Here is a 55,040-nt window from a genome sequence, read left to right as displayed (position 1 = left end):
GACGTGAAGCACTTCATCGTGTGGAACGAGTTCAAGGGCTTCTTCGACGACGACGCCAAACGCTGGGACCACGAGGGCTACACCCGGCTCTACAACCTGGTGCACGCCGAACTGAAGAAGGTGGACAAGGACATCCTGGTCGGCGGCCCCTACCTCGTCATGGACAGCCTCGACCCCCGCGCCACCGAGCACGCCTCCGCCCTGAAGGGGCCCTGGGGCACCGTCGACCAGCGCTCCCTCGACGCCTTCAGGTACTGGAACGAGCACAAGAGCGGCGCGGACTTCGTCGTCGTCGACGGCTCCAGCTACACCAAGGACGACGAACTGCTGCCGTCCGAGGCCGCCGCCACCGACAAGTTCACCGCCGTCAGCCGCTGGGTGCGGCAGCAGACCGGGGGGAAGCTGCCGCTCTGGTGGGCGGAGTACTACGTCGAGCCGGGCGACGCCCAGGACGAGCGCGACGACTGGAGCGAGCCGCGCCGGGCCGCCGTCCACGCGGCCGGCATGGTCGCCCTCGCCAAGGGCGGCACCACCACCGCCTTCTACTGGAACCCCCAGAAGCAGGACGGGAAGTGCGCGGGCTGCCTCTGGACGCCCACCCAGCAGGCGGACGGCGGACGCGAGTTGCCCCTGCTGAAGCTCATCTCCCGGTTCGCGGAGGAGTTCCCGCCGGGCACCCGCTACGACGACACGGTGCGGGTCGCCCCGGACGGCGCGCCGGACGTCCGCGTCCTCGCCGACGACACGACCGTCCTCGTCGTGAACACCGCCGACCGCGCCGTCCGGGCCGAGGTCGACGGCCGGTCCCTCGACCTGGCCCCGTACGGCATCCGCTGGCTCACCCGCTGACGGGGGCCGCCGGGGCGCTCAGGCCCACACCCCCGAGAGCGTCAACAGCCGCATCACCAGTGCCGCCAGCAGCACCGCCAGCAGCGGCAGCGCGAACCAGAACGTCGACTGCATCCACTGGAGCTTCCGCGCGCTCTCCGGCCGGCCGACCCGCACCACCTCCCGCGCCGACAGCAGCACGATCAGCGCCAGCGCCGCCAGCGCGCCCACCACCGACCACGGCGTCCACGTCACCCGCGGCCCGGCCGGGCCCGGCTGCGCCTCCGCCACCGGCCCCGCGGGCTGCTTCCGCAGCGCGTACAGCGTGGCGTCCGCGTTCGACAGCACCCGCGTCAGCTCCGGGCGCGCGTCCAGGTTCGCCAGCAGCCGCCGCTCCCAGTCCGCGGCGTACCCCGAGTCCATCCGGAGGTAGATCGCCTGGCTGCGGTTGACCATGAGGTACGAGCGGGGGCCCGCGTCCTTCAGGGCCTTGACCAGCGACGCCACCAGCACCGGGTCGCGCGGGGCCGCCGTGGGTTCGTACTGGACCTTCTCCATGTCGCGGGCGCCCCACGGGATCGCGGGCGTGACGTTCTCCTCGACGTCGCTGCTCATCCACAGCAGCCGCGCCGTCGGCTCGTCGTGCGCGTACACGTACTCCATCGCCGCGACCTCGCCCGCCCGCACCTGCTCGAACGCCTCGTTGCCCCACCGCGCCACCAGGAACCCGCCGATCAGCACGAGCCCCGCCAGCAGCGCGGCGAGCGGGGCCGGGCTGGTGCGGTCGGCGTCCCGTTCGGCCCGGGTCGCCCCGGTGCGGGGGAAGAAGCCGAGACCGGCGAGCAGGGCCGCGCCGGGCAGTGCGAACAGGAACACGCGCAGCGCCATCTCCCCGCCGTACGACTGCATGCCCAGCATCAGGAAGGGGACGAAGGCCAGCACGGCCAGCGAGCGTTCGGCGTACCCCGCGAAACGCCGCCGCGAGATGCCCCAGCAGGCCAGCGCCATCACCCCGCCGGCCAGCGCCACCCGTACGTACAGCACCAGCTTGTGGGTGGAGCTGCCGCCCTCGATGCGGCCCGCGACCGACGAGGACACGTTGTCGCCCAGCCCGCCGATCCCGCCGAAGAGCTCGGCGAAGTGCCCCGACCAGTACGGCTCGGCGAAGTACCCGATCCACACCGCCAGCAGCACCGCGAAGAGCAGCGGCAGCCCGCGCAGCGTGCACCGGCGCACCATCACCAGCACCATCAGCACCCCCAGCATCACGAAGGGGGTGAGCTGGTGTGCCGGGACCGTCCCCGCGAAGACCGCGACGAGCACGACGAGCAGCGTCGCCTTCTCGCGCCGGCCCGCCGCCGCCACCTCCGCCTCGCCGGGCCGCCGCCTGGTCCACAGGACGCGCGGCTCGCGGAACCAGACCAGCAGGATCGCCACGAAGGCCAGGTAGAGGAGGTACGTGTAACCCTGCGGCGAGAAGTAGTCCTGGCCGACCCAGCCGCTCAGCACGAAGAACCAGGCGCCCGTCCACTTCGCCCGCCAGCTCGCCCGCAGCGACTTCAGCAGGAGGAACAGCGGTGCCAGGCAGAGGAGTTGCAGGGCCAGGGGCCACCAGCGGACGACCGGTGACAGGTCGGAGATCCCGCAGGCCTCGGCCACGAACGCCGCCGCCGCGAAGAACCCGGGCCAGCTCCACCTGGCGTCCAGGTCCGGCACGGCGGTGCCGGTGCGGTCGATGTAGTCGAGGAAGCCGAGGTGCTGCCACGCCGTCGGGAAGCGCGGCACGTCCTCCAGCACGGCCGGCAGCGCGTGCAGGGACACCACCGTCGCCAGCAGACCCGCCGCGAGCAGCACGGTCCTCGGCCGCTCGAACCACAGCAGCGACGCGAACGACACCGCGAGCAGCCCCGCACCGGCCAGCGTGGCGAGCGGCAGCACGGAGACCAGCCCGAGCCCGCCGACCCGGTCCAGGTCGGCCGCGTCGACTCCGCGCAGGGGCAGCCAGTACAGCAGCAGCGCCGTCAACAGCAGCCCGCCGAGCAGGAGTTCCCGCGTTCGCCCGCGCAGCGAGGACGGCGTGCGCCGGGCGGCCGGGGGCGCGGGCTTCTCGCTCATGTCCAGGGACGGCTCGGCGACGGGGGTCGAGGCGGGCGAGGAGGGCGGGAAGGGCTCCGGGGCGGAGGTGGCGGATGCGGTCGGTGTGGTGGGCGTGACGGGTGCGCTCTCCTCCGGGGCGGGCTCCGGGGCGGATTCCGCGGCGGGCCCCGGGGCGGCTTCGGGCGAGGGCTCCGAGGCGCTTTCCGGGGCATGGTCGGGCGCGGCGGCCGGGGTGCGTTCCGGGGCCGGTGCCGGTTCCTCCGCCGCCCGCGCGGGCGTCTTCACCGCCCAGGCCGGTCCGCGTACGTCGGGCCTGCGCTCCAGGTGGTCGAAGTCCGCGGCCGTGCCCAGCGGCAGCGTCGTCGCGTCCCCGAGCGCACCGCGCAGCGACCGCCGCGGCTCCCCGTCGGCGGTCGCGTCCTGCGCGAGCGCGTCCTCCGCCACCGGCTCCGCGGGCCGGCGTACGACTCCGTACAGCTTGACGGCGGCGACCGCCGCGATCACCGCGAGGCTCGACACCTCGGCGACGCCCGCGCCCGTCAGCCCCAGCCGGGGCAGCAGGACCAGCGTCAGCCCCAGCACCAGCGCGCACAACGCGCCCTGGAGCCAGGCGAGCCCGCTGGTGCGGCTCTGCGCCCGCAGCACCGCGAAGTACACCTCGATGACCACTCGCAGCAGCGCCCCCACCGCGAACCAGCGCAGCAGCGGAGTGGCGGCCTCCGCGTACCCGGCGCCGAAGACGCGCAGGATGTACGGCGCGCCGAAGAACAGCACGGCCGCCACCGGCACCATCAGCTTCGCCATCTTGCGCAGCGAGGCCCGGCAGTTGCGGGCCAGCGACGCCGGGTCGTGCGCGCCCTCGACCGTGAGCGAGGCGCCCATGTTGATGGCGAGCAGATTGACCGTGCCGCCGATGGTGGTCGTGATGTAGAAGTACGCGTTGTCCGCCGGGGGGACCTGGGAGGCGACGATCACCGGCACCAGGTACACCACGGCCAGCGAGAAGAGCGAGCCCGTGTAGTCACCGGCCAGGAAGCGCCCCATCTGCCGCAGCGACGGCGGCTCCGCGAGCCCCTCGGTCGCCGCCGCATGGCGCGGCACCAGCCTGCGGAACACCAGGATCCCCAGCGGAACCACGGACACCGAGATCGCCGCGACCCACGACACGAAGACGCCCGCCGTCGGCACCGAGGCCGCGATCAGCACGAGCAGCAGCAGCTTCACCGCCGAGAAGACGGTGTTGCCGACCGGCACCCACAGCGCGCTGCGCAGCCCGGTCAGCACCCCGTCCTGGAGGGTGAGCAGCGACCACAGGACGACCGCGAGCACGAACCCGAGCCCGTTCAGCGGCCCGTGCAGGAACCGGTACGAGGGCCCCCAGAAGTCCAGCGTGAGCAGGAAGGTCCCGGCCGCCACCGCGACGACCAGCGAACTTCCCGCGTACGTACGGAGGACCAGCCGCCCGGTGCGTCGGCCCGACACCGGGATGAACCGCGCCATCGCGCCCGTGAGGGTGAGCGCGGTCAGTCCCGCGAGCAGTTTCATCGCGGCGATCGCCGCCGACCCCTGACCGACCGCCTCGGGCGTGTAGTAGCGCGCGGCGGCCAGCCAGAAGCTCAGGCCGAGGAGCGCGCTGACGCCCGTGTTGAGCATCAGCGCGTAGGCGTTGCGGAACAGGGGGCTCCCGTTCCCCGGCCCCCTCTCCCCGGCGGGGGGCTTTCCGGGGAACTTCCCGGGCAGCCCGCCGGGGAGCCGCAGCCGGCGTCCCGCCGGTGCCGGGGCGCGGACCGCCCCGTTCTCCCCGGTGCCGTCCTCGGTCCGGGCGGTGGTCGTGTCAGACACGGCGGGCTCCCGCCTCCCGCGCACGCGTGTCCCGCACGATCCGCACCGCCGACCGGGACCTGCGCACCACCGCGTACCCCCGGGTCAGCGCGCGCTCCCTGGCGACGTCGCGGTAGGTGCCCGCACCCTCGACCATCCGCTCGAACCGGTCCAGCGGCGTGCCGCGCCGCACCGTGACGCGGCGCAGCGCGAACGGGCCCTGCGGGCGTGCCGCCAGGTCGTTGTTGACGGCGAGGGCCTGCGCGTAACCGGCGTCGCGGACGGCGGCGCGCACCCGGCGGCTGGAGTAGCCGTACGGGTAGGCGAACGAGTCCGGCGCCCGGCCCAGCTCGTCGGCGACCAGCTCCCGGCAGCGCAGCAGCTCGAACCGCAGCCGTTCGTCGGGGAGCTGGTCGAGCTGGGGGTGGCTGTGGCTGTGCCCGCCGATCTCCGTGCCGGCGTCCCGCAGGGCCCGCACCTGGTCCCAGTCGAGCATGGCGTCCAGGGCGCCCCCTTCCTCGTACCGCCCCCGGAGCCAGCCCGTGGTGACGAACAGGCTGCTGCGGAAACCGTGCCCGGCCAGGACCGGCAGGGCGTGCCGGTGCACGCCCTCGTACCCGTCGTCGAAGGTGATCAGCACCGGCTTCGGCGGCAGCACGGCGCGCCCCGGCCGCCAGGCCGCGCCCAGTTCCCGCGTGGTGAGGGGGGTGAAGCCGTTCGCGGCGAGCACGCCCATCTGCGCGGCGAAGGCCTCCGGCGAGACGGAGAGCCCGTACGCGGCCCGCGCGGGCCGGCGCCCGACCGCGTGGTACATCAGGATCGGCACCCGTGCGCCGTGGGCCTGCGGCCCCTGCCGCCCCTGTGGCCCTTGTGCCCCCTGGAAGCCCCGTGCCGCTCCCGCCGTGGTGCTGCTGCCGCTCATTCCCGCGTCGCCCCCTCGCGTCCCTCGCTCTCCCCGCCCGCGCCGTCCTCCCGCGCCCCGGGAAGGCCCGCGGCCGGCGCGACGGCGACCGGCGCGACCGGGATCGGCGCGACCGTGATGTTCCCGCCTCCCCTGCGGGCCCGGACGCTGCCGAGTACGTACCCTCCCGCCGCCGCTGCCACTCCGGTCACGATGGCGCCCGCCCGGCCCGCGCCGCCCGGCCGCAGCAGCGCCGCGTCGCGCAGGCCGCGCAGGACGCCCCGGGGGAGCACCCGCGTGGTGTACCGGCGCTCGGACTCGAGTCCCCTGCCCGCGCCGACACGATGCGCCACGAGCGCCTTGGACAGGCCCTCCGCGTACGTCCGGGTGCGGAAGTAGCCGAAGCCCTCCCGTGCCCCGGGCACCTTGTGGTGGATCACCGCGCGGTCGTCGATGATCAGCACCGCGTCGGGCAGGGCCTTCGACAGCCGGATGCACAGCTCCGTCTCCTCGCAGCCCAGCGGCCGCCTGTCGCCGTCGCGGCCGATGCCGGTGGCGAAGCCGCCCGCCGCGTCGAAGGCCTCCCTGCGGAAGGAGGCGTTGCCCCCCAGCACGTTGCGCACCCGCACCTTCCCCTCGGGCAGGCCCTTGTACGTACAGCCGACGACCCAGTCGAACTCCTCCGGGAACCAGGCCGGGCGGCCGCCCGAGGCCCAGGCGGGCACCGTGCGGCCGCCGACGGCCATGACGCGCGGGTCGGCGTACCCGGCGGCGAAGTGGCGCAGCCAGTCGCGCTCGGCGACGGCGTCGTCGTCGAGGAAGGCGACGAACTCGCCGAGGGCGGCGGCGATCCCCGTGTTGCGGCCGGCGGACAGGCCGCGGGGGCCCGCGTTGGCGAGCACCCGCACCGGTCGCGCGCTGTCCTGGTACTCCTTCGCCAGGCGCTCCAGCAGCGTGGGGTTGTGGTCCACGACCAGCAGCGTCTCCAGCGCCGCGAGGGACTGCGCGTGCACCGAGGAGACCGCCGCGAGGATGTCCTCCCAGCGGTCCTCGGTGTACACGCAGATCACCACGGAGAAACCGTGGGAGAACCGTGCGCTCAAGACGCCTCGCTCCGGCCGATGATCCGGCGCGGCGCCACCACGGGCAGCGGGGCGCGGCGGCGGCCGTGCCGCTTGCCGTGCTCCTTGAGGATCACCCTGAGCACGCGCAGCCCGTCGCGGACCGCGCTGAGGTTGCTCATGCCGTGGATGCGCTCGAACTCGTGGCTGGGTATCTCCTGCACGCGCAGGCCGGCCTTGACGACCCGGATGTTCATCAGGGTCTCCACCTCGAACCCGGTGCAGTCGAGGTCGATCTTGTCGAGGCAGTGCCGCCAGAAGGCGTTGTAGCCGTAGCACAGGTCGGTGTAGCGGGCGCCGAACTTCTTGTTGACGACCGTGCACAGCACCCAGTTGCCCAGCTTGCGGACGGGCGTCATGTCGTCGGTGCCGCCGCCGTTCGCGAAGCGCGAGCCCTTGGCGAAGTCCGCGCCGGAGACGAGCGCGGAGACGAAGGCGACGATCTCGTGGCCGTCGGCGCTGCCGTCCGCGTCGACCATCACGATGATGTCGCCCGTGCACGCGGCGAATCCCGCGATGAGCGCGTCGCCCTTGCCCTTTCCGGTCTGTTTCACGACGACGACGTCCGGGCGCAGTTCCCGGGCGACGGCGACCGTGTTGTCGGTGGAATTCCCGTCGACGAGAACGACTTCGTGAATCCATTCCGGCAGTGTCTTGAAGACGTACGGAAGGTTCTCCGCCTCGTTCATGGCGGGAATGACCACGCTGACCGGCGGCGTGATGGCGAGGTGCGAAGAGATGGGACGGTACTTCAGGCTTTTCTTGATCGCGCCGTGCCGGCTGTTTCCGTTTGTGGACGGTTCGCCGAGCGGATCCTGCCCCGGTACCGCGGGTCGGAGAAACGAGCTCATGAGTCTTTTCCCTCTCCACCGGTGGACCGCCCGCCCCCGGGCGGTCCGGATGAGTTTCCGGTTTGAAAGGGGGGTCGCACACCCGGCCATGACGGAATGGAACTCCGTGCACGTGCTCTCTTGCTTTCCGTCCTGACCGGGCGAGCCGGTTGTCGCTCTGCGCGGAACGTGCCTCGGCACGGCGTGCGACCAGCGGACTGCACGCGTCGACCGAGCACGGCACCCCCCTGCCGCGCTTCCGCTCCCGGCCGTGCTCGCGACGCTTGAGCCCTCCCCTAGAGTCGCTGTGCTCGATGGCCGGTTGCGGGTGATGTACGACGGTATTGACGATGGGGACCTTATGGCAAGACCTGGAACGCAGGCTCGCTTTTTTGTGACTTCGGCCGTTCTTCGACGGTCACATCCGGAACCGTCCCGATCGGATTTCGCCGATCCGTTTCAGTAATCTGTCCGCCGGTGCGAACAGTTCAGGCCGTTCCGCCACCGTGTTCCGCACGGCCCGTACGGGTGCGCGGTGTGCCCGGTGGCCGAACGCGACGGGGTGACGGCGCATCACCCATCCCTCGGCGACCACGATCTCCCTGGTCTTGAGGGAATCCTTGTATTCTTTCCGGCCGCGCCCCAGGTCGATGTGGGCGATGCCCTCGGAGGCCGCCGATTCCGCGATCTTGAGCTGCATCAGCAGACCCGGCGAGTACGTCGCGAAATCCGGGTCGTACGCCGGAAACCAATTCGCGATGATCCTTTCCGAGCGCAGTCCGAAGTGCGCGGCAACGGGCCGTCCGGCCGCGTACAGCACCGACAGCAGCCCCGTGAAGGAATCGCCGCGGGTGTGGAAGAGCTGCTCGACCAGGCGGACGATCCAGTCCTGCGCGAAGCGGTCGGAGCGGCCCGTCCTGCGGTACTGCGCGGACTTCCAGCGCATCAGCGTCGCCAGCATCGCCGGGTCCCGCTCGTCGTGCACGTACCGCACCTCGCCGACCCGGCGCGCCAGCCTGCGCTCCTTGGCGAGCGTGGTCTTGAGGAACTTCGGGGCGTGCGTGCGCAGATGGTCCAGGTATACGTCGTACCCGTCGAGCGTGTCGATCACCGGCGAGGCGAATCTGCCGGTCGCACCGGTCTCGAACCCCGTCTGGCCCGGGGCGAGATGGTCGAATTCCCACACCGCGAGCCCGCAGGCCCGCAGCAGCTCCCGTGCGTCCCAGGTGAACCCGGGCCGGTGCACGATCCCCTGGCTGTCGGAGACGCCCAGGCCCAGGGCCCGGCCCACGCCGGCCGGGGACCGCTGGTGCGCGAAGAACGCGACCGGCTCGTCCCCCTCCCGCACCACGGCGATCCGCACCCCGCGCCGGCACCGGCCCAGCGCCAGCGCGAACTCGGGGGAGAGGAAGGGGTTCGCCAGCTCCGGTGAGCCGTGCAGATGCGCCTTGGCCTGGAGTGCCGTCCAGGCCGCCCGGTCCGCCGACGACAGCTCGCCGGGGCGGTGGACGGTGATACGGGAGCCGTTCACGTCAGGGTGCCCGCCTTCCGGTCGTACGGCCGCCTCGGCGGCCCAGCAGCGTGAGCGCGGATCTCAGCAGGAACAGCAGGACGCTGACCGCGGCCACGGCCGCGATCCCGCCCCTGATCGACCACAGGTGCGTGGCCAGCATCGCCTGTGCGACGAGCAGGTTGAGTGCGAGTGCCGCTACTGTCGACGCCACCGCGCGGCCCAGCGGTTCCAGTCCGCGAAGCCAGCCGGCCACGGCGAGGGCGGGCGCGAGAACCAGGAACACCACCGTGCACGGCGCGCGCAGGGGAGTCGACAGGTCCGCGAAAGCCAGGACGGCTCCCGCGGCCGCCACGGCGAGGCCCGCCCCCGCCGCCAGCGGCAGGGCGTCGCGTCCCACCGCCGGACGCGGCCCGCGGTCCGCTTCGTCCGTTCCTGACGCTCCGTCATGCACGTGCTGGCTGGCCTGCATTGGCGACTTCGCCCCCCGACGCGCCGGATGCCGGACTTCAATGTCGCGCAGGCCGCGGAGCGCCGTCAAGGATGCGTAGGGGTTGTGAAGGAGATCCGCGCCCAATGTTCTTGGCATGAACACTACCGGCGAGTCACCAGGGCTGGTACGACATGTGGGACGGCTGCTCACCGTGAGGCGGCCCGCTCAGGGAGGTTCCATGAAACTGACCCGTTTCGCGGCGTACTCGGCCTCGTTCGCCCTCGCCGGAACCCTCGCCCTCACCGGGGCTGGTGCGGCGGGCGCGGCCCAGAAGGCCCAGGCCGTCGACTACGTCGCGCTCGGCGACTCCTACTCGTCGGGGGTCGGCGCAGGCAGCTACGACGGCTCCAGCTGCAAGCGCAGCTCCAAGGCCTACCCCGCCCTGTGGGCGGCGCGGAACGCCCCCGCCACCTTCAAGTTCGCCGCGTGCAGCGGCGCCCGCACCGGCGACGTCACCTCGGGCCAGCTGGGCTCGCTGAGCTCGGCCACCGACCTCGTCAGCATCACCGTCGGCGGCAACGACGCCGGGTTCGCCGACGTCATGACCACCTGCGTCCTCCAGGGCGAGGCCGCCTGCATCAGACGCGTCAACCAGGCCCGCGCCTACGTCGACTCCACCCTCCCCGGCCAGCTCGACTCCGTCTACAACGGCATCAAGGCCAAGGCGCCCGCGGCCCGCGTCGTCGTCCTCGGCTACCCCCGCTTCTACAAGATCAACGGCACCTGCTCGGTCGGTCTCAGCGAGAAGTCCCGCACCGCCATCAACAACGCCTCCGACTACCTCAACACCGCCACCGCCAAGCGCGCCGCCGACCACGGCTTCGCCTTCGCCGGGGTCGCCGCCGCCTTCTCCGGCCACGAGATATGCACCCCCACCCCCTGGCTGCACAGCCTCAACTGGAGCAACATAGGCGAGTCCTACCACCCCACCGCCGCGGGCCAGTCCGGCGGCTACCTCCCGGTCATGAACTCCGCGGCCTGACCCCGCGTCCCGTACGTCGCGCCGCCGTCGGCCGTCGCCGGCGGCGGCGTGGCCGTCCCGCCCGACCCGTTCTGCCCGTCGGTGGCGGCCGGGGTCTCCTTCTCGCAGGTCACCGTGAACGCCACGGCGCCGGAGTCCACCGACTTCGGACTGCGCACCTTCACCCGGACCGTGTCCTTCCAGACCTCGTCCTGCTTGTACGTCCCCTCCGTGTGACGCACCCGCTGCGTCAGGGTGCCGGCGGCGAAGGCCGCCTTCAGCCACTCGCCCCCGCTGGTCTCCCCGCTCCCCGTCGTCCACTGGTACTCCACGTCGGCGGGAGCGCGCCCCACGGTGATCGTCGCCGTGAACGTCGGCAGCGCGTCCGGGGGCGGCGGGCACTTCCCCGTGTAGCTGTCGCGCACCGCGTGCACGGACACCTTCACGGTCTGCTCCGGGGGCGGCGCGGTCGTACCGCCGCCGCTGCCGTCGGCGGTGGAGCCGTCGCCGGTCGTGGTGCTGCTTCCGGTGGCGTCGCCGCTGCCGCCGGTGCTCCCCGTGGTCGGACCGCCGCCGGTGCCGGTGCTCCCGGTGGAACCGGTGCCGGAGTCCGTGCCGCCGCTGCCGGTCTGCCCGTTCGTGGTTCCGGCGGTGGCGCCGGCGGTGGTGCCGGGGTCGTCCTTCCTGGTGAACGCGTACACCAGGCCCGCGACCGCCAGCACCAGCACCGCGACGCCGAGCGCCAGGACGGCCACCGGGCGCCGGGGCCGGTCCTGCGCCGGACTCATCGCCGTCCGCCCGCCCGCCGGACCGTACGCACCACTGGACGACCCCGGCCCCGGCACCGGAAGGGGCGCCGGCCGCGGCGCGGGCGTCGGCTCCGGGCGGTAGGGGGTCGACCCCGTGACGGTCGGGCTGCTGTGCACCCCGCCGGTGGCGGTCGCCGTGCCGCCCGCCGCCACGACCCGCAGCAGCCGCTCCGCCTCCGCGCCCGGCATCCGCCGCGCCGGGTCCTTGCGCAGCAGCCCCTCGATCACCGGCCGCAGCGCCCCCGCCCTGCCCGGCGGCGGCAGTTCCTCGTCCACCACCGCCCGCAGCGTGGACAGCGGGGTGTCGTGGCGGAACGGCGAGTTCCCCTCCACCGCGGCGTACAGCAGCACCCCGAGCGACCACAGGTCCGACTCGGGTCCGGGGGTGCGCCCCAGCGCCCGCTCGGGCGCCAGGAACTCCGGGGACCCGATCAGCTCGCCCGTCATCGTCAGCGCGGAGGTCCCCTCGACCGTCGCGATGCCGAAGTCGGTCAGCACGATCCGCCCGTCGCTCCCCACGAGTACGTTGCCCGGCTTGACGTCCCGGTGCAGCACGCCGGCCTCGTGCGCGGCCCGGAGCGCGGCGAGCACCTCCGCGCCGATGTGCGCGGCCCGCTGCGGGGGGAGCGCCCCCTCGGCGTCCAGGACGTCGGACAGGCTCAGGCCCCGGACCAGTTCCATCACGATCCACGGGCGGCCGTCCTCGGCGGCCACGTCGTACACCGTCACGACGTTGCGGTGCGCGATCCGGGCCGCCGCCCACGCCTCGCGTTCCAGCCGGGCGTAGAGCCGGGACTGGTCGGTGCCGCCGAGCCCGGCCGGCGCGCGCACCTCCTTCACGGCGACCTCGCGGCCCAGCACCTCGTCGCGGGCCCGCCAGACGACGCCCATGCCGCCCTGCCCCAAGGGGGCCAGAAGGCGGTATCGGCCCGCCACCACCCTGTCCTCGCCCGGCACTTCTGTCACAGGACGCATCCCCCGATCCGCAAGCGAGCGGCATCATGGTCGAAACCCTTCCAAGCTAGCTCAACTGGGCCCTCCTGCCGCCCCCTTGGACCATCACGGTCCGTCAACACGGTTTCGGCTGTGATGAATCCCCCGGGCGGGATACATGTGTGTCATGACGGGGAGATAGGGTTAACCTGCCCGGTGACGGGTGCCCTCGTACGGGTGGGGAGTGACATGGAACAGATAACGGTGCGCAGCAGGCCCCGGGTGCCTGCCATCACATGCGGGAGCAGTGCGACCAGCACGCGGCTCGACCGCCATCTCGCGGTGCTCGGCGGTCCTGCCGTCCCACTGCGTGAGACGGCCGAGGCCACGATGCTGATGCGGGAGCTGACCTCGCGCGAGGTGCCGCGCACACGCAACACCAGCAGGGGGACGCGCATCTCGCGCGTCTCGCTGTTCGCGCCGCTCAAGCGGCTCCGCCGGTCCCTGTTCGGCAACCGCGGCTGACGCGGCGGCCGAACCGGCGACACAGGCGGGTTCGTCCCGCGGTACACGATGAGCCGTCCCACGTGCCCGTCCCGTCATTCCCGGGGCAGTGGGGCGGCTTCGTGCTGCCCGGACGCCGCCCGCACCGCGGTCCACCGCGCGGGCCGCTCCCGCCGCTTCAGAGCAGCGCGAACTGCCCGCCCGGCCCCTCCTCGTGATGGTCCAGCACCGACGCGGGCCGCCGCGCCGCCGCCGGCGCCGGCAGCACGCCCGCCCCGGCCAGCTCCTCGCGCGAGATCTCCCCGCTGAACTCCCGCTCCCCGCCCGACAGTTCCGCGTACAGCGCCAGCACCGTCACCAGCTCCAGCAGCTCCGAGGACCACTCCTTGGGCCACGCCGCCGGCCGTACCGCCTCCAGCGTGCCCGGCGACGCCTCGGCGGTGCGCACCGCGAACCACCGTTCCAGCACCCGCACCCCGCCCACCTCGAAGGTCCAGGCGGCCTCCGGCACCGGGGAGATCCGGCCCGTACCGCCGATGAGCAGGGCCGATTCCGCACGGTCGTACGCGAGGGAGCCGGGCCGCGCCGGGACCGCCGCCCGCACGTAGGGCCGGTGGCCGCCGGGGAGGCGCGGGCGTTCGCCGCCCCGCGCGCCGCGCAGCAGCAGGGTGCGCAGCCGGTGCCCCCGCTCCAGCCCGTGCCGCCAGGCCGCCGGGTCCCGGGGGAGCGGCACGACAGCGCCCCGGGGCGAGGGACGGGCGGCGGCCAGCGCCCAGGCCGCGACGTCCTCGGGGGCGACCTCGCACCCGTACCGCGTGCCGAGGAAGTCCGTCAGGCCCGGGGCCAGGTTCGGCTCCAGGCCGCCGGGCCTGCGGTACAGGGGCCGGACGCGGCCGGGCCGTCCGGCGGGGGAGTGTCCGTCGGGCAGCAGCGCGGTGGCCAGCACGGCGGGTCCGGCCGCCCCGGGAACGTAACCCTGTTCGACGGTGAAGAGCTGCCGCGTGCCGTCCAGGACCCGCCACACCTCCGGGCGCGCGACGTCGATGAGCCGGTGGTCGGGGATCAGCCACTGCTCGTCGAAGGGGCCGTGCAGGACGCGCACCGGCTCCGGGCAGCGGCCCCGCTCGGCGGCGAAGCACGTGGTGGCGGTGCGCTGCCCCGGCAGCGCGGCCACCGAGGTCCGCGGGGTGCGGGCCCGGGTGGGCGCGAAGAGCGCCTCCCGGGCCTCGGGCGTACCCGCCCCGGTCACCGCCTCCCAACGGGCCCGCAGCGACGCGGGGTCGGGCCCGCGCACCCAGCCGCGGCCCAGCCGCAGCGGCGGCACGGACCACGGCATGAGGTCGTCGAGCAGCAGGGGATCGCGCGCGGTACCGGCAACATCGCTCACGCCCCGCATCGTAGGCACAGACGCGCACGGCCCCTACGGCGTCGGCGACTCCACCGTCACCGAGAAGGAGAACCGGTCGCCCCGGTAGCGGATCCGCGCCACGTCCACGACCCGCCCGTCCGCGTCGTAGGTGACGCCCGTGTAGTGCAAGATCGGCGAGCACAGCGGCACCTTCAGCAGTTCCGCCGTCTCCGGGTCGGCGAGGCGGGCCTCGATGGTGTCGGTGATGCGGCTGATGCGCACGCCGACGATGTCGCGCAGCACCTTGGTCATCGGCCAGCGCTCCAGGTCGTCGGCCCTCAGCCGGTCGGCGAACTCCGGACGCACCGCGTTCTCCGCCCAGTTGGTGGGCTCGCCGCTGTCGCTGTCACGGCGCAGCCTGCGGTACGTCAGGACCTCGGCCACGTCGGGGAAGTGCTCGGCGAGATCGCCGGGCACCGGCACCGGGCCGTGGCCGAGCAGGGTCGTCGGCTCGCCCGACTGCTGCGCCACGACCGCGTCGATCGAGCCGATGAGGCGGCGCGGGGCGCCCCGCCTGGCCCCCGGCTCGATGAACGTGCCCCGTCTGCGGTGCCTGCTGATCAGGCCCTCCGACTCCAGCTCCTTGAGCGCCTGGCGCATGGTCAGCACGCTCACCCCGTAGTGCGCGGCGAGCTGCTCCTCGGTGGGCAGCCGCAGCGAGGCGTCGGGGGTGCGGCCCAGTATCGAGGCGCGCAGCGACTGGGAGACCTGGTACCAGAGCGGCAGCTTCCGGTTCAGGACGAGGGAGTCGGGGGCGAAGGCGGTCACCTGGAGGTCTCCCGGTCAGCGGTTACGGTCGGAAGTGTCGTTGAAGACCCTGCCACACGTCGTCGTACGCGGACTGGAGGTGACCGGCGTTCGCGGCCTGTCCGGTCGCGGTGACCGGCCAGCGGGTCTCGAACATGAACGCGAGCCCGTCGTCGATCTTCTGCGGCTTCAGCTCGGCGGCGCTGGCCCGGTCGAAGGTCTCCCGGTCGGGCCCGTGCGCGGACATCATGTTGTGCAGCGAGCCGCCGCCGGGCACGAACCCCCCCTCTCCAGCGGTCTTGGCGTCGTACGCGCCCTCGATGAGGCCCATGTACTCGCTCATGACGTTGCGGTGGAAGTACGGCGGGCGGAAGGTGTCCTCGCCGACCAGCCAGCGCGGCGCGAACACGACGAAGTCCACGCCCGCGAGGCCGGGGGTGTCGGACGGCGAGGTCAGCACCGTGAAGATCGACGGGTCCGGGTGGTCGTACGAGATGGACCCGATGACGTTGAAGCGGTGCAGGTCGTAGACGTACGGCACGTGGTTGCCGTGCCAGGCGACCACGTCGAGCGGGGAGTGGTCGTAGGTGGCCGACCAGAGGTTGCCGCAGAACTTGTTGACCACCTCGACCGGGCCCTCGACCTCCTCGTACGCGGCCACCGGCGCGCGGAAGTCCCGGGCGTTGGCCAGGCCGTTGGCGCCGATGGGCCCGAGGTCGGGGAGCTGGAAGGGGGCCCCGTAGTTCTCGCAGACGTAACCGCGGGCGGTGGCGTCGAGCAGTTCCACCCGGAAGCGGACGCCGCGCGGGATCAGCGCCACCTCGCCGGGCTCCGCGCGCAGCAGGCCGAACTCGGTGCGCAGCAGCAGCCCGCCGTGCTCGGGGACGATCAGCAGTTCGCCGTCGGAGTCGCTGAACACCCGCCGGAGCATGGGGGAGTCGGCGTGGTAGAGGTGGATCGCCATGCCGGAGCGCTGGGTGGCGTCGCCGTTGCCGCCGAGCGTCCACAGGCCGGCCAGGAAGTCCGTGCCGGGGGCCGGGGCGGGGAGCGGGTTCCAGCGCAGCCGGTTGGGGTCGGGGACGGTCTCGGTGAAGGGGGCGCTGCGCAGGCCGCCGTTGTCGACGCGCACGAAGGCGGGGTGCGCGGCGGAGGGGCGGACCCGGTAGAGCCAGGAGCGGCGGTTGTGCGCGCGGGGCTCGGTGAAGGCGCTGCCGCTGAGCTGCTCCGCGTACAGGCCGAGGGGGGCGCGCTGCGGCGAGTTCCGGCCGTCGGGGAGCGCCCCGGGAACGGCTTCCGAGCTGTGTTCGTTGCCGAAGCCCGAGGAGTAGGCCAGGCCCTCCGCGGCCTTGCGTGCCGCTTCGACGTGCCGGTCCGTGCCGTTGCCGCTCATCGTCCGCTCCTGGGAAAGAGGTGGGGCTCGAAAGGGAAGGGTGGGACGCGTAAGCAATCCTATGGCTGACAGTAGGATTGTGCGCCCCGGACGTCAACGGTGATCCACGGGCGGGGCCGGAACGGTTCGCGGCGCCCCCGCCGGTGCGGGCGGCATGATGGGCCCGTGAACCACGGATACGAGCCCGAGGTCCCCCCGGACGCCGCCGCGCTGCGCCGCGCCCCCGTCCAGCGGCGCAGCGCCGAGCGGCTGACCCGCATACTCGACGCCTGCGCGGCCCTTCTCGACGAGGTCGGCTACGAGGAGCTGAGCACCCGGGCGGTCGCCGCCCGCGCCGGGGTGCCCATCGGCTCCGTCTACCGCTTCTTCGGCAACAAGCGCGCCATGGCCGACGCGCTCGCCCTGCGCAATCTCGACCGCTACGCGGAACGCGTCGCCGCCGGGGTCGAGGGCCTCGCGGACGCGGACTGGCGCGGCGCGGTCGACGTCGTTCTCGACGAGTACCTCGCCATGCGCCGCACCGTTCCCGGCTTCACCCTGGTCGACTTCGGCATGCAGATCCCGGTCGGCGGACCCGCCCGCGACTCCAACCACCGGGTCGCCGACCGCCTCACCCGCCTCCTCGCCGCCCAGATCGGGCGCGCCCCCGACGCGGCGCTGCGCCGCACCTTCCTGGTCGCGGTCGAGGCGGCGGACGCGGTCCTCCAACTGGCCTTCCGCGCCGACCCGTCGGGGGACGCCGCGGTGGTGGAGGAGGCACGGGAGCTGCTGCGGGCCTACCTGGCGCGGGTGCTGGACTGAGCGCGGGCCCCGGAATCGGCCCGCTTCCGCCGTTCCCCGCGTCCCTACCGGTCGGTATGCTCGCGGTGCCCGCACGCCGTCGTGCCTCCGGAGGACCCCGTGCCCCGCACCGCCCCGCGCATCTGCCCGCTCTGCGAAGCCACCTGCGGCCTGACCCTCACCCTCGACGGCTCCCGGGTCACCGGTGCGCGCGGGGACGCCGACGACGTGTTCAGCAAGGGCTTCATCTGCCCCAAGGGGGCCGCGTTCGGCCAGCTCGACGGCGACCCGGACCGCCTCACCGCACCCCTGGTCCGGACGGACGGGCGACTGCGGGAGGCGAGCTGGGCCGAGGCCTTCGACCTGATCGCCGCACGCGTCCGCCCCCTGGTCAAGGAGCACGGGCCGCATGCCGTGGGCGTGGTCCTCGGCAACCCCAACGTGCACACCATGGCCGGGGCGCTCTACCCGCCCGCGCTGCTCGGCGCACTCGGCACCCGCAGCCTGTTCACCGCCTCCACCGTCGACCAGATGCCCAAGCACGTCTCCAGCGGCCTCCTCTTCGGCGACCCCTTCGCCGTCCCCGTCCCCGACCTGGACCGCACCGACCACCTCCTCCTCATCGGCGCCAACCCCCTGGAGTCCAATGGCAGCCTGTGCACCGCCCCCGACTTCCCGGGAAGGCTGAAGGCCCTCAGGGCGCGCGGCGGCACGCTCACCGTGATCGACCCGCGCCGCACCCGCACCGCCGGTCTGGCCGACCGGCACGTGGCAATCCGGCCGGGCGCGGACGCCGCCCTGCTGGCCGCGCTCGCGCACGTACTCGTCACGGAGCGGCTCGCCGCACCGGGCCCGCACCTGACGGACCGGATCGACGGGCTCCGCGAACTGGAGGACGCGGTGAAGGAGTTCAGCCCGGAGGCCGTCGCCGGGGTGTGCGACGTGCCGGCCGAGGTGATCCGCGACGTGGCCCGCGAACTCGCCGCCGCGCCCACCGCCGCCGTGTACGTCCGGGTCGGCGGCTCCACCGTCGCCTTCGGCACGCTGGCCAACTGGCTCGTCGACGTGCTCAACGTCCTGACCGGCAACCTGGACCGGCCGGGCGGCGCGCTCTTCCCGCTCTCCGCGACCTCCCCTCCCGGGCCCCCCTCGCGCCGGGGCTTCGCGCTCGGGCGGTGGCGCAGCCGGGTCGGCGGGCACCCGGAGGCCAAGGGCGAACTCCCGCTCGCCGCGCTCGCCGAGGAGATCGCGACCCCGGGCGACGGCCGCGTCCGGGCCCTGATCACCATCGCGGCCAACCCGGTGCTGTCCGCCCCCGACGGCGACCGCCTCGACCGGGCACTCGCCGACGCCCTCGACCTGATGGTCTGCGTCGACCCGTACCTGAACGAGACCTCCCGGCACGCGGACGTGATCCTGCCGCCCCCGCCGCCGTCCCGCAGCGCCCACTTCGACTTCGCCTTCAACGGCTTCGCCGTGCGCAACCAGGTCCGCTACACGCCCGCCCCCGTCCCCCTGGACCCCGGCGCGATGGACGAGTGCGAGATCCACGCCCGGCTCGTCCTCGCCGTCAGCGGCCTGCACGGGGCCGAGCCGTCGGCCGTGGACGACCTGATCGTCGACCGCCTCCTGCGCAGGGCGGGCGCCTCCCCGGACCTGGCCGCCGACCTCACCGGCGCCACCGGCCCCGAACGCATCCTCGACCTCATGCTGCGGCTGGGCCCCTACGAGGGCCTCACCCTCGACGCGCTGCGCGCCGCCCCGCACGGCATCGACCTCGGCCCGCTGCGGCCCCGGCTCGACCAGGTCCTGCGCACCCGCACCGGCCGGATCGACCTCCTCCCGGAGCCCATCGCCGCCGACCTGCCCCGCCTGCGCGCCTCGCTCGACGCACGGCGGGCGGACGGGACGCTGCTCCTGGTGGGCCGCAGGCACCTGCGCTCCAACAACAGCTGGATGCACAACCTCCCGGCCCTCAACGGCGGTTCCAACCGCTGCACCCTCCACATCCACCCCCGCGACGCGGAGCGCCTGGCCGTGACGGACGGTTCTGCGGTACGGGTCCGGAGCGCGGGCGGCGAGATCGAAGCCCCCGCGGAGGTGACGGACGCGGTCCGCGAGGGCGTGGTGAGCCTGCCGCACGGCTGGGGCCACGACCGGCCCGGCACCCGCCTGTCGGTGGCCGCCGCGCGGCCGGGGGCGAACGTCAACCAGCTCCTGGACGGTTCCCTGCTGGACCCCCTCTCGGGGACGGCGGTGCTGAACGCCTTCGAAGTGACGGTGCGCCCGGCCCTGGCGCCATAAAACTAACACCGCTAGTTTGAGGGTGCGGAAGCAGGACCGACGGACGACCGGACGCGTGGAGGAACTTCGATGACGGTGCAGGCACAGAGCGGCATGTACATCGGCGGCGCATGGCGTCCCGCCCTCGGCGAGGACACCCTCCCCGTCGTGAACCCCGCCGACGAGCAGATCATCGGGCACGTCCCGGCAGGCACCGCCGCCGACGTGGACGCGGCGGTCGCGGCGGCACGGGAGGCGTTCCCCGGCTGGGCCGCCACCCCGCCCGCCGAACGGGCCGCGCTGCTCGGCGCGTTGCGCGACGGGCTCGCCGCGCGCAAGGACGAGATCGCGGCGACCGTCACGGCGGAGCTGGGCGCGCCGCCCGCCATGGCCGAGGCCGTGCACGCCGGACTGCCCGTCGTGGTCGCGGGCTCGTACGCCGAACTGGCCGCCACGTACCCCTTCGAGGAGCGGATCGGCAACTCGACGGTCTACGCGGAGCCGGTCGGCGTCGTCGGGGCCATCACGCCCTGGAACTACCCCCTCCACCAGATCGTCGCCAAGGTGGCCCCGGCCCTGGCGGCCGGCTGCACGGTCGTCCTCAAGCCCGCCGAGGACACCCCGCTGACCGCGCAGCTCTTCGCCCGGGTGGTGCACGAGGCGGGGCTGCCCGGCGGGGTGTTCAACCTGGTGACGGGCCTCGGGCCGGTCGCCGGACAGGCGCTCGCGGGGCACGAGGGCGTCGACCTGGTGTCGTTCACCGGCTCCACGGCCGTGGGACGGCAGATCGGGGCGGTCGCGGGAGCGGCCGTGAAGCGGGTCGCGCTGGAGCTGGGCGGCAAGTCCGCCAACGTGATCCTGCCGGGGGCCGATCTCGCCAGGGCGGTGAACGTCGGCGTCGCCAACGTCATGGCCAACTCCGGGCAGACGTGCAGCGCGTGGACGCGGATGCTGGTGCACACGCAGGTGTACGAGGAGGCGGTGGCGCTGGCCGCGGACGCGGTGGCCAAGTACGTGCCGGGGGAGCGGATGGGACCGCTGGTCAACGCCAAGCAGTTGGAGCGGGTGCGCGGGTACATCGAGAAGGGCGTCGCGGAGGGCGCGCGGCTCGTCGCGGGCGGGCCCGAGGCCCCGCTGGAGAAGGGGTACTACGTCGCGCCGACCGTGTTCGCCGACGTCACCCCCGAGATGACCGTCGCGCAGGAGGAGATCTTCGGACCGGTGATCTCGATCCTGCGGTACGAGGACGAGGCCGACGCGCTGCGGATCGCGAACGGGACGGTGTACGGGCTCGCGGGGGCGGTGTGGGCGGCGGAGCCGGAGACGGCGGCGGCGTTCGCGCGGCGGATGGAGACCGGGCAGGTGGACATCAACGGGGGGCGGTTCAATCCGCTCGCCCCCTTCGGCGGGTACAAGCAGTCGGGGGTGGGGCGTGAGCTCGGCGCCCACGGCCTCGCGGAATACCTCCAGACGAAGTCCCTCCAGTTCTGAGCGACCGCCCTCCTTCCTCCCCGCACCCCCCAAGGAGCCCCCGTGACCCGCGCCGCCGTCGTCCGCGCGCCCCGCGCCCCCCTCCACCTCACCGACATCACGCTCCCCGCCCCCGCCCCCCACCAGGTCCGCGTCGAGCTCGCCGCCGCCGGCGTCTGCCACTCCGACCTCTCCCTCGCCGACGGCACCCTGCGCGTCCCCCTCCCCGCCGTCCTCGGCCACGAGGGCGCCGGCACCGTCACCGAGGTCGGCGACGCCGTCACCCACCTCGCCCCGGGCGACCGTGTGGTCCTCAACTGGGCGCCCTCCTGCGGCTCCTGCCACGCCTGCGGGCTCGGCGAGGTCTGGCTGTGCGCCGACGCCCTCACCGGCGCCGGCGACGTCCACGCCCGCATCACCGACGACGGCACCGACCTGCACCCCGGCCTCAACGTCGCCGCCTTCGCCGAGGAGACCGTCGTCGCCGCGAAGTGCGTGCTCCCCGCCCCGGACGGCATCCCGCTCACCGACGCCGCCCTGCTCGGCTGCGCCGTCCTCACCGGGTACGGCGCCGTGCACCACAGCGCCCGCGTGCGCGAAGGGGAGAGCGTCGTCGTGTACGGCGTCGGAGGCGTCGGGCTCGCCGCGATCCAGTCCGCCCGGATCGCCGGAGCGGGCCAGGTCCTCGCCGTCGACGTCTCCCCGGCGAAGGAGGAACTGGCCCGGCGGGCCGGGGCCACCGACTTCCTGCTCGCCTCCGACACCACCGCCAAGGAGGTCCGCCGCCGCACCGGCGGGCACGGCGCGGACGTCGCCGTCGAGTGCGTGGGCCGCGCCGCCACCATCCGTACCGCCTGGGAGTCCACCCGCAGGGGCGGCCGTACGACAGTGGTCGGCATCGGCGGCAAGGACCAGCAGGTCACCTTCAACGCCCTGGAGATCTTCCACTGGGGGCGCACCCTGTCCGGATGCGTGTACGGCAACAGCGACCCGGCCCGCGACCTGCCCGTCCTCGCCGGGCACATCCGGGCGGGCCGCTTCGACCTCGCCTCCCTGGTCACCGAGCGCATCACCCTCGACGGCATCCCGGCCGCCTTCGACAACATGCTCGCGGGCAGGGGCGGCCGGGCACTGGTGGTGTTCTAGCGGGCCTTCGGCGTCTCGGGGGCGGCGGCGTCGGCCAGCGGCACCTCCGCCCCGGACGCACGCGCACGCGAGCGGGACACCGCCACCCCCGCCAGGCACACCGCCCCGCCGAGCAGCGTGATCCAGCCCGGCACCTCGTCCAGCAGCAGCCACGACATCAGGACGACGATCGCCGGCACCGCGTACGTGGTCGCGCCCATCTTCCCCGCCGTGGTGCGCTTCAGCGCGTACGCCCAGGTGGTGAAGGCCAGCGCGGTCGGAAAGACGCCCAGGTAGACCATGTTGAGCGTGGCGGAGAGCGGCGCGTGCGCCAGCCCGTGCGCCAACTGCCCGCCGAACGGCAGGCACGCCACCGCGCCGATCAGGCAGCCGTACGTGGTGGCCTGGAGCGGCGTCGCGTGCGTCAGCGCGGGCTTCTGGACGACCACACCGACCGCGTACGTCACGGCGGCCGCCAGGCACAGGACCACGCCCAGCACGGACGTCCCGCCGCCGCCCGACATCGAGACGCCCACGATCGCCGCGCCCGCGAAGGACACCGCCATCCCGGCGATCAGGCGCGGCGGCAGCCCCTCGCCCAGGAAGCGGCCGGCCAGCAGGGCCATCAGGATCGGGGCCACGTTCACCACGAGCGACGCCGTGCCCGCGTCGACCAACTGCTCACCCCAGTTGAGCGCGACCGCGTACGCGCCGAACCAGAGCAGGCCCGAGACGGCGATGCCCGGCCAGGCGGCCTTCGGCGGCAGGCCCTCGCGCCGTACCAGCAGGATCACCACCAGGACGAGGGAGCCGGACAGCAGGCGGCCGAGCGCCAGCGCGCCCGGCTCGTACGAAGCGCCGGCGCTGCGGATGGACACGAAGGCCGAGGCCCACAGGACGACGGTGACGGCGGCCGCGACCAGCGCGAGCGGCTCGGAACGGGCGGCGGGAGAGGAGGAGTTGCTCATGCCGCGATGCTAGGACAGGGACACTTCGGTTGTCACCGAAGTATTGCCGTCGGTGAAGCGCTCATTCGGTGAAGTTCGTTCGGTGAAGCGTTCGTTCGGCGAAGTGCCGTCGGCGAAGCATCCATTTCGGCGCACTCTCGTCAGCGAAGGGTCGTCGCGTCGATGCCGAGCAGTTCGGCGAGGGCGTGTTCGCCCTCCGGCGTCACCTGCACCGCGCGCTCGGTCCCGATCCGTACGCACCACTTCTCCGCCAGCGCGCGACGGCACAGCTCCGCCCCCGCGACGCCCGCCAGATGGCGCTTGCGCTCCGTCCAGTCCAGGCACGAACTCACCGTCGGGCGACGGGACGTGACGGCGGCGAGATGGATGCCCAGGCCGGTGAACCAGGCCAGGCCCGCGTCGGTCAGCGCGAAGCCGTTGCCCGTCAGGAGCAGGCCCCGGCCCTCCATCGCCTCCGTGATCGCGATGCCCAGCCGGCCCGCCAGATGGTCGTAACAGGTGCGCCCCCGCGCCATCGCGGCCCCCGCGCTCGCCGCCCGCAGCGTGTGCGGGGCGTCACGGCCCGGAATCGCGTACGCGGCCACCGCCTCCAGCAACTGCGCCACGTCCGCGTTCGCCAGGCGTACGTAACGGTGGCGGCCCTGCCGCTCCTCGGCGAGCAGCCCGGCGCCGACCAGCCGCCCCAGGTGTTCGCTGGCCGTGGAGGCGGCGACGCCGGCCTGCCGGGCGAGTTCGCTCGCGGTCCAGGCGCGGCCGTCCAGCAGGGAGAGCAGGAACACGGCCCGGGTCTCGTCGGCCAGCAGCCCGGTGAGCGCGGCGAGCCGGGCGGCGGGGGAGGCGGCCGTGACGGACCAGGGGGCCCCGGCCTTCAGGCCCGCGGAGGCCCTGTCCTTACCGGCCGCGGAGGTTCTGGCTGTACCGGCTGCGGGGGCGGAGGGATTCGGCATGCCCCCAGGGTGCCCTACCCGGGCTTCGGCGCCGGCCGAACCGTCGTCCGTGCCTCCGCGGGCCCGCGCGGGCGGCGGCGGACCGCCTCGTACTGGACGCCCAGCCCGTCCAGCAGCGCCCGCAGGCCCGTCTCGAACGCCCCCTCGTCCACCCGCTCCTGGTGGTTCGCGAGCAGGTGCGCCTGCCCCAGGTGCGGGTAGTCCGCCGGGTCGTACGCCGTCGCGTCGTCCACGAAGCCGCGCGCGAAGGAGCCCAGCGCCGAACCCGTCACGAAGTAGCGCATGAGAGCGCCGATGTACGTCGCCTGGGCGGGTGGCCAGCCGGCCCGCACCATCGCCCCGAACACCGCGTCGGCGACCCGCAGCCCGGCCGGGCGGCGGCCGGGGCCGCGCGCGAGCACCGGGACGATGTGCGGGTGCTCGGTGAGCGCGGCGCGGTAGGAGAGCGCCCAGTCGTGCAGGGCCTGCCGCCACTCGCGGCCGTCGTCCACGTCGAACATCGACAGGTCGACCTTCGCCGACACCGCGTCCGCGACCGCCTCCAGGATCTCGTCCTTGGTGCGGAAGTGGTTGTAGAGCGACGGCCCGCTGACCCCGAGCTCCGCCGCCAGCCGCCGCGTGGAGACCCCTTCCAGGCCCTCGGCGTCCACGAGCGCGCTCGCCGCCTCGACGATGCGGTCTCTGCTCAACAGGGGCTTGCGCGGACGGGCCATGCGGCACATAGTAGGCCCGGCGATCAGAAACTAGCAGTGCTAATTTATCGTCGGCGAAGAACGGAGTGGGTGCCGTGGACCTGGAGCTCAGCGAGGAGCAGACGGCCGTCCGGCGGCTCGCCCGCGACTTCGTGACCCGCGAGGTCGCCCCGCACGCCGCGGAGTGGGACCGCGCCGAGAGCGTCGACCGGGCGATCGTGGGGAAGCTCGGAGCGCTCGGCTTCCTCGGCCTGACGATCCCCGAGGAGTACGGCGGCAGCGGCGGCGACCACCTCGCCTACTGCCTGGTCACCGAGGAACTCGGCCGCGGCGACTCCTCGGTGCGCGGCATCGTCTCCGTCTCGCTCGGGCTGGTCGCCAAGACGATCGCCGCGTGGGGGAGCGAGGAGCAGAAGCGGGCGTGGCTGCCGCGCCTGGCCTCGGGCGACGCGATCGGCTGCTTCGGCCTCACCGAGCCCGGCACCGGCTCCGACGCCGGAAACCTGAGCACGCGCGCGGTCCGCGACGGCGACGGTTACGTCGTCAACGGCACCAAGACGTTCATCACCAACGGCACCTGGGCCGATGTCGTCCTCCTCTTCGCCCGCTCCACCGACGCCCCCGGGCACAAGGGCGTCTCCGCCTTCCTCGTCCCCACCGACACCCCCGGTCTCACCCGGCGCACCATCCACGGCAAGCTCGGTCTGCGCGGCCAGGCCACTGCCGAACTCGTCCTCCAGGACGTCCGCGTCCCCGCCTCCGCGATGCTGGGGCCCGAGGGCAAGGGCTTCTCGGCCGCCCTGTCGGCGCTGGCCAAGGGCCGGATGTCGGTCGCGGCCGGCTGTGTGGGCATCGCGCAGGCGGCCCTGGACGCGGCCCTGTCGTACGCGGGAGAGCGTGAGCAGTTCGGCAGGACCATCGCCCACCACCAGCTCGTCCAGGAACTCATCACCGACATCGCGGTCGACGTCGACGCCGCCCGCCTGCTCACCTGGCGCGTCGCCGACCTGATCGACCGGGGCGAGCCCTTCGCCACCGCCGCGTCCCAGGCCAAGCTCTTCGCCTCCGAGGCCGCCGTGCGCGCCGCGAACAACGCCCTCCAGGTGTACGGCGGTTACGGCTACATCGACGAGTACCCGGTGGGCAAGCTGCTGCGCGACGCCCGTGTGATGACCCTCTACGAAGGCACCAGCCAGATCCAGAAGCTGCTCATCGGCCGTGCGCTGACCGGGGTCTCGGCCTTCTGAGCGCACCGGGCGGCCCTCTGAGTACGTTTCTGAGTACGCGTACGGATGGCCGCCCCGAGTGACCCGCGCCACCCTTGCCGCATGAGCGATACACAGGTCAAGCAGCAGAACACCGGGGCCTACTACGGCCAGGCCGTCGCGTCGTTCGTCGTGGCCGTCTCCGCGACCGCCGTCGGCATCTTCTCCCTCGAGGCCAGCGGCTGGGTGCGCGCCTTCCTCGCCATCGCCGTCCTCTACCTCACCACCTCCTGCTTCACCCTCGCCAAGGTGATCCGCGACAAGCAGGAGGCCGGGCAGCTCGTCAGCCGGGTCGACCAGGCGCGGCTGGAGAAGATCCTCGCCGAGCACGACCCCTTCCAGAAGCTCTGAGACACCCTCGGACCCGCCGCGCTAAGCGCTTGCTCAGTGCTGCGCGGTATGGTGTGCGTCCTGCTGTACGGACGGGAGAGGGGTGCGCGATGAGCACGGCGCAGGACGCGGAGGGCGCCGCCGAGGGCGGGACCGGCGAGGCGGCCGCCTGGGGAGAGGTCGCCCCGGAGGCCGCCAGGAGGCTGCTCGTCGCCGCCGTCGGGGCCTTCGCCGAGCGCGGCTACCACGCCACCACCACCCGTGACATCGCGGGCCGCGCGGGCATGAGCCCGGCCGCGCTCTACATCCACTACAAGACCAAGGAAGAGCTGCTCCACCGGATCAGCCGCATCGGCCACGACAGGGCCCTGCGCATCCTGGAGACCGCCGCCGACGGCGACGGCAGCGCGGCCGAACGGCTCGCGGACGCCGTCGTGACCTTCGTGCGGTGGCATGCCGCGCACCACACCACCGCCCGCGTCGTGCAGTACGAACTGGAAGCCCTCGGCGAGGAGCACCGCGCGGAGATCGTGGAACTGCGCCGCCGCAGCGACGCGGCGGTGCGGCGCATCATCAACGACGGGGTGAAGGCGGGGGAGTTCGACGTCCCCGACGTGCCGGGCACCACGCTCGCCGTGCTGTCGCTGTGCATCGACGTCGCCCGCTGGTTCAACGCCGAGGGGCGGCGCACCCCCGACGAGGTCGGCGCGCTCTACGCCGACCTCGTGCTGCGGATGGTGGCCGCGGGCTCGTAGGCGGGGCCCGGAAGCGCCCGCGGGCTCGTGGGGCGGCCCGGCAGCGCGTGGGCGGGCGCCCCAGCGGTGCGAGGACGACCCGGAGTGCGCGGGCCGGGCCCGGCAGCGCGTGGGCCGGGCTCAGAAGTAGTAGCGCGAGATCGACTCGGCCACGCACGCCGGCTTCGCGCCGCCCTCGATCTCCACCGTCACCTTCGCCGTCACCTGCACCCCGCCGCCCGCCTCGGACACGTCGGTCAGCACCGCCGTGGCGCGCAGCCGCGAGCCCACCGGCACCGGCGACGGGAAACGGACCTTGCCGGTGCCGTAGTTGATGCCCATCTTCATGCCCTCGACCCGCAGCACCTGCGGCACGAACAGCGGCAGCAGCGACAGCGTCAGATAACCGTGCGCGATGGTCTTCCCGAACGGCCCCCCGGCCGCGCGCTCGGGGTCCACGTGAATCCACTGGTGGTCGCCCGTCGCGTCGGCGAACAGGTCGATCCGCTTCTGGTCGATCTCCAGCCACTCGCTGTGCCCCAACTGCTCGCCGACCCCGGCGCGCAGCTCCTCGGCGGACGTGAAGATCCTCGGCTCGGTCATCCCTGCTCCCTCGCTGCCCACGCGTTTGATCAAGCGTTTGCTCAGCATGATCGGACCCCCACGTCCCTGTCAACGGACGTCCATTAGGGTTCACCGGGTGCCGCAGATTCCAGTGAAGATCCACGAGCTCACGGTCGGCCAGTTGTCCGCGCGCAGCGGCGCCGCCGTGTCCGCCCTGCACTTCTACGAGGCCAAGGGCCTGATCAGCAGCCGCCGCACCTCCGGCAACCAACGCCGGTACACGCGCGACGCGTTGCGCCGGGTCGCCTTCGTGCGCGCCGCCCAGCGGGTCGGCATCCCGCTGGCCACCATCCGCGACGCGCTGGCCGGACTTCCGGAGGAGCGCACCCCCACCCGCGAGGACTGGGCCCGCCTCTCGGAGAACTGGCGCGCCGAACTCGACGCCCGCATCCAGCAGTTGGGCAGGCTGCGCGACCACCTCACCGACTGCATCGGCTGCGGCTGCCTGTCGCTGGAGACCTGCGTGCTGTCCAACCCGGACGACGTCATCGGCGAACAGATCTCCGGCTCGCGCCTGATGGGGGAGAAGAAGCGGGGCTGAGCCCGCCGCGCCGCCCTCCGCCGGGCCCGGCCGCCCGGACGCGCGTCAGCAGTCCTTGCCCGGCCACCGGATGCTGCGGGCGGCGCTCACCAGTTGGGCGTTGGACTCCGCGTGCCGTCCGTCCGGGAGCAGCAGCGTGTCCTCCAGCCCGATGCGGGTGGCGAGACCCAGGCGTCTGGCGAGGGCGAGCACCGGCCAGGCCCCGCCGTCCTCCCCGTGCAGCAGCATCGGCGCTCCGCGCACCTCGCCCCGGTCGCCGACCGCGCCCCGCCGCGAGAGGTCGGCCAGGAACTGGAGCGCGGAGTCCTCGGCGGTGAGCGGATCGGGGTCGGTCACCTCCACCAGCACCCGCAACGACCGCTTCGCCAGCGGGGAGTCCAGGAAGCGGTCCACGCCGTCGGTGCCGGACCACAGCCCGGACTCCACCGCCACCCCGCGCGCGAGCAGCGCCTCGGCGACCTCCTCCGCGCCCGGCTCGTGCCAGTTCACCGAGGCGTGGTCGGGCAGCACCGTCCAGGACGCGATGCGCTCGACCCGGCGCCGCGGCTCGGGCTCCGTCCAGGCGCCGGTCGTCACGCCCACGGGGACGTCCACCGCGTCCCGTATCGCCGTCAGCGTGCTCGCCAGGAAGCGGGGCGACAGCGTGTCGTCGCCGCACGGTGTCTTGGGGTGCACGTGCACCTCACAGGCCCCGGCGGCCACCGCGGCGGCGGCGGACCGGGCCATGGCGTCCGGCGACACGGGAACGGCGGCACCGTCGCCGGGACCGCGCTGACCGTTCACACAGACCTGAATCAAGGGTTCGACCATGCATTCGATGGTGACACCCGCCACTGACATTCAGCCATGCTCAGAGCATTCGCCCTGTCGCCGCGCGGAAACCCCCACGGACCGCCCTGTCACGAACACGGGGGACCCGCGTCCACACCGGGCTCCCTGTCACGAACCCGGGGGACCCCGCCGGCCGCGGACGCCCGGTGCTTCCCGCCGCGGACACGGGGGGCGCGGCGCCCCGGGCGGTGCCTGCGCCGCGCCCCGCGTGCTCACGCCACGGACGCCAGTTCCCTGCGCCGCGCCCGCTTCGCCCGGGACAGCGCCTCGGGCGTCAGGACGGGCTGCGGGACCAGGATTCCGCATCCCGTGCAGACCGGTCCGAACCACGGCTCGTGGACCAGGTCCTGCCGCCACACGATCCGGCTCGACGCGCACACCGGACAGTGCTCCCCCGGCTCCGACTCCAGGGCGGAGATCAACCCGCGCAGCACCTCCGCCAGGGAGGCCGCCGGATGGGCCGCCGGATCGTCGCACCACGCGACACCGAACCCGCCCCAGGTCCGCCGGTGCCAGTCGTCGAAGGAGCCCGGCCGCCGCAGCCCGTCGTGCTTCTCGCGCTTGCGGCGCTCGGCGAACTCCACCTCGTACGCGAGCCAGACGGCCCGCGCCTCCTCCAGTTCCTCCAGCGCGGCCACCAGCCGCGCCGGATCGGGCGCCCTGTCCTCGGGACCGAACCCGTGCCGGGAGCACAGGTGGTCCCAGGTCGCCCGGTGCCCGTACGGGGCGAACCGCTCCAGACACTTGCGCAGCGAATAGCGCCGCAACGCAAGATCACACCTCGGATCACGGACCTGTCTCGCGAGACTCCGAAAACCGGCCATCGCACTGCCACCTCCGTCGCTGGTACTTCGGCGTCGATGAATGGACGTACGGGTGCCCGTTTCGGCTCCATTGAAAATCCGATGAGCCCCATCAGGGATCAATTGATCCCGGTTCGCACGGATCTCTCCCTTCTCTGTCCACTCCTCCGTCACGCAAGGTCCACGCCTCCTTGCTCGAACGCCTCACTCGAACGAGTGAAGAGCGGCGGAAACTGAGGGGCTCTCACCTCCCTCGGCTCCCTCGGTCGCCGGTGCGGTCACCGGCGCGGCCCTCGCGCGCACCGCCGTCACCGGTACAGCAGATGCTCCCGCCGGACCGCGCGGAACGCCGCCAGGTCCGTCTGCCAGGCCGCCACCACCTCGGCCGTCCCCGCCCCCGCGTCGATCATGGTCCGCACCCGGGTGCTGCCGGTGAGCTTGTCGATCCAGTTGTCCGGACGCCAGGCGAAGCCGCGCCAGCTCCGCTTCGCCGTCACCAGCAGGGCGATGCCGGTGCGCACCGGGTCGAAGGACCGCCGGTCGTGGACGTGGAGCTGGACACCGCCGACGGTCCTGCCCTGGAACTTCGAGAACGTCGGCGTGAAGTACGCCTCCCGGAACCGCACCCCGGGCAGCCGCTCCGCGTTCGCCGCCCGCGCCCAGCTCCGGTCCACGCCCTCCGCGCCCAGCAGCTCGAACGGGCGGGCCGTGCCCCGCCCCTCCGACAGGTTCGTCCCCTCGAAGAGGCAGGTGCCGGAGTACACCAACGCGGTGTCCGCCGTCGGCATGTTGGGGCTCGGCGGCACCCACGGCAGCCCCGTCGCGTCGAAGAAGTCGCCCCGCCGCCACCCCGACATCCGCACCACCTCCAGCGGCACCGGCTCCGCCAGGAACTCCGCGTTGAACAGCAGCGCCAGCTCCGCCACCGTCATGCCGTGCGCCTGCGCGATCGGCTCCCGCCCGACGAAGGTCGCGAACGCCCGGTCCAGCACCGGCCCGAGCGCCGCCCGCCCCGACACGGGGTTCGGCCGGTCCAGCACCACGAAACGCTTGCCGGCGAGCGCGGCGGCCGCCATGCAGTCGTACAGCGTCCAGATGTACGTGTAGAAGCGCGCCCCCGCGTCCTGGATGTCGAAGACGACCGTGTCCACGCCGGACGCCGTGAAGACGTCGGCCAGCGGCTGCCCGCTCTTCAGATACGTGTCGTACACCGGCAGTCCCGTCGCCGGGTCGTCGTGACGCCCCTCCGAGCCGCCCGCCTGCGCGGTGCCCCGGAAGCCGTGCTCGGGGCCGAACACGGCGGTCAGGTCCACCGCCGCGTCCGCGTGCATCACGTCGACGACGTGCCGCACGTCGGCGGTGACCCCGGTGGGGTTGGTGACGATGCCGACCTTGCGGCCACGCAGCAGCCGGTACCCGTCGGCCGCCAGCCGGACGAAACCGGTCCGCACCCGGGGCCCGCCGCCCGCCCGCGCCGCCGCCCGCGCCGGACCGCCCGCCGCGAGCACCCCCGCCGTGCCGCCGCCCGCCGCCAGCAGACCTCGTCTGGACAAGCTCATCCGTGCCACCTCCGCGCCCGGACGCCCGGCCTCGCACCGGGCGTCACCCCGAATGTCCCGCGCACCGCTGTGCCCCGCGGCACGTCCGCGCACGCTAGTCCCTCCGGAGGCCCCGCGGAACGCAGCGCGCTCCGGATCTCCCGCGTGCACCCCTTTCCCCCTCCATACCGACTGGTTAGTCTGCTGGGGACGTCGGCATCGAGAGGCAGGTCCCGGATGGATGCGGTACAGGGCGCGACGGTCGTGGTCACCGGAGCGGGAGGCGGCATCGGAGCCGCCCTGGCCCGGCGGTTCACGGCCGAGGGAGCCCGGGTCGTGGTCAACGACCTGGACGCGGACAAGGCGCGGGCGGTCGCCGCGGAGATCGGCGCGCTCGCCGTCCCCGGGGACGCGTCGGGGATCGTCGAGGAGGCCCGCGAGGCCCTGGGCGGGAGGATCGACGTCTACTGCGCCAACGCCGGCGTCGGCTGCGGCGGCGACCCGTTCGCCGAGGACCTGTGGGAGCTGGCCTGGGACGTCAACGTGATGGCGCACGTGCGCGCGGCCCGCGCGCTGATCCCCGAGTGGGTGGAGCGGGGGAGCGGCCGGTTCGTGTCGACGGTCTCGGCCGCCGGGCTGCTCACCATGATCGGCGCGGCGCCGTACAGCGTCAGCAAGCACGGGGCGCTCGCCTTCGCGGAGTGGCTGTCGCTCACGTACCGTCACCAGGGCGTCGCGGTCCACGCGATCTGCCCGCAGGGCGTGCGGACCGACCTGCTGGCCTCCGCCGGATCGGCGGGCGACCTGGTGCTCGCGCCCACCGCCATCGAGCCGGAGGACGTCGCGGACGCGCTCTTCGAGGGCATCGCGGCCGACCGCTTCCTGATCCTGCCGCACCCCGAGGTGGCCGACTACTACCGGGCCCGGGCGGGCGACACCGACCGCTGGCTCGCCGGGATGAACCAGCTCCAGCAGAAGTGGGAAGGGTCGGGACGGTGACCGGCGCCGCCGCGCGTCCACCTGCCCGCGCGAGGCGGTCGGCCTGCCGGAACCGCCCAGGACGGCGAGTGGGAAGATCGTCCGACGGGAACAGCGTTCCACGCACGAGTACGAGCACGAGTACGAGACAGCACGGGGCGCCCCGTACCAGACAGCACAGGACGTCCCGTACGCGACAGCACGAGACTTCTCACGCGCACAGGCAAGGCAGGTAGCGGCACATGGCCAGAACGACCGAACCCGGCGGCACTCCCGTTCCGCAGCGGCTGCTGGCCGCCGCCACCCGGCTCTTCGCGGAGCGCGGATACGACCGGACCTCGGTCCAGGAGATCGTGGAGGCGGCGGGCGTCACCAAGGGCGCCCTCTACCACTACTTCGGCTCCAAGGACGACCTGCTGCACGAGGTCTACGGCCGCGTCCTGCGCCTCCAGCAGGAACGCCTGGACGCCTTCGCCGACGCGGACGCCCCCGTCGAGCAGCGGCTGCGCGAGGCGGCGGCGGACGTCGTGGTCACCACCATCGAGAACCTCGACGACGCCTCGATCTTCTTCCGCTCGATGCACCACCTGAGCCCGGAGAAGAACAAGCAGGTCCGCGCCGAACGCCGCCGCTACCACGAACGCTTCCGGGCCCTGGTGGAGGAGGGGCAGCACACCGGCGTCTTCTCCACCGCCACCCCCGCCGACCTGGTGGTGGACTACCACTTCGGCTCCGTGCACCACCTCTCCACGTGGTACCGCCCCGACGGCCCGCTGACCCCCCAGCAGGTCGCCGACCACCTGGCGGACCTCCTGCTGCGGGCCCTGCGCCCCTGAGGGGGCGCGGCGTCAGCCGAGCGGGAGGACCTTCCGGCCCCAGGTCTCGTTCGTGACCGTCGCGAACGACGTGTACCAGGCGCACACCGCGCACACCAGGCCCAGCCAGCCGCCGACGTGCCCCAGCGTCACGTTCTGCGCCAGGTCCCCGAGCGCCAGGAACAGGAAGGTCAGGGTCAGGGTGACGAAGACGGCCCGGTGCGCGAGGTCCAGCTTCAGCGCCGCCACCGTCATGTACAGCGTGAAGACGAACCACGCGATCAGGAACAGTCCCGTCGCCAGGTGCGCGTCCTCCTTCGGCAGCCCCGGCACGACGAACTTCACGTAACCGGCGAACGCCATCCAGAAGGCCCCGTACGACACGAACGCCGTCGCCCCGAAGGTGTTCCCGCGCCGGAACTCGAACAGCCCGGCCGCGAACTGCGCCAGCCCGCCGTAGAACAGCGCCAGCGGCAGTACCACCGCGCTCAGGGCGGTGTTCGAGACCAGGCCCGAGTTGAACACGCTGAGCACGAACGTGGTCAGCGCGAACGCGGCCAGCCCGAGCGGACCGGGGTTGGCGACCGTGACGGCCGCGGGGGCGGCGGGGGTGGTCACGGGGACGGCGGGAGCCGCGGGGGCATGAGACATGGGACGGAACCTTCGCGTGGACGACCTCGCGGAAGGCTTCAGATGCGAGGCCGAACGAGGAATGAGCCATCGAATTTACCGGTCGATTCGGGCTCAAACCGACGAAAAGCGGCCCCTGTGGCCGGGATCTCAGTCCCGCCCCGCAGGGGCCGCCCGACCCTGCCGCCGCGCCACAGGTCCTCGCACGCGACCCGGGCCAAGGAACCCCGGCGGGCCCCGGTCGGCCGGGGACCGGCCGAGGAACCCCGCTCGGCGGCCCCCGGCGCGGAGCCCTACAGGTACTTCTTCAGCTCCCGCCGCGCCAGCGACCTCTGGTGGACCTCGTCCGGCCCGTCCGCCAGCCGCAGGGTCCGCGCCGCCGCCCACAGCTCCGCCAGCGGGAAGTCCTGGCTGACGCCCCCGGCCCCGTACAGCTGCACCGCGTCGTCGATGATCCGGAGCACCGCACGCGGCGTCGCGATCTTGATCGCCTGGATCTCGGTGTGCGCGCCCCGGTTGCCGACCGTGTCCATCAGCCAGGCGGTCTTCAGCACCAGCAGCCGCAGTTGCTCGACGCTCACCCGCGCGTCCGCGATCCAGTTCTGCACGACGCCCTGCTGTGCCAACGGCTTGCCGAAGGCGGAACGGGCCACCGCCCGGCGGCACATCAGCTCGACGGCCCGCTCGGCCATGCCGATCAGGCGCATGCAGTGGTGGATGCGCCCCGGGCCCAGCCGCGCCTGCGCGATCGCGAAGCCGCCGCCCTCCTCGCCGACCAGGTTCGCGGCGGGCACCCGTACGCCGTCGAAGACGACCTCCGCATGACCCCCGTGGGAGTGGTCCTCGTACCCGTACACCTGCATCGCCCGGCGGACCTCGACGCCCGGGGCGTCGCGCGGCACCAGGACCATCGACTGCTGACGGCGTACGTCGGCGCCGTCCGGGTCGGTCTTGCCCATCACGACGAAGACCGCGCAGTCGGGGTTCATCGCCCCGGAGATGTACCACTTGCGCCCGGTGACGACGTACTCGTCCCCGTCCCGCTCGATCCGCGTCTCGATGTTCGTCGCGTCCGACGACGCCACCTCGGGCTCCGTCATCGCGAAGGCCGACCGGATCTCCCCGGCCAGCAGCGGCTCCAGCCACTGCTTCTTCTGCCGTTCGGTGGCGAACTGCGCCAGCAGCTCCATGTTCCCCGTGTCGGGCGCCGCGCAGTTCAGGGCCGTCGGCGCCAACTGCGGCGAGCGGCCGGTGATCTCGGCGAGCGGCGCGTACTGGAGATTGCTCAGCCCGGCCCCGTACCGCGCGTCCGGCAGGAAGAGGTTCCAGAGCCCCTGCCGCCGCGCCTCGGCCTTCAGCTCCGCCACCACCGCGGGGGTGTCCCAGGGCGAGTCGAGCCGCGCCCGCTGTTCGTGGGCCACCGCCTCCGCCGGGTACACGTGCTCGTCCATGAAGGCGAGCAGCCTGCCGCGCAGCTCCTCGGTCCGTGCGTCGTACGCGAAGTCCATGAATTCCTCAGCCCTTCCGCAGGGTCGACAGGCCGTGCTGGATGAAGACGGGGACGAGTTCGCCGATCCGGTCGAAACCGGCGCCGACCGTCTGCCCGAGCGTGTAGCGGCAGTGGATGCCTTCGAGGATCACCGCGAGCTTGAACCAGGCGAACGCCGTGTACCAGTGCACCGCCGACACGTCCCGGCCGGACGCGGCCGCGTAGCGCGCGACGATCTCGTCGGTCGTCGGGTGCCCGGCCGCCGAGGCGGTGGTGGAGACGGGGGAGCCGGGAATGCCCAGCTCCGTCCCGTACATCACCAGCAGTCCCAGATCCGTCAACGGGTCGCCCAGTGTGGACATCTCCCAGTCGAGGACCGCCCGGATCTCGTCGTCGGGACCGCCGATGAGGACGTTGTCGAGCCGGTAGTCGCCGTGCACGACGGTGGGTGCGGGGGAGTCGGGCAGCTCGCGCCCGAGCGCGGCGTGCAGTTCGTCGATGCCGGGCAGGTCGCGGTTGCGGGAGGCGTCCAACTGCTTCTCCCAGCGCCGCAGTTGCCGGTCGAGGAAGCCCTCGGGCCGGCCGAAGTCACCGAGCCCGACCGCACCGGGGTCCACGGCGTGCAGCTCCACCAGGGTGTCCACCAGACGGAGCACGGCGGCGTGCGTCCGCGCGGGGCCCAGGGACGCCAGCTCTTCCGCGGTCCGGAACGGCGTGCCCGCCACGAACTCCATCACGTAGAACGGCGCCCCGAGCACCTCCTCGTCCTCGCACAGCAGCACCGGCGCCGGTACGGGCACACGCGTCGGATGGAGCCCGCTGATCACCCGGAACTCGCGCTTCATGTCGTGCGCCGTCGCCAGTACGTGGCCGAGCGGCGGCCGGCGCACCACCCAGCGGGCCCGCCCGTCCGTGACGTCGTACGTCAGGTTGGAGCGCCCTCCCTCGATCAGCCGCGCGGTCAACGGGCCACCGGCCAGCCCGGGCCGCTCCCGGTCCAGGTACGCACGCAGCCGCACTGGGTCGAGGCCCGGGGGGCCGGGGGGAACGGTGCTCATGGGAGGTACCTCCAGCGCGTGCGGCGATCGGTCCCGCCCATGATGCCGACCAGTCGGTATGCCGTCTACCCCCGCCCCCGCCTCGCCCTCACCGGCCGCGCGCCCCCGCCCCCGCCTCGCCCTCACCGGCCGCGCGCCACCGCCCCGGCTGCGCGCCGCACCCCGCCCCGGCGCACGCGCCGCCCCGGCCCCGCCCTCGACGCTCACCACACCACCGCCACCCCGAACCCCGCCAGCGCCACCCCGCACCCCACCACCGCCCACGCCCGCCCCACCCCCAGCCCCACCGGCCGCGCCTCCCCCAACTCCCGCATCCGCCCCTGCGCGACCACCAGGAACCCGATCCAGACCAACGCGCTCAGCGCCGCCCCGAGCAGCCCCGCCCCCGTCGCCCCGTCCCGCACCGCCTGCTTCGCCGCCAGCACCGCCACCACCGTCGCCGACAGCGTCGTCCGCCGCCACGCCAGCCGTGTCCGCTCCGGCTGGAGCCCCGGATCCCGCGCTGCCCCGCCCGGCGACGACGCGCTCACCCCGCCCACCCGAACACCACGACCACCACCATCGCCACCGCGACCACCCCCACCAGCAGGCTCAGCACCGTCGGGAAGCGCGTCACCGGCAGGTCCTCGCCCCGCCGCATCGCCCGCTCGCACCGCACCCAGTGGTTCACCGCCCGCAGCGCGCACAGCGCCCCCGCCCCCAGCAGGGCGAGGGCGAGCCCGACCCGCACCCCCCACCGCAGGTCCGGCAGGAACTGGTCCACCGCGAACCCGGCCCCCACCAGCGCCAGCGCCGTCCGTACCCAGGCCAGGAAGGTCCGCTCATTGGCCAGCGAGAACCGGTAGTCGGGCGTCTCGCCCTCCTCCTGCACCCGCCGCGGCGCCACCCACAGCCGCAACCCGTCCCTCAGCCCGTCCTTCGGACCGCCCCGAGGCCCGCTCACCGGCGCGCGAGGAGTTCGTACGCGGCCAGCCCGTCCGGCACCCACTCCCAGCCGTCGGCGCCCCCGCCGGTCCGCCGGGCCAGCTCCTCCTCCGTCAGGAAGGCGTACCAGGCGACCTCCTCGGCCTGCGGCTCCACCGGCAGCTCGCACCGCACGTCGTACACGGCGCTCCACCAGCTCTGCCCGTCGGCGCCCTCGTACAGGAACTTCGTCAGCGGCACGGGCTGCGCGAGCCCGGACACCCCGAGCTCCTCCTGCGCCTCGCGCAGCGCCGCCGCGTCGTAGGACTCGCCCGCGCCCACCACACCGCCCACGAACATGTCGTACAGCGACGGATAGACCAGCTTCGTGGCCGTCCTGCGGTGCACGAAGATCCGGCCGTCGGCGTCCCGCACCCGGACGAAGGTGCAGCGATGGCGCAGGCCCCGCGCGTACACCTCACCGCGCGGGGCCTGCCCGACGACCTCGTCGCGTTCGTCGACGACGTCCAGGATCTCTTCACTGGGGTTCATGGACCCCATCCAACAACAAGCAGTGGATCACTGACCCATGACGTACTTCACGGTCGGACCGGTCGTCCAGCCGCCGTCCACCGCCAGCTCCGCGCCCGTGACGTAGGACGCCGCGTCCGACAGCAGGAAGACGACCGCGCCCGCGATCTCGTCCGCCTCACCCACCCGGCCCATCGGCGTGTTCGGGTAGTTGCCCTCGCCCTGCCGGATGCCGACGGAGGCCGTCATCGGGGTGTACGTCATGCCCGGGTGCACCGAGTTCACACGGATCCTCTGGGTGCCCAGCTCCACGGCGCCGATCTTCGTCAGGCCGCGCACACCCCACTTGGACGCGCCGTACCCGGCGGTCAGCGCCAGGCCCATCAGGCCGGCCGCGGAGGAGATGTTGACGATCGAGCCGCCGCCGCTGTCCCGCATCGCCGGGATGACGGCCTTCATGCCGATGAAGACACCGGTCAGGTTGATGTCGAGGACCTTGCGGAAGTGCTCGACCGACTCGTCCGCGAGGAACTGGCCGGTGGATATCCCCGCGTTGTTCACCAGGCCGTCGATGCCGCCGAACTCGGCGACCGCGTACGCCGCCACCCGCGCCCAGTCCTCCTCGCTCGTCACGTCGTGGTGCTGGAACCGGGCCCGCTCGCCCAGCTCGGCAGCGGTCGCCGCGCCCTCCTCGTCGAGCACGTCGGTGATCACGACGTTCGCGCCCGCGGCGACGGCCTGCCGGGCGGCCGCCGCGCCCAGGCCCCGGGCGCCGCCGGTGATGACGACGGTCTTGCCGGTGAGGTCGTTGTTGCCCATGGTGTGTTCTTCTCTCACGAGTGTGCGGTTCAGGAGTGTTCCGGTACGTGGGTGTGGGGCGCCCGGAGCAGGGCCGTCGTCGTCTCCACGAGGTCGGCGAGGAACACGTTCACCGAGGTCAGCGGCTTCCGGTCGGTCAGCAGTTGGCGGGCCCGGTCGGCGAGGGCCGCTCCGACGAGCGTGAGGGCCAGGTCCAGGCGCTCCAGCCGCAGCGGCTCGGGCAGCCCGTCGCGTACGAGCGCGGCCTCGATCCGTTCGATCAGCCGCCAGTACGCGGTGCCCGCCAGCGTCGGGTGCGGGGTCCTGGTGCGCACCCCGCTCTCGTGACTGAGCTGCGCCGAGATCCGCAGACAGCGCAGCCCGCGCGGGTCGGCCAGCTCGGAGGCCTCCGCCGCGACGAGCGCGGTCAGCAGGTCCCGTACGGGAGCGGCTTCGGGAACCTGCGCCAGCAGCGGCGCGAGCACCTGCTCGGTGCGCGCCTGCCGGCCGGCCATGACGGCGTCCAGGAGCCCGGCGCGCGAGCCGAAGTGGTACTGCACGGCCGACGGGTTCGCCTGCCCGGCCCGCTGCACCACGTCCCGCAGTTGCGCGCCGTCCACGCCCTGCGCGGCGAAGACCTCCTCTGCCGCGCGGACGAGCTTCTCGCGGGTCTCGGGTCCTGATGTCCTTGCCATGCGACCACTGTAATACTGGCCATTATTAAATGGCAATGCCGGACATCAATCGATCAATGTCCGGCATCAAACGGGCCGGCCGAGGGTGCGGGTGCGGCGCGGAGGGGAAGCGGGCGCGGGCCGGCCGTCCGCTCGGCGGCCGGCCGACACCTTCTGGGCGGCTGCCGTGCCCATCGCCTCGGCCGCCCCGCCCGGCATCGCCGGACGCCGGTTCGGCAGCGCCGTGCCCGCGGCCAGGAAGCGTACGGCCGAACGGTTGACTAGTTACTGTCGCGTACCGAAGATCGGGCCATGGATGCCAAGGGGAACGACGCCACCGGCCAGGACGTCACGGGCGGCTCGGGCGAGGCGGGCGGTGCCGGCCGTGCGGGCGACGCCGGTGGCCCGGGCCGCCCGGGCGACCCGCACCGCGCCGGTTACGACGCGGACGTCATCGTCATCGGCGCGGGCCTCGCCGGTCTCGTCGCCACCGCCGAACTGGTGGACGCCGGCCGCACGGTGATCCTCCTGGACCAGGAGCCCGAGCAGTCCATCGGCGGCCAGGCGCACTGGTCCTTCGGCGGTCTCTTCCTCGTCGACTCGCCCGAGCAGCGCCGGATGCGCGTCAAGGACAGCCGCGACCTCGCCCTCCAGGACTGGCTGGGCACCGCGGGCTTCGACCGCGCGGAGGACGCCTGGCCCCGCAAGTGGGCCGAGGCGTACGTCGACTTCGCGGCGGGGGAGAAGCGCTCCTGGCTGCACCAGCAGGGCGTCCGCTTCTTCCCGGTGGTCGGCTGGGCGGAGCGCGGCGGCTACGACGCGAACGGCCACGGCAACTCCGTGCCCCGCTTCCACATCACCTGGGGCACCGGCCCCGGTCTCGTCGCCCCCTTCGAGCGCAAGGTCCGCGAGGGCGTCGCCCGGGGGCTCGTGACCTTCCGCTTCCGGCACCGGGTGACGGGCCTGGCCCGTACCGGGGGAGCGGTCGACACCGTCACCGGGGAGGTCCTGGAGGCGTCCTCCGCCGAGCGCGGCACGGCCAGCTCCCGCACCGTCACCGGTGACTTCTCGCTGCGCGCCCAGGCGGTGATCGTCACCTCCGGCGGCATCGGCGGCAACCACGACCTGGTCCGCGCCCAGTGGCCCGAGCGCCTGGGCGCCCCGCCCGAGCACCTGCTCTCCGGCGTTCCCGCGCACGTCGACGGCCTGATGCTCGGCATCACGGAGGCAGCCGGGGCCAGCCACATCAACCGCGACCGGATGTGGCACTACACCGAGGGCATCCAGAACTGGAACCCGATCTGGGCCAAGCACGGCATCCGCATCCTGCCGGGCCCCTCCTCCCTGTGGCTGGACGCGCGCGGCAAGCGGCTGCCCGTCCCCCTCTTCCCGGGCTTCGACACGCTCGGCACGCTCGACCACATCATGAAGACCGGCTACGACTACACCTGGTTCGTGCTCGACCAGAAGATCATCGGCAAGGAGTTCGCCCTCTCCGGCTCCGAGCAGAACCCCGACCTGACGGGCAAGTCCGTGCGCGGCGTCCTCGACCGGGCCAGGGCCGCCGTCCCCGCCCCGGTCAAGGCGTTCATGGACCACGGCGCCGACTTCGTCGTCGAGAAGGACCTCGCCTCCCTGGTGCGCGGCATGAACGCCCTCACCAAGGAACCCCTCATCGACGAGGCCGACCTGCGCCGCCAACTCGTCGCCCGCGACCGCGAGATGGCCAACCCCTTCACCAAGGACCTCCAGGTCACGGCGATCCACGGGGCGCGCAAGTACCTCGGCGATAAGCTCATCCGCACGGCCGCCCCGCACCGCGTCCTGGACCCGAAGGCGGGCCCGCTGATCGCGGTACGTCTGCACATCCTGACCCGCAAGTCCCTCGGCGGCCTGGAGACCGACCTCTCCTCCCGCGTCCTGACCCCGGACGGCACTCCGCTGCCCGGCGTGTACGCGGCGGGCGAGGCGGCGGGGTTCGGCGGCGGCGGCGTCCACGGCTACCGCTCGCTGGAGGGCACGTTCCTCGGCGGCTGCATCTTCTCCGGGCGGGCGGCGGGACGGGCGGCGGCCCGCGAGGTCGTGTAACCCTGGGGGCGTGCCCGCCCCTCGGCGCCGGGGGCGGCCGGTCCCGTCCCGTCCGGGCCCGCCCGCTCCCTAGCCGCCCAGCACCTCCACCACCCGGAACCTCTCCGCCACCACCATCGTGTCGTCGTCCACGACGAAGTCCGGGTCCCCCAGGGCCTCCCGCATCTCCTCGCCGTGCCAGAACGCCTCGTGCCCCGCCCGCCACTCGGCCACCGACGTGTGCCCCTCACCCTCGTCCAGCGCGTGCTGGAGGTCCACGTCGCCCAGCCTCAGCACCCGCACCTCCGTGATCTCCAGCACCGCCACCTCCCGCCCCGCCGAGTCGATCAGTGCCGAGCGCTCGCCCACCGGCGGCAGTTCCTCGTCCTCCGCCTCGAACTCGCACAGCAGGCCCGTCGTCGACACCTTCCGGCCCGCGAGCACCGCCGCCACCAACTGGTCCCGCAGCGGCCCCGGCATGGCCAGCAGGTACGGCGGGAGCGGCGCGCGGACGCCGGCGGCACCGGCGGAATTCTGATGGTCGTCCATGCGCCCAGACTAGCCACGGCGACCGTGCGACGAGCCCCGGGCCTGGCCCGATGTCACCGACCGTCACCCCAACCGCCCTGCCGTCGCCGCCAGTTCGACATCGACCCGACATGATCCGGCTTGACGCGGAGCAACCCCTACCGCTTTGCTGTGCGTGATCAAAGGCTCACTTGTCGCGCGTCGTGGAGGTACCCCGCGGATGGCCCCTCCTCCGCCCCTTCTCCGCCGCCGTCGCGGCGAACAGCCGCCCGACCCTGCCCTCGACGACACCGAACTCATCGAAGCGCGCGAGCAGTTGGGTCAGGGCAGATGGACCCGGGTGCGCTCCCTCCTCGCCCGTACCGGCGACGACTGGGACCGCCGCGGCCACCGCCTCCTCGTCCTCGCCGCCCCCAAGGGCACCCTGGCCTGGGCGAAGGACTGGCTCATCGCCGAGCCCGAGAGCGCCGACGCCGCAGCCCTGCTGGCCTGTGCCGAAACCCAGGCCGCCCTGCTCGGCAAGGGCTGCCCCGACCGCGCCCGGCAGTCCTGCCGCAAGGCCGCCGGGCTGGTCCCCGAAGACCCCACGCCCTGGCTCGCCCAGCTCCTCCTCGCCCGCCACCTCGGCACCGAGGACGAGGTCACCCAGCTCTACGACCAGGTCAGACTGCGCCACCCCGACCACCACCACGCCCACCACCTGATCATCGCCCGCCTCGCCGAGCGCCGCCCCGACATAGGGCAGGACCCCCTCCACGAGGTGTACGACTTCGCCGCCTGGGCCGCCGAACAGGCCCCCGCCGACTCCCCGCTGGCCGTGCTGCCCGTGATCGCGCACGCCGAGCGCTACCGCGCGCTCGCCGTCGCCGGGCAGATCCCGGCGGAGCCGGAGCTGTCGGGGCACTGGTCGGGCCGCCGCGCCCGGCAGGCCATGAAGGCGGCCTTCGACTGGTGGCTGGAGTGGGAGCGCGAGGACCACCCCCGCTCCCGCGTCGACCTCAACTACCTGGCCCACGCGAAGTTCTGCGAGGGCCGCCACGCCGAGGCCGCCGCCCTGTTCCACCGGATCGGCCCGCACCGTACGGCCGCCCCGTGGTCCTACCCCGACCGGGACCCCTACCAGGCCTTCCGCGCCGCGCGCGGCGTCGTACTCGGAGACGCCTGACCCACCAGACGCACGTCCAGCACCACCGCACCCCCTCCACCCGCCTACCCCGAAGGGAAGACCCCGCGATGGCCACGGGCAGTTCACCCACCCGCACGACCCGAGAGACCGCCAGCGGCGACGCCGGAATCAACACCTACAAGGGCGAGGAGGGCGCCCTGCGCGCCGGCCGCCTCGGCACCCTCGGCCTCCTGCTGTCCGTCCTCGCCGCCAGCGCGCCCCTCATGGTCGTCGCCGGTGTCATGCCCACGATCTTCGGCGTGATGGGCGTGGTCGGCCAGCCGCTGCTCTTCCTGATCCTCGGCGCGGTACTCCTGCTCTTCAGCGTCGGGTACGCCGAGATGAGCCGCCACGTCCACAACGCCGGCGCGTTCTACGCCTACATAGCCCGCGGCCTCGGCGCCACCGCCGGCGCCGGAGCCTCCCTGGTCGCCCTCGTCGCGTACAGCGCGATGCAGGTCGGCATCTTCGGCATCCTCGGCTTCGAGCTCTCCGGCATCTTCGCCACCTACCTCGGCCTCAAGGTCTCCTGGTGGGTCTTCGCCGTGGTCTGCGTCCTCCTCATCGGCTTCCTCGGCTGGCTGAAGATCGACCTCAACGCCAAGGTCCTCGGCGTGCTCCTGCTCATCGAGTGCCTGCTCGTCGTCGTCTTCGACATCGCCGCCGTGGCCGAGCCCGCCAAGGCCACCGGCCTGTCCTTCGCGGCCTTCGACCCGTCCACCCTCACCGGCCCCGGCGTCGCGCTCGGCACCGCGCTCTGCTTCTCCATCGCCGCGTTCGTCGGCTTCGAGCAGGCCCCGGTGTACGCCGAGGAGACCCAGCGCCCGCACGTCATCGTCTCCCGGGTGATGTTCCTCGGCGTCGCCTACTCGGCGATCTTCCTGGCCCTCAGCTCCTGGGCCGTCAGCGTCGCCGCCGGACCCGACAAGGTCTCGAAGCTGGCCACCGACCAGGGGCCGGGCATGCTCTTCACCCTGGTCCAGGAACGCCTCGGCACCACCTTCACCGACGTCCTGCACATCCTCTTCGTCACCGGCATGTTCGCCGCGCTGCTCAGCTTCCACAACGTCGTAGCCCGCTACTCCTTCGCGATGGGCCGCGAAGGCCTCCTCCCGGCCGCCTTCGGCCGTACCAGCAAGACCAGCGGCGCCCCCGCCACCGGCTCCGTCCTCCAGTCCGTGATCTCCCTGATCGTGGTGCTGGCCTTCGCGCTCACCGACGACAAGCCGATCGACGACCCCACCACCCCCGTCCTCCACCTGTTCACCTGGATGGGCAACGTGGGCGCCCTCGGCGTGATCCTCCTCATGGCGGTCGCCTCGTTCGCCGTGATCGCCTTCTTCGTACGACGCGGGGCGGGCGCGGCCCAGAAGTGGCGGCTCCTGTGCTCCGGCCTCGCCGGAACCGCCCTGCTCGGCATCGCGGCCTACACGGTCAAGGACTTCGCCAAGCTGGTCGGCGCCGAGTCCGGCTCCGCGCTGACCTGGATCCTGCCCGCCGTCATCGGCGTCACCGCGCTCGGCGGCCTCGCCTACGGAGCCGTCCTCAAGGCCAGGAAGCCCGAGGTGCACGCCCGCATCGGACTGGGCAACGAGGCCTTCCAGCTCGACAAGGCCGCCGGCACGGCCCCGGGGACCACGGGCCGCTGAGCCCACCGGGGCGGGGGCGGCGGCCCGCACACCGCCGCCCCCGCCGCGTCCGCCCGTCATGACGAAAGTCTGACGTCCGCGCGCGAACCTTTGCGCCCGGGACCCGCGAGTGCTCGAATCGAGGGGTGACCCCCCCACCACCGGACCGGCCCGCCCCGTTGCCACGGCCCGCACCCGGACCGCCCGCCGAGCCCGCGTCGCCCCCGCCCGCGCCCGAGCCGTCCCGCGGCGCGCCCGTCGGCCGCCGCCTCGTCCTCGGCATGCTGGGCCTCGGCGCGGCGGGGGTGGCGGCTGCCCCGTACGTCCAGGAGGGCGTCGACTCCTTCCTCGGCGCGGCGGCGGGCAAGGACCCCACCGGCATCACCGGCCTCCTCCCGAACAGCAGCGGCTTCCGCTACTACTCGGTCGCCGACTCCGTCCCGAAGAAGACCCCCGCCACCTACCGCCTCGACATCGGCGGCCTGGTGGACCGCCCGGCCGCCTACACGCTGGCCCAGCTCCGCGCCCTGCCGCAGACCCGCGTCGTCCGCGACGTCCAGTGCGTCACCGGCTGGCGGGTCCCCGACACCCCCTTCGAAGGCGTACGCCTCTCCCACCTCCTGGACCTCGCCGGAGTCAAACCGGCCGGCCGGGCCCTGCGCTTCCTGTGCTTCGACGGCACGTACAGCGAGAGCCTCACCCTGGACCAGGTCCGCCGCGACGACGTACTGGTGGCCCTGAAGATGCAGGACAGGGACCTCCCGCACAGCCACGGCGGCCCGGTCCGCCTCTACGTCGCCCCCATGTACTTCTACAAGTCGGCGAAGTGGCTCTCCGGCATCAACGTCACCGACCGGGTGCTGCCCGGCTACTGGGAGGAGCTGGGCTATGACGTCGACGCCTGGGTCGGCAGGTCCAACGGACGCACCGACACCCCGACCGTCTGAACCCCACGCCCGCGTACGGCGCTTCACCCGTGCCGAACGCCTCGTCCACCGCGCGACCGCCACCCTGGCCCTGCTGTGCGTCGCCACCGCCGCCTGCCTCTACCTCCCCTCCCTCGCGGAACTGGTGGGCCGCCGCCACCTGGTGGTCACCGTCCACATCTGGACCGGCCTGCTGCTCCCGGCCCCCTACCTGCTGGGCCTGGCCTCGCGCGCGTTCCGGGCCGACCTCGCGCTGCTGGCGCGCTTCACCGCGTACGACAGGGAGTGGTTGCGCGCGGTGCGCGGACGCCGCGGCCACCGGCCGGCGGGCAAGTTCAACGCGGGCCAGAAGCTGTACGCGGGCTGGATCGCGGGCGCGGGGCTGGTGATGCTCGGCACCGGGCTGCTGATGTGGTTCACCGGCCTGGCGCCGCTGAGCTGGCGCACCGGGGCCACCTTCGTCCACGACTGGCTCGCCCTCGCCGCGGGCGTCGTGATCGCCGGGCACCTGTGGATGGCCCTGACCCACCCCGAAGCCCGCACCGGCATGCGCACCGGCACGGTCGACCGATCCTGGGCCGAGGACGAACACCCGCACTGGGACCCCTGAGCCCACGGGGCCCGGCAGCCCCCCGCCCACCGGCGCCCCTCCCGCCCACCGGCGCCCCTCCCGCCCACCGGCGGCCCCCCTACAACTCCCGCAGCGCCTTCACCGCCCGCTCCACGACCTCCTCCGGCGTCCCCTCCACGCCCACCGTCACCCCGTACTCGTCGCGCCCGAGCCCCTCCAGCGCCGCGAACTGCGAATCCAGCAGCGCCACCGGCATGAAGTGCCCCCTGCGCTCCCGCATCCGCGCCCCGATCAGCTCCCGCGACCCCTCCAGATGGACGAACGCCACTCCCGGCGCCGCCCCCCGCAGCCGGTCCCGGTACGCCCGCTTCAACGCCGAACAGGTCACCACACCGCCCGCCGCGCCCCGTTCCCGGGCCCAGGCCCCCACCCGGTCGAGCCAGGGGAGGCGGTCCGCGTCCGCCAGGGGCACCCCGGCGGCCATCTTCGAGACGTTCGCCGCCGGATGGAAGTCATCACCCTCCGCGTACGCGACGCCCATCCTTTCCGCCAGTAATGTCCCGATTGTGGTCTTCCCTGTACCCGCCACCCCCATGACCACTACCGCGTGTGAGAAATTCATCAGCGAGCCTCTTCCTGTCTGTTCACTCTTGACGCACCAGTAACAAGGTCCGAGCATTCTCCGCATGGTCTTGTCAGACAGCCGGACAACCCCCGGCGGAGTCCCCGCGGGCGGCGCCGCTGCCGACGGCGACCCCCTGCAAGGGCTTGTGCCCCGACGCGTCAGCGCCACCGACGTCGTCCTGGCGCAGTTGCGCGCCGCCATCGAGTCCGGCGAACTGGCCGTGGGCGACAAACTCCCCACGGAGGCGGAGATCGGCCGGCGCCACGACGTCAGCCGCTCCGTCGTCCGCGAGGCCCTGCGCACCCTCCAGGCCCTCGGCCTGACGGTCTCCCGCGCGGGCAAGGGCACCTACGTCCGCTCGTCCGGGCCGAACCCGGTCTTCGGCTCGTACTCGGCCCGTGACCTGCTGGAAGTACGCCGACATGTGGAGATCCCCGTGGCGGGGTACGCTGCTTCGCGCCGCACCCGGGACGACATCGACCAGCTGCTGAGGCTGGTCGAGAGCATGGAGCGCGAGACCGACCCCACCGCCTGGGTGGCGCTGGACTCCCTGTTCCACCTCACCGTCGCCGGAGCCTCGGGCAACCCCGTCTTCCAGAAGGTCATCGAAGAGATACGGGACGCCCTGGCGCGGCAGTCCAGCTTCCTCAACCAACTCGGAGACCGACGACGCCAGTCGGACGCCGAGCACCGGGCCCTGGTCGAAGCGATCGTCGAGGGGTCCGAGGGGGCAGCCGTGCACGCCATGGCCGCCCACCTCGAACGCGTCGAGTCCGCACTGCATTCGATCGTGCGCCCCGGTACCGCACATCCCCCACACGAAGGCGAAGCGATACATGAGTGACCGCACCCGCACTGCGGCAGTCGACACCGCCCCGCCGTCCCCTCCCTCGACGTCACGCCACGTCGACCCGGGTGACGAGGGTTACAGCAAGGACCTCAAGTCCCGGCACATCAACATGATCGCCATCGGCGGCGCCATCGGCACCGGCCTGTTCCTGGGCGCCGGCGGCCGCATGGCGGGCGCGGGCCCCTCCCTGGCCATCGCCTACGCCGTCTGCGGCGTCTTCGCGTTCTTCGTCGTCCGCGCCCTCGGCGAGCTGGTCCTCTACCGGCCGTCCTCCGGCGCGTTCGTCTCCTACGCCCGCGAGTTCATGGGCGAGAAGGGGGCGTACACAGCCGGCTGGATGTACTTCCTGAACTGGTCGACCACCGCCGTCGCCGACATCACCGCCGCCGCGACCTACGCGCACTTCTGGGCGATGTTCAGCGACATCCCGCAGTGGATCCTCGCCCTGATCGCCCTGTCCATCGTGCTGACCGCCAACCTCATCTCGGTGAAGTACTTCGGCGAGATGGAGTTCTGGTTCGCGATCGTCAAGGTCGCCGCCCTCGTGGTCTTCATGCTGATCGGCATCTACCTGGTGGTCACCCAGACCCCGGTCGACGGCCACACCCCGGGCTTCTCCACCATCTCCGACGGCGGCGGCGTCTTCCCGATGGGCGTCCTGCCGATGCTGATCGTCATCCAGGGCGTCGTCTTCGCGTACGCCTCGGTGGAGCTGTGCGGCGTCGCCGCGGGCGAGACCGAGGAGCCGCACAAGGTGCTCCCCAAGGCGATCAACTCCATCATGTGGCGCGTCGGCATCTTCTACGTCGGCTCGGTCGCCCTGCTCGCCCTGCTGCTGCCGTACACGGCCTACAGCGACAAGCAGAGCCCCTTCGTCACCGTCATGGACAAGATCGGCGTGCCGGGCGCGGCGGGGATCATGAACCTCGTCGTCCTCACCGCCGCCCTCTCCAGCCTGAACTCCGGCCTGTACTCCACCGGCCGCATCCTGCGCTCGATGTCCCTGGCGGGCTCGGCCCCGAAGTTCACCGGCCGGATGAACAAGGGCCAGGTCCCCTACGGCGGCATCCTGCTCACCGCGGGCTTCGGCGTCATGGGCGTCGCGCTGAACTTCTTCGTCCCCAAGAACGCCTTCGAGATCGTCCTGAACTTCGCCTCGATCGGCATCCTCGGCACCTGGGCGATGATCATGATCTGCTCGCTGCTGTTCTACCGCCGCTCGAAGGAGGGCCTGGTCGAGCGCCCCTCGTACAAGCTGCCCTGGGCGCCGTACACCCAGATCGTCACGCTGGTCTTCCTCGCCTGCGTCCTGTTCCTGATGTGGTACGGCGGCGGGGACGGCCGCAAGACCGTGTACTGCCTGCCGGTCATCGCGGCGGCCCTGGTCGGCGGCTGGTTCGTCGTACGCCGCCGGGTCACGGCGATCGCGGCACAGCGCACCGAGGAGTCCGTGCCGCTGTCCGGGAAGCCCTGACCCCCACCCCTCGCCCCGCAGTCGGCCGTCTCTCCCCGGGGAGGCGGCCGATCCGCGTATCGTCGGACGTATTACGAGGTCAGCAGCCCAGAGGTCAGAAAGGACCCCAGATGCCACAGCAGGTGCGCGGCGTGATCGCCCCCGGCAGGAACGAGCCGGTGCGCGTCGAGACGATCGTCGTCCCCGACCCCGGCCCCGGCGAGGCCGTGGTGCGGATCCAGGCCTGTGGCGTCTGCCACACGGACCTCCACTACAAGCAGGGCGGCATCAACGACGACTTCCCCTTCCTCCTCGGCCACGAGGCGGCGGGCGTCGTCGAGTCCGTCGGCCCGGACGTCACCGACGTCGCCCCCGGCGACTTCGTCGTCCTCAACTGGCGCGCGGTCTGCGGCCAGTGCCGGGCCTGTCTGCGCGGCCGCCCCCAGTACTGCTTCGCCACCCACAACGCGAAGCAGCGGATGACCCTGCTCGACGGCACCGAGCTGTCCCCGGCGCTGGGCATCGGCGCCTTCGCCGAGAAGACCCTCGTCGCCGCCGGCCAGTGCACCAAGGTCGACCCCTCGGTCTCCCCGGCCGTCGCGGGCCTCCTGGGCTGCGGCGTCATGGCGGGCATCGGCGCCGCGATCAACACCGGCCAGGTCGGCCGCGGCGACTCGGTCGCCGTCATCGGCTGCGGGGGAGTGGGCGACGCCGCGATCGTCGGCGCCCGCCTCGCCGGCGCGGCGAAGATCATCGCCGTCGACATCGACGACCGCAAGCTCGCCACCGCGAAGTCCATGGGCGCCACCCACACGGTCAACTCGACCTCCGCCGACCCGGTCGAGGCCGTCCGCGAGCTGACCGGCGGCAACGGCGCCGACGTCGTCATCGAAGCGGTCGGCCGCCCCGAGACGTACAAGCAGGCGTTCTACGCCCGCGACCTCGCCGGCACGGTCGTCCTGGTCGGCGTCCCCACCCCCGAGATGACCCTCGAACTGCCCCTCCTGGACGTCTTCGGCCGCGGCGGCGCGCTCAAGTCCTCCTGGTACGGCGACTGCCTGCCCTCCCGCGACTTCCCGATGCTGATCGACCTGCACCAGCAGGGCCGCATCGACCTGGCCGCGTTCGTCACCGAGACCATCGGCCTCGGCGACGTGGAGAAGGCCTTCGCGCGCATGCACGAGGGCGACGTCCTGCGCTCGGTGGTGACCTTCTGATGACCGTGCGCATCGACCACCTCACCACCTCGGGCACCTTCTCCCTGGACGGCGGCACCTGGGACGTCGACAACAACGTCTGGATCGTCGGCGACGACACCGAGGCGATCGTCATCGACGCCGCCCACGACGCGGACGCCATCCGCGCCGCCCTCGGCGGCCGCGCCCTGCGCGCCATCGTCTGCACCCACGCGCACAACGACCACATCGACGCCGCCCCGGCCCTCGCCGAGGCCACCGGAGCGCCGATCCTCCTCCACGAGGACGACCTCCCGCTCTGGAAGCAGACCCACCCCGACCGCGCCCCGGACGGCTTTCTCACCGACGGCCAGGAACTCACCGTCGCGGGCGCCCCCCTCACGGTCCTGCACACCCCCGGCCACGCCCCGGGCGCGGTCTGCCTCTACTCCGAGCCCCTGGCCACGGTCTTCACCGGCGACACGCTCTTCCAGGGCGGCCCGGGAGCCACCGGCCGCTCCTTCTCCCACTTCCCGACCATCATCGACTCGATCCGCGACCGCCTCCTCACCCTCCCCGGGGAGACCGCCGTCCGCACCGGCCACGGCGACCCCACCACCATCGGCGCGGAAGCCCCGCAACTCGCCGACTGGATCGCCCGCGGCCACTGACGCCCGCACCCCACGACGGGGACCCGCCCACCCCGGCCGGCCCCCGTCGTGCCCCCGGCGCCCTCCGCGCCACGGCAACGCAAAAGGACCCCAGATCTCTCTGGGGTCCTTCGCTGGTGTCCGAGGGGGGACTTGAACCCCCACGCCCGATAAAGGGCACTAGCACCTCAAGCTAGCGCGTCTGCCATTCCGCCACCCGGACAAGGTGTCTGCCGTTCGGGGCCGTTCTGCGCTGTCCCGTTCCGACGTGGAAAACAATACCAGGGGTTTCGGGTGCTCGATCACCACCCCTCGCGACCCCTCCCACCTGCATGAACGCCGCATTGCGGGAGAGGACCCCCCTTGGGCGCGCGGGCCCGGGGCGGGAGGATGAGGGGGACCACCAGCAACGCAGTGGGAGGAAGCAGCGTGAGCGAGTCGAACACGACCCGGAAGGTGACCGGCGAGGACGAGGTCGTCGACCTCTGCCGGGATCTCATCCGCATCGACACCAGCAACTACGGCGACCACTCGGGGCCCGGCGAGCGCAAGGCCGCCGAATACGTGGCGGAGAAGCTCGCCGAGGTGGGCCTCGACCCCCAGATCCTCGAGTCGCACCAGGGGCGGGCCTCCACCGTCGCCCGCATCGAGGGCGAGGACCCGTCCCGGCCCGCGCTCCTCATCCACGGCCACACCGACGTCGTGCCGGCGAACGCGGCGGACTGGACGCACGACCCGTTCTCCGGCGAGATCGCCGACGGCTGCGTGTGGGGGCGCGGCGCGGTCGACATGAAGGACATGGACGCGATGACCCTCGCGGTCGTACGGGACAGGCTGCGCAGCGGCCGCAAGCCCCCGCGGGACATCGTGCTGGCCTTCCTCGCCGACGAGGAGGCCGGCGGCACCTACGGGGCCCGGCACCTCGTCGACAACCACCCGGACCTCTTCGAGGGGGTGACCGAGGCCATCGGCGAGGTCGGCGGCTTCTCCTTCACGGTGAACGAGAACCTGCGCCTGTACCTCGTGGAGACCGCCCAGAAGGGCATGAACTGGATGCGGCTCACCGTGGACGGCACCGCCGGCCACGGCTCCATGACCAACAAGGACAACGCCATCACCGAGCTCTGCGAGGCGGTGGGGCGCCTCGGCCGCTACGAGTGGCCGGTCAGGGTGACCAAGACCGTACGGTCCTTCCTGGACGAGCTCTCCGACGCCCTCGGCACCGAGCTCGACCCCGAGAACATGGACGAGACCCTCGCCAAGCTCGGCGGCATCGCCAAGATGGTCGGCGCCACCCTGCGCAACTCGGCCGCGCCGACGATGCTCGACGCCGGGTACAAGGTGAACGTCATCCCGGGACAGGCCAGTGCCCACGTCGACGGCCGCTTCCTGCCGGGGTACGAGGAGGAGTTCCACGCCGACCTCGCCCGCATCCTGGGCCCCCGCGTGAGGATCGACGAGGAGCGCTCGCACCGCGACAAGGCCCTGGAGACGGACTTCGACGGCAAGCTCGTGGACGCGATGCAGGTCGCGCTGCGCGCCGAGGACCCGATCGCCCGCGCCATTCCGTACATGCTCTCCGGCGGCACCGACGCCAAGCACTTCGACGACCTCGGCATCCGCTGTTTCGGCTTCGCGCCGCTCCAGCTGCCCCCGGAGCTGGACTTCGCGGGCATGTTCCACGGCGTCGACGAGCGGGTCCCGGTCGAGGGGCTACGGTTCGGCGCCCGCGTCCTGGACCGGTTCATCGACCACTGCTGAACGGCATCGCCCAACTGGTCTCCCAACTATTCGCCCACGTGTACGAGGTGAATGAAAAGAGTGAATGGGCTCCTCGGGTCGTAGCCCCGCCGGTTTCTCTTCGTTACAGGTGGTGCGGTCCGCGGCTGGGATCGCACCTTTCAACTAGGAGGAACAATGATCAAGAAGGTCGTCGCTGCTGCGGCTGCTACGGGTGGCCTCGTTCTCGCGGGTGCGGGCATGGCTGTCGCCGACTCGGGTGCCCAGGGTGCTGCGCTGCAGTCCCCCGGTGTCCTCTCGGGCAATGTCGTCCAGGCTCCGATTCACATCCCCGTGAACGCCTGCGGCAACACGGTCTCCGTGATCGGTCTGCTGAACCCCACCTTCGGCAACACCTGCGTCAACCACTGAAGTTGAGCTTCAGGACCCCCTGAGGGTTTGAATTTCCCGGGCGGCCCCGGAGTGCGCGCCATGCACTCCGGGGCCGCTTGGGCTTTCGGCCCGCGGGCAAGCACGCCCGCGGGCTCTTCGGTAGGCAGAGGCAAGGAAATGATCCAATGCGTCAGGTCACCAAAAAAGGTCTGATCACCATGGCGGCCGCCGGTGGCGTGCTCGCTCTGAGCGGCGGTTCCGCGCACGCCGACTCGGGTGCGGAGGGGAACGCGTCGAACTCCCCGGGCGTGCTGTCCGGAAACTCGGTGCAGGTCCCGGTGCACGTCCCGGTCAACGCGTGCGGCAACGCCGTCAGCGTGGTGGGTGTCCTCAACCCCGCGTTCGGCAACGCCTGCGCCAACGCGTCCCGTCCGGCCGCGCCCGGCAAGCCCGGCCGTTCCGGCCCCGACAGGTCCGGCAAGCCCGGCACGCCCGGCAAGCCCGGCACGCGGACCGGCGGCGGTGCGACCGCCGACGGCGACACGAGCAATTCCCCCGGCGTCGGCTCCGGGAACAACGTCAAGGTGCCGGTGCACGTCCCGGTCAACGCGTGCGGCAACGGAGTCAGCGTCATCGGGCTCCTGAACCCGGTGTTCGGGAACGACTGCGCCAACGAGTCCACGCCCGTCACCCCGGAGAAGCCGCCGGTCACGCCCCCCACCCCGGTCGTGCCGCCCACTCCGGTCACCCCCGGCCAGCCGCACACCCCGGGCCGGCCGCACACCCCGCCGCCCGTCCGGACCGTCCCGAACGCGCCCGTGCCCCAGCACGTCGCGCAGCCGGTGGCCTCCGAGGCGCTGGCGCAGACCGGTGCCTCCGACGCGCTCGGCACGGTGATCCCGGCGGGTGCGGGCCTGCTCGTCGCGGGCACGATGCTCTACCGCAGGGCACGCTCCCGGGCGTGACCCCGCGGCTGTACGACGCCGGAACGGGACCCGAGGTCCAGGGGCCCGTTCCGCCGGCGAACGCGCGGGAAGCGCGTGCACGCCGAAGACGCCCGGGACGGGGTTCCCCGCTGCCCGGCGTACGCGCCGGGCACCCGGTGACTCACGCGGTGACGCTCACCACGTGGCGCGCAGTTGACGGATGATCCGCCTGCGCAGCCGCACCCGACGACTGCCGTCGCGGTGCAGGCTCAGACGGTCCAGCTCCCAGTGTCCGTACTCGGCATGGTCGGTCAGCAGACGGGTCGCTTCCGTGCGGGACACCCCGCGCGGAACGTACACGTCGACAAATTCGTATTCCGGCATCGCATCTATTGTGCGGGCAGAGGTCGTCTACGGATAGCGTCTGCACTATGTCTGATGCCGCTCAGCCCACCGCTGCCGAGGTACGCGCCGCCGCCGAGGCGGTGAAAACCGCGCTGGACCGCCACCTTGAGGCGGTCGAGCGCCGTTCCGGAGACGACGATCCCGCCGTCTACGACGCCTTCAACGAACTGGCCGCAGCCGCGGAGGACTACGACGAGCTGCTCTACGAGCGCTACGACGAGGTCACCCCCTTCGAGATCCCCAGCCCCGAGGACGCCGTGCCCACGCACAAGGGCCCGGTCGACGCGTTCAGCGTGCTGATCCGCCGCGACTACTCCGTCGCCCAGCCGCAGCGCCTGCTCGCCCAGGCCCAGCGGCTCGCCGACCTCGACCCCGACGTCACCGCCAACGGGCTGCCCGCCTCCGCCGGAGCCGTCGGCAGCAGCGCGCAGGCCGCGCTCGGGGTCCTCTTCGGCGAGTACGAACCCGACGAGATCGCCTCCCGGCACAAGGAGTTCGGCCTGGAGGAGGGCGACTCCACCCTGTGGGTGGCCGCCGTGGAGGAACTGCCCGAACCGGGGGAGTGGCTGAACGCCCCCTTCGACAGTGCCGACCAGCGCGACGTCGTGTGCCGCTTCGACGTCAGCTCGGTCTTCGACGACGACGAGATGGACGACTTCGAAGAGGTCTGAGCCCGTTGCGGCACGGCCGCGGGGGGGGGGGGGGCCCCGCCGCCCCCCCCCCCCCCCCGGGCCCCCGCCGCCCCCCCCGCCCCCCCCCCCCGCCCCGCCCCCCCCCGCCGCGCCGGGGGCGCGCCGGC

General features: G+C 73.0%; 54 protein-coding genes and 1 tRNA gene (1 of these 55 only partly in view). 26 read left to right on the top strand and 29 right to left on the bottom strand.

The genetic code is table 11. The features are described from left to right. Positions 1 to 849, top strand: partial view of a xylan 1,4-beta-xylosidase gene (locus ACIP93_RS21205; RefSeq protein ID WP_401760941.1) — the 3' portion only. It extends 579 nt beyond the left edge of the window; the window shows 849 of its 1,428 coding nt (coding positions 580–1,428); its start codon lies beyond the left edge, outside the window; its stop codon occupies positions 847 to 849. 18 nt (positions 850 to 867) lie between these two features. Here the strand turns inward: ACIP93_RS21205 and ACIP93_RS21200 are convergent, their stop codons facing one another. The 6 genes from ACIP93_RS21200 to ACIP93_RS21175 all read right to left on the bottom strand — a co-directional run bounded on the left by ACIP93_RS21200 (position 868) and on the right by ACIP93_RS21175 (position 9,508). Beyond that, on the bottom strand, positions 868 to 4,767 hold the full coding sequence (locus tag ACIP93_RS21200; RefSeq protein ID WP_401760939.1) for a lipopolysaccharide biosynthesis protein: 3,900 nt from the start codon (positions 4,765 to 4,767) through the stop codon (positions 868 to 870). Continuing rightward, positions 4,760 to 5,668 carry a polysaccharide deacetylase family protein gene (locus ACIP93_RS21195; RefSeq protein WP_401760937.1) on the bottom strand — a complete coding sequence of 303 codons (909 nt, stop codon included), beginning with the start codon at positions 5,666 to 5,668 and terminating at the stop codon, positions 4,760 to 4,762. Before ACIP93_RS21195 ends, ACIP93_RS21200 begins: the two co-directional genes overlap by 8 nt. After that, positions 5,665 to 6,717: a glycosyltransferase family 2 protein gene (locus ACIP93_RS21190; RefSeq protein WP_401761035.1), complete on the bottom strand. Its 1,053-nt coding sequence runs from the start codon at positions 6,715 to 6,717 to the stop codon at positions 5,665 to 5,667. Before ACIP93_RS21190 ends, ACIP93_RS21195 begins: the two co-directional genes overlap by 4 nt. Positions 6,718 to 6,746: 29 nt before the next feature. After that, positions 6,747 to 7,619 (bottom strand): glycosyltransferase family 2 protein, encoded by an 873-nt coding sequence (locus tag ACIP93_RS21185; protein ID WP_401760935.1) that lies wholly within the window; start codon positions 7,617 to 7,619, stop codon positions 6,747 to 6,749. 397 nt (positions 7,620 to 8,016) lie between these two features. Continuing rightward, positions 8,017 to 9,129, bottom strand: coding sequence for a GNAT family N-acetyltransferase (locus ACIP93_RS21180; RefSeq protein ID WP_401760933.1), 1,113 nt, complete (start codon positions 9,127 to 9,129; stop codon positions 8,017 to 8,019). A 1-nt stretch (position 9,130) separates the two neighbouring features. Beyond that, positions 9,131 to 9,508 (bottom strand): hypothetical protein, encoded by a 378-nt coding sequence (locus ACIP93_RS21175; RefSeq protein ID WP_345224503.1) that lies wholly within the window; start codon positions 9,506 to 9,508, stop codon positions 9,131 to 9,133. A gap of 271 nt (positions 9,509 to 9,779) precedes the next feature. On the opposite strand from ACIP93_RS21175, the gene ACIP93_RS21170 reads away from it, so the two are divergent. Then, positions 9,780 to 10,583 carry an SGNH/GDSL hydrolase family protein gene (locus ACIP93_RS21170; RefSeq protein WP_401760931.1) on the top strand — a complete coding sequence of 268 codons (804 nt, stop codon included), beginning with the start codon at positions 9,780 to 9,782 and terminating at the stop codon, positions 10,581 to 10,583. Here ACIP93_RS21170 and ACIP93_RS21165 read toward each other — a convergent pair. After that, a complete protein-coding gene (locus ACIP93_RS21165) occupies positions 10,553 to 12,346 on the bottom strand; it encodes a protein kinase (RefSeq protein WP_401760930.1) in 1,794 nt (597 codons plus the stop codon). The two genes, ACIP93_RS21170 and ACIP93_RS21165, sit on opposite strands and share 31 nt — an antisense overlap. A gap of 207 nt (positions 12,347 to 12,553) precedes the next feature. On the opposite strand from ACIP93_RS21165, the gene ACIP93_RS21160 reads away from it, so the two are divergent. Further along, a complete protein-coding gene (locus ACIP93_RS21160) occupies positions 12,554 to 12,829 on the top strand; it encodes a hypothetical protein (RefSeq protein WP_345224510.1) in 276 nt (91 codons plus the stop codon). A gap of 157 nt (positions 12,830 to 12,986) precedes the next feature. On the opposite strand, the gene ACIP93_RS21155 is transcribed toward ACIP93_RS21160, so the two are convergent. The 3 genes from ACIP93_RS21155 to hmgA are packed head-to-tail and all read right to left on the bottom strand — an operon-like array spanning position 12,987 to position 16,353. After that, positions 12,987 to 14,204 carry a type ISP restriction/modification enzyme gene (locus ACIP93_RS21155; protein ID WP_401761033.1) on the bottom strand — a complete coding sequence of 406 codons (1,218 nt, stop codon included), beginning with the start codon at positions 14,202 to 14,204 and terminating at the stop codon, positions 12,987 to 12,989. Positions 14,205 to 14,228: 24 nt separating this feature from the next. Next, on the bottom strand, positions 14,229 to 14,984 hold the full coding sequence (locus ACIP93_RS21150; protein ID WP_345224514.1) for a GntR family transcriptional regulator: 756 nt from the start codon (positions 14,982 to 14,984) through the stop codon (positions 14,229 to 14,231). Positions 14,985 to 15,006: 22 nt separating this feature from the next. Then, entirely contained in the window at positions 15,007 to 16,353 is a 1,347-nt protein-coding gene (hmgA, locus tag ACIP93_RS21145; RefSeq protein WP_401760927.1) for a homogentisate 1,2-dioxygenase, read from the bottom strand. 165 nt (positions 16,354 to 16,518) lie between these two features. Between hmgA and ACIP93_RS21140 the strand changes: the two genes are divergently transcribed. The 4 genes from ACIP93_RS21140 to ACIP93_RS21125 all read left to right on the top strand — a co-directional run bounded on the left by ACIP93_RS21140 (position 16,519) and on the right by ACIP93_RS21125 (position 22,032). Further along, positions 16,519 to 17,154, top strand: a complete 636-nt coding sequence (locus tag ACIP93_RS21140; protein WP_345224519.1) for a TetR/AcrR family transcriptional regulator — start codon at positions 16,519 to 16,521, stop codon at positions 17,152 to 17,154. Between the two features lie 99 nt (positions 17,155 to 17,253). Next, positions 17,254 to 19,437: a molybdopterin-dependent oxidoreductase gene (locus ACIP93_RS21135; protein WP_401760926.1), complete on the top strand. Its 2,184-nt coding sequence runs from the start codon at positions 17,254 to 17,256 to the stop codon at positions 19,435 to 19,437. A gap of 75 nt (positions 19,438 to 19,512) precedes the next feature. Further along, on the top strand, positions 19,513 to 20,907 hold the full coding sequence (locus ACIP93_RS21130; protein WP_345226631.1) for an aldehyde dehydrogenase family protein: 1,395 nt from the start codon (positions 19,513 to 19,515) through the stop codon (positions 20,905 to 20,907). Between the two features lie 42 nt (positions 20,908 to 20,949). After that, complete coding sequence (locus ACIP93_RS21125; protein WP_401760924.1) at positions 20,950 to 22,032, top strand: zinc-binding dehydrogenase; 1,083 nt, start codon at positions 20,950 to 20,952, stop codon at positions 22,030 to 22,032. Here the strand turns inward: ACIP93_RS21125 and ACIP93_RS21120 are convergent. From ACIP93_RS21120 to ACIP93_RS21110, 3 genes are all read right to left on the bottom strand, one after another. Next, positions 22,029 to 22,979, bottom strand: a complete 951-nt coding sequence (locus ACIP93_RS21120) for a DMT family transporter (protein ID WP_345224526.1) — start codon at positions 22,977 to 22,979, stop codon at positions 22,029 to 22,031. The two genes, ACIP93_RS21125 and ACIP93_RS21120, sit on opposite strands and share 4 nt — an antisense overlap. A 140-nt stretch (positions 22,980 to 23,119) precedes the next feature. After that, positions 23,120 to 23,926: an ArsR/SmtB family transcription factor gene (locus ACIP93_RS21115; protein ID WP_401760922.1), complete on the bottom strand. Its 807-nt coding sequence runs from the start codon at positions 23,924 to 23,926 to the stop codon at positions 23,120 to 23,122. Positions 23,927 to 23,940: 14 nt separating this feature from the next. Further along, complete coding sequence (locus tag ACIP93_RS21110; protein ID WP_401760921.1) at positions 23,941 to 24,639, bottom strand: TetR/AcrR family transcriptional regulator; 699 nt, start codon at positions 24,637 to 24,639, stop codon at positions 23,941 to 23,943. A gap of 74 nt (positions 24,640 to 24,713) precedes the next feature. On the opposite strand from ACIP93_RS21110, the gene ACIP93_RS21105 reads away from it, so the two are divergent. From ACIP93_RS21105 to ACIP93_RS21095, 3 genes are all read left to right on the top strand, one after another. Continuing rightward, positions 24,714 to 25,865, top strand: coding sequence for an acyl-CoA dehydrogenase family protein (locus ACIP93_RS21105; RefSeq protein ID WP_401760919.1), 1,152 nt, complete (start codon positions 24,714 to 24,716; stop codon positions 25,863 to 25,865). Between the two features lie 81 nt (positions 25,866 to 25,946). Continuing rightward, positions 25,947 to 26,234 (top strand): YiaA/YiaB family inner membrane protein, encoded by a 288-nt coding sequence (locus ACIP93_RS21100; RefSeq protein WP_345224536.1) that lies wholly within the window; start codon positions 25,947 to 25,949, stop codon positions 26,232 to 26,234. Between the two features lie 89 nt (positions 26,235 to 26,323). Continuing rightward, positions 26,324 to 26,968 (top strand): TetR family transcriptional regulator, encoded by a 645-nt coding sequence (locus tag ACIP93_RS21095; RefSeq protein ID WP_401760918.1) that lies wholly within the window; start codon positions 26,324 to 26,326, stop codon positions 26,966 to 26,968. Between the two features lie 120 nt (positions 26,969 to 27,088). Here ACIP93_RS21095 and ACIP93_RS21090 read toward each other — a convergent pair whose 3' ends face one another. Then, positions 27,089 to 27,550, bottom strand: coding sequence for a MaoC family dehydratase (locus ACIP93_RS21090; RefSeq protein WP_401760916.1), 462 nt, complete (start codon positions 27,548 to 27,550; stop codon positions 27,089 to 27,091). Positions 27,551 to 27,647: 97 nt separating this feature from the next. Between ACIP93_RS21090 and soxR the strand changes: the two genes are divergently transcribed. Further along, positions 27,648 to 28,112: a redox-sensitive transcriptional activator SoxR gene (soxR, locus tag ACIP93_RS21085; protein ID WP_345224542.1), complete on the top strand. Its 465-nt coding sequence runs from the start codon at positions 27,648 to 27,650 to the stop codon at positions 28,110 to 28,112. 45 nt (positions 28,113 to 28,157) lie between these two features. On the opposite strand, the gene ACIP93_RS21080 is transcribed toward soxR, so the two are convergent. The 3 genes from ACIP93_RS21080 to ACIP93_RS21070 all read right to left on the bottom strand — a co-directional run bounded on the left by ACIP93_RS21080 (position 28,158) and on the right by ACIP93_RS21070 (position 31,305). Further along, positions 28,158 to 28,910, bottom strand: coding sequence for a 3-keto-5-aminohexanoate cleavage protein (locus ACIP93_RS21080; protein ID WP_401761031.1), 753 nt, complete (start codon positions 28,908 to 28,910; stop codon positions 28,158 to 28,160). A 245-nt stretch (positions 28,911 to 29,155) separates the two neighbouring features. Continuing rightward, entirely contained in the window at positions 29,156 to 29,767 is a 612-nt protein-coding gene (locus tag ACIP93_RS21075; protein WP_345224544.1) for a hypothetical protein, read from the bottom strand. Between the two features lie 287 nt (positions 29,768 to 30,054). Beyond that, positions 30,055 to 31,305: an exo-beta-N-acetylmuramidase NamZ domain-containing protein gene (locus ACIP93_RS21070; RefSeq protein ID WP_401760914.1), complete on the bottom strand. Its 1,251-nt coding sequence runs from the start codon at positions 31,303 to 31,305 to the stop codon at positions 30,055 to 30,057. Positions 31,306 to 31,521: 216 nt separating this feature from the next. On the opposite strand from ACIP93_RS21070, the gene ACIP93_RS21065 reads away from it, so the two are divergent. Further along, positions 31,522 to 32,283 carry an SDR family oxidoreductase gene (locus ACIP93_RS21065; protein WP_345224546.1) on the top strand — a complete coding sequence of 254 codons (762 nt, stop codon included), beginning with the start codon at positions 31,522 to 31,524 and terminating at the stop codon, positions 32,281 to 32,283. Between the two features lie 221 nt (positions 32,284 to 32,504). Continuing rightward, positions 32,505 to 33,098: a TetR/AcrR family transcriptional regulator gene (locus tag ACIP93_RS21060; RefSeq protein ID WP_345224548.1), complete on the top strand. Its 594-nt coding sequence runs from the start codon at positions 32,505 to 32,507 to the stop codon at positions 33,096 to 33,098. Between the two features lie 12 nt (positions 33,099 to 33,110). Here ACIP93_RS21060 and ACIP93_RS21055 read toward each other — a convergent pair whose 3' ends face one another. The 8 genes from ACIP93_RS21055 to ACIP93_RS21020 form a co-directional block, all read right to left on the bottom strand. Continuing rightward, the gene (locus ACIP93_RS21055) at positions 33,111 to 33,728 is read right to left on the bottom strand and encodes an acetate uptake transporter (RefSeq protein WP_401760912.1); all 618 of its coding nucleotides are present in this window, start codon (positions 33,726 to 33,728) and stop codon (positions 33,111 to 33,113) included. 272 nt (positions 33,729 to 34,000) lie between these two features. Next, positions 34,001 to 35,215 (bottom strand): acyl-CoA dehydrogenase family protein, encoded by a 1,215-nt coding sequence (locus ACIP93_RS21050; protein ID WP_401760910.1) that lies wholly within the window; start codon positions 35,213 to 35,215, stop codon positions 34,001 to 34,003. A gap of 7 nt (positions 35,216 to 35,222) precedes the next feature. Continuing rightward, a complete protein-coding gene (locus tag ACIP93_RS21045) occupies positions 35,223 to 36,254 on the bottom strand; it encodes a phosphotransferase family protein (protein WP_401760909.1) in 1,032 nt (343 codons plus the stop codon). A 203-nt stretch (positions 36,255 to 36,457) separates the two neighbouring features. Beyond that, entirely contained in the window at positions 36,458 to 36,784 is a 327-nt protein-coding gene (locus ACIP93_RS21040) for a DUF202 domain-containing protein (RefSeq protein WP_401760907.1), read from the bottom strand. Next, positions 36,781 to 37,197: a YidH family protein gene (locus ACIP93_RS21035; protein ID WP_401760905.1), complete on the bottom strand. Its 417-nt coding sequence runs from the start codon at positions 37,195 to 37,197 to the stop codon at positions 36,781 to 36,783. The genes ACIP93_RS21040 and ACIP93_RS21035 overlap by 4 nt, the downstream gene beginning before the upstream one ends. After that, positions 37,194 to 37,709 carry an NUDIX hydrolase gene (locus ACIP93_RS21030; protein WP_401760904.1) on the bottom strand — a complete coding sequence of 172 codons (516 nt, stop codon included), beginning with the start codon at positions 37,707 to 37,709 and terminating at the stop codon, positions 37,194 to 37,196. The genes ACIP93_RS21035 and ACIP93_RS21030 overlap by 4 nt, the downstream gene beginning before the upstream one ends. Positions 37,710 to 37,736: 27 nt before the next feature. Beyond that, positions 37,737 to 38,507 (bottom strand): glucose 1-dehydrogenase, encoded by a 771-nt coding sequence (locus tag ACIP93_RS21025; protein ID WP_401760902.1) that lies wholly within the window; start codon positions 38,505 to 38,507, stop codon positions 37,737 to 37,739. A gap of 29 nt (positions 38,508 to 38,536) precedes the next feature. Continuing rightward, the gene (locus ACIP93_RS21020) at positions 38,537 to 39,181 is read right to left on the bottom strand and encodes a TetR/AcrR family transcriptional regulator (RefSeq protein WP_401760901.1); all 645 of its coding nucleotides are present in this window, start codon (positions 39,179 to 39,181) and stop codon (positions 38,537 to 38,539) included. A gap of 291 nt (positions 39,182 to 39,472) precedes the next feature. On the opposite strand from ACIP93_RS21020, the gene ACIP93_RS21015 reads away from it, so the two are divergent. Beyond that, positions 39,473 to 41,248 (top strand): FAD-binding dehydrogenase, encoded by a 1,776-nt coding sequence (locus tag ACIP93_RS21015; protein ID WP_401760899.1) that lies wholly within the window; start codon positions 39,473 to 39,475, stop codon positions 41,246 to 41,248. Between the two features lie 69 nt (positions 41,249 to 41,317). On the opposite strand, the gene ACIP93_RS21010 is transcribed toward ACIP93_RS21015, so the two are convergent. Next, positions 41,318 to 41,776, bottom strand: a complete 459-nt coding sequence (locus tag ACIP93_RS21010) for an ASCH domain-containing protein (RefSeq protein ID WP_401760897.1) — start codon at positions 41,774 to 41,776, stop codon at positions 41,318 to 41,320. 199 nt (positions 41,777 to 41,975) lie between these two features. Here ACIP93_RS21010 and ACIP93_RS21005 point away from each other — a divergent pair, with 199 nt between their 5' ends. The 4 genes from ACIP93_RS21005 to ACIP93_RS20990 all read left to right on the top strand — a co-directional run bounded on the left by ACIP93_RS21005 (position 41,976) and on the right by ACIP93_RS20990 (position 46,084). Continuing rightward, a complete protein-coding gene (locus tag ACIP93_RS21005) occupies positions 41,976 to 42,920 on the top strand; it encodes a hypothetical protein (protein ID WP_345224570.1) in 945 nt (314 codons plus the stop codon). A gap of 68 nt (positions 42,921 to 42,988) precedes the next feature. Beyond that, positions 42,989 to 44,569, top strand: a complete 1,581-nt coding sequence (locus ACIP93_RS21000; protein ID WP_345224573.1) for an APC family permease — start codon at positions 42,989 to 42,991, stop codon at positions 44,567 to 44,569. Positions 44,570 to 44,829: 260 nt separating this feature from the next. Continuing rightward, positions 44,830 to 45,495, top strand: a complete 666-nt coding sequence (locus ACIP93_RS20995; protein ID WP_401761029.1) for a molybdopterin-dependent oxidoreductase — start codon at positions 44,830 to 44,832, stop codon at positions 45,493 to 45,495. Beyond that, complete coding sequence (locus tag ACIP93_RS20990) at positions 45,437 to 46,084, top strand: cytochrome b/b6 domain-containing protein (protein ID WP_401760894.1); 648 nt, start codon at positions 45,437 to 45,439, stop codon at positions 46,082 to 46,084. Before ACIP93_RS20995 ends, ACIP93_RS20990 begins: the two co-directional genes overlap by 59 nt. Before the next feature lie 79 nt (positions 46,085 to 46,163). Here the strand turns inward: ACIP93_RS20990 and ACIP93_RS20985 are convergent, their stop codons facing one another. Continuing rightward, the gene (locus ACIP93_RS20985) at positions 46,164 to 46,667 is read right to left on the bottom strand and encodes a gluconokinase (protein ID WP_401760893.1); all 504 of its coding nucleotides are present in this window, start codon (positions 46,665 to 46,667) and stop codon (positions 46,164 to 46,166) included. A gap of 64 nt (positions 46,668 to 46,731) precedes the next feature. Here ACIP93_RS20985 and ACIP93_RS20980 point away from each other — a divergent pair, with 64 nt between their 5' ends. The 4 genes from ACIP93_RS20980 (at position 46,732) to ACIP93_RS20965 (ending at position 50,819) form a co-directional block, all read left to right on the top strand. Continuing rightward, positions 46,732 to 47,514 carry a FadR/GntR family transcriptional regulator gene (locus ACIP93_RS20980; protein WP_345224579.1) on the top strand — a complete coding sequence of 261 codons (783 nt, stop codon included), beginning with the start codon at positions 46,732 to 46,734 and terminating at the stop codon, positions 47,512 to 47,514. After that, the gene (locus tag ACIP93_RS20975) at positions 47,507 to 48,994 is read left to right on the top strand and encodes an amino acid permease (RefSeq protein ID WP_401760891.1); all 1,488 of its coding nucleotides are present in this window, start codon (positions 47,507 to 47,509) and stop codon (positions 48,992 to 48,994) included. Before ACIP93_RS20980 ends, ACIP93_RS20975 begins: the two co-directional genes overlap by 8 nt. Before the next feature lie 110 nt (positions 48,995 to 49,104). After that, positions 49,105 to 50,190, top strand: a complete 1,086-nt coding sequence (locus ACIP93_RS20970) for an S-(hydroxymethyl)mycothiol dehydrogenase (protein WP_401760889.1) — start codon at positions 49,105 to 49,107, stop codon at positions 50,188 to 50,190. Continuing rightward, positions 50,190 to 50,819 (top strand): MBL fold metallo-hydrolase, encoded by a 630-nt coding sequence (locus tag ACIP93_RS20965; RefSeq protein ID WP_401760887.1) that lies wholly within the window; start codon positions 50,190 to 50,192, stop codon positions 50,817 to 50,819. The genes ACIP93_RS20970 and ACIP93_RS20965 overlap by 1 nt, the downstream gene beginning before the upstream one ends. 114 nt (positions 50,820 to 50,933) lie before the next feature. Here the strand turns inward: ACIP93_RS20965 and ACIP93_RS20960 are convergent. Further along, positions 50,934 to 51,021 (bottom strand) — tRNA-Leu (locus tag ACIP93_RS20960). 206 nt (positions 51,022 to 51,227) lie between these two features. On the opposite strand from ACIP93_RS20960, the gene ACIP93_RS20955 reads away from it, so the two are divergent. The 3 genes from ACIP93_RS20955 (at position 51,228) to ACIP93_RS20945 (ending at position 53,875) form a co-directional block, all read left to right on the top strand. Then, on the top strand, positions 51,228 to 52,559 hold the full coding sequence (locus ACIP93_RS20955) for a M20/M25/M40 family metallo-hydrolase (protein ID WP_345224587.1): 1,332 nt from the start codon (positions 51,228 to 51,230) through the stop codon (positions 52,557 to 52,559). A gap of 156 nt (positions 52,560 to 52,715) precedes the next feature. Next, complete coding sequence (gene chpH / locus ACIP93_RS20950; RefSeq protein WP_345224589.1) at positions 52,716 to 52,949, top strand: chaplin ChpH; 234 nt, start codon at positions 52,716 to 52,718, stop codon at positions 52,947 to 52,949. Positions 52,950 to 53,095: 146 nt separating this feature from the next. Next, on the top strand, positions 53,096 to 53,875 hold the full coding sequence (locus ACIP93_RS20945; protein WP_401760885.1) for a chaplin: 780 nt from the start codon (positions 53,096 to 53,098) through the stop codon (positions 53,873 to 53,875). 156 nt (positions 53,876 to 54,031) lie between these two features. Here the strand turns inward: ACIP93_RS20945 and ACIP93_RS20940 are convergent, their stop codons facing one another. Next, positions 54,032 to 54,220, bottom strand: coding sequence for a DUF5703 family protein (locus ACIP93_RS20940; RefSeq protein ID WP_345224593.1), 189 nt, complete (start codon positions 54,218 to 54,220; stop codon positions 54,032 to 54,034). A gap of 47 nt (positions 54,221 to 54,267) precedes the next feature. Here ACIP93_RS20940 and ACIP93_RS20935 point away from each other — a divergent pair, with 47 nt between their 5' ends. After that, a complete protein-coding gene (locus ACIP93_RS20935) occupies positions 54,268 to 54,912 on the top strand; it encodes a hypothetical protein (protein ID WP_401760883.1) in 645 nt (214 codons plus the stop codon). Positions 54,913 to 55,040 lie beyond the last annotated feature (128 nt).

The organism is Streptomyces sp. NPDC088745 (assembly GCF_044751045.1).
GTDB classification, from domain to species: domain Bacteria; phylum Actinomycetota; class Actinomycetes; order Streptomycetales; family Streptomycetaceae; genus Streptomyces; species Streptomyces cremeus.
The sequence above is the reverse complement of the archived record's forward strand: the minus strand, read 5'-3'. Positions and strand labels throughout refer to the sequence as shown.

Bases quoted from the DNA above. Each gene is read 5' to 3' on its own strand.
- ACIP93_RS21155 (WP_401761033.1), bottom strand. From the start codon at position 14,204: ATGCGGGGCGTGAGCGATGTTGCCGGTACCGCGCGCGATCCCCTGCTG.
- hmgA (WP_401760927.1), bottom strand. From the start codon at position 16,353: ATGAGCGGCAACGGCACGGACCGGCACGTCGAAGCGGCACGCAAGGCC.
- ACIP93_RS21185 (WP_401760935.1), bottom strand. From the start codon at position 7,619: ATGAGCTCGTTTCTCCGACCCGCGGTACCGGGGCAGGATCCGCTCGGC.
- chpH (WP_345224589.1), top strand. From the start codon at position 52,716: ATGATCAAGAAGGTCGTCGCTGCTGCGGCTGCTACGGGTGGCCTCGTT.
- ACIP93_RS21055 (WP_401760912.1), bottom strand. From the start codon at position 33,728: ATGTCTCATGCCCCCGCGGCTCCCGCCGTCCCCGTGACCACCCCCGCC.
- ACIP93_RS21025 (WP_401760902.1), bottom strand. From the start codon at position 38,507: ATGGGCAACAACGACCTCACCGGCAAGACCGTCGTCATCACCGGCGGC.
- ACIP93_RS21045 (WP_401760909.1), bottom strand. From the start codon at position 36,254: ATGAGCACCGTTCCCCCCGGCCCCCCGGGCCTCGACCCAGTGCGGCTG.
- ACIP93_RS21015 (WP_401760899.1), top strand. From the start codon at position 39,473: ATGGATGCCAAGGGGAACGACGCCACCGGCCAGGACGTCACGGGCGGC.
- ACIP93_RS21005 (WP_345224570.1), top strand. From the start codon at position 41,976: ATGGCCCCTCCTCCGCCCCTTCTCCGCCGCCGTCGCGGCGAACAGCCG.
- ACIP93_RS21165 (WP_401760930.1), bottom strand. From the start codon at position 12,346: ATGCGTCCTGTGACAGAAGTGCCGGGCGAGGACAGGGTGGTGGCGGGC.
- ACIP93_RS20940 (WP_345224593.1), bottom strand. From the start codon at position 54,220: ATGCCGGAATACGAATTTGTCGACGTGTACGTTCCGCGCGGGGTGTCC.
- ACIP93_RS21095 (WP_401760918.1), top strand. From the start codon at position 26,324: ATGAGCACGGCGCAGGACGCGGAGGGCGCCGCCGAGGGCGGGACCGGC.
- ACIP93_RS21115 (WP_401760922.1), bottom strand. From the start codon at position 23,926: ATGCCGAATCCCTCCGCCCCCGCAGCCGGTACAGCCAGAACCTCCGCG.
- ACIP93_RS21060 (WP_345224548.1), top strand. From the start codon at position 32,505: ATGGCCAGAACGACCGAACCCGGCGGCACTCCCGTTCCGCAGCGGCTG.
- ACIP93_RS20965 (WP_401760887.1), top strand. From the start codon at position 50,190: ATGACCGTGCGCATCGACCACCTCACCACCTCGGGCACCTTCTCCCTG.
- ACIP93_RS21120 (WP_345224526.1), bottom strand. From the start codon at position 22,979: ATGAGCAACTCCTCCTCTCCCGCCGCCCGTTCCGAGCCGCTCGCGCTG.
- ACIP93_RS21000 (WP_345224573.1), top strand. From the start codon at position 42,989: ATGGCCACGGGCAGTTCACCCACCCGCACGACCCGAGAGACCGCCAGC.
- ACIP93_RS21050 (WP_401760910.1), bottom strand. From the start codon at position 35,215: ATGGACTTCGCGTACGACGCACGGACCGAGGAGCTGCGCGGCAGGCTG.
- ACIP93_RS21065 (WP_345224546.1), top strand. From the start codon at position 31,522: ATGGATGCGGTACAGGGCGCGACGGTCGTGGTCACCGGAGCGGGAGGC.
- ACIP93_RS20985 (WP_401760893.1), bottom strand. From the start codon at position 46,667: ATGAATTTCTCACACGCGGTAGTGGTCATGGGGGTGGCGGGTACAGGG.
- ACIP93_RS20990 (WP_401760894.1), top strand. From the start codon at position 45,437: ATGACGTCGACGCCTGGGTCGGCAGGTCCAACGGACGCACCGACACCC.
- ACIP93_RS20995 (WP_401761029.1), top strand. From the start codon at position 44,830: ATGCTGGGCCTCGGCGCGGCGGGGGTGGCGGCTGCCCCGTACGTCCAG.
- ACIP93_RS21170 (WP_401760931.1), top strand. From the start codon at position 9,780: ATGAAACTGACCCGTTTCGCGGCGTACTCGGCCTCGTTCGCCCTCGCC.
- ACIP93_RS20970 (WP_401760889.1), top strand. From the start codon at position 49,105: ATGCCACAGCAGGTGCGCGGCGTGATCGCCCCCGGCAGGAACGAGCCG.
- ACIP93_RS20935 (WP_401760883.1), top strand. From the start codon at position 54,268: ATGTCTGATGCCGCTCAGCCCACCGCTGCCGAGGTACGCGCCGCCGCC.
- ACIP93_RS20975 (WP_401760891.1), top strand. From the start codon at position 47,507: ATGAGTGACCGCACCCGCACTGCGGCAGTCGACACCGCCCCGCCGTCC.
- ACIP93_RS21075 (WP_345224544.1), bottom strand. From the start codon at position 29,767: ATGGCCGGTTTTCGGAGTCTCGCGAGACAGGTCCGTGATCCGAGGTGT.
- ACIP93_RS21020 (WP_401760901.1), bottom strand. From the start codon at position 39,181: ATGGCAAGGACATCAGGACCCGAGACCCGCGAGAAGCTCGTCCGCGCG.
- ACIP93_RS21070 (WP_401760914.1), bottom strand. From the start codon at position 31,305: ATGAGCTTGTCCAGACGAGGTCTGCTGGCGGCGGGCGGCGGCACGGCG.
- ACIP93_RS20945 (WP_401760885.1), top strand. From the start codon at position 53,096: ATGCGTCAGGTCACCAAAAAAGGTCTGATCACCATGGCGGCCGCCGGT.
- ACIP93_RS21030 (WP_401760904.1), bottom strand. From the start codon at position 37,709: ATGAACCCCAGTGAAGAGATCCTGGACGTCGTCGACGAACGCGACGAG.
- ACIP93_RS21110 (WP_401760921.1), bottom strand. From the start codon at position 24,639: ATGGCCCGTCCGCGCAAGCCCCTGTTGAGCAGAGACCGCATCGTCGAG.
- ACIP93_RS21160 (WP_345224510.1), top strand. From the start codon at position 12,554: ATGGAACAGATAACGGTGCGCAGCAGGCCCCGGGTGCCTGCCATCACA.
- ACIP93_RS20980 (WP_345224579.1), top strand. From the start codon at position 46,732: ATGGTCTTGTCAGACAGCCGGACAACCCCCGGCGGAGTCCCCGCGGGC.
- ACIP93_RS21010 (WP_401760897.1), bottom strand. From the start codon at position 41,776: ATGGACGACCATCAGAATTCCGCCGGTGCCGCCGGCGTCCGCGCGCCG.
- ACIP93_RS21100 (WP_345224536.1), top strand. From the start codon at position 25,947: ATGAGCGATACACAGGTCAAGCAGCAGAACACCGGGGCCTACTACGGC.
- ACIP93_RS21195 (WP_401760937.1), bottom strand. From the start codon at position 5,668: ATGAGCGGCAGCAGCACCACGGCGGGAGCGGCACGGGGCTTCCAGGGG.
- ACIP93_RS21090 (WP_401760916.1), bottom strand. From the start codon at position 27,550: ATGACCGAGCCGAGGATCTTCACGTCCGCCGAGGAGCTGCGCGCCGGG.